This window comes from Paenibacillus sp. 7516, from assembly GCF_002272715.1.
GTDB classification, from domain to species: domain Bacteria; phylum Bacillota; class Bacilli; order Paenibacillales; family Paenibacillaceae; genus Paenibacillus; species Paenibacillus illinoisensis_A.
The window spans coordinates 1-57671 of the sequence record NZ_NPBI01000045.1 but is presented as its reverse complement, the minus strand read 5'-3'; the positions used below and the strand labels follow the sequence as shown (position 1 = coordinate 57671).

48 protein-coding genes, 1 tRNA gene and 2 other annotated features are annotated in these 57671 nt (G+C 47.5%); of the genes, 2 read left to right on the top strand and 47 right to left on the bottom strand.

The features are described from left to right. Positions 1–9: 9 nt before the first annotated feature. The 45 genes from ilvE to CHI14_RS27985 form a co-directional block, all read right to left on the bottom strand. Entirely contained in the window at positions 10–894 is an 885-nt protein-coding gene (gene ilvE / locus CHI14_RS28205; protein ID WP_095293327.1) for a branched-chain-amino-acid transaminase, read from the bottom strand. A 142-nt stretch (positions 895–1036) separates the two neighbouring features. Beyond that, a complete protein-coding gene (gene pheA / locus CHI14_RS28200) occupies positions 1037–1918 on the bottom strand; it encodes a prephenate dehydratase (protein ID WP_095293326.1) in 882 nt (293 codons plus the stop codon). Continuing rightward, positions 1915–2883: a homoserine kinase gene (thrB, locus tag CHI14_RS28195; RefSeq protein ID WP_095293325.1), complete on the bottom strand. Its 969-nt coding sequence runs from the start codon at positions 2881–2883 to the stop codon at positions 1915–1917. Before thrB ends, pheA begins: the two co-directional genes overlap by 4 nt. Beyond that, a complete protein-coding gene (gene thrC / locus CHI14_RS28190; protein WP_095293324.1) occupies positions 2880–3950 on the bottom strand; it encodes a threonine synthase in 1071 nt (356 codons plus the stop codon). Before thrC ends, thrB begins: the two co-directional genes overlap by 4 nt. A gap of 119 nt (positions 3951–4069) precedes the next feature. Next, positions 4070–5356 (bottom strand): homoserine dehydrogenase, encoded by a 1287-nt coding sequence (locus CHI14_RS28185; RefSeq protein ID WP_095293333.1) that lies wholly within the window; start codon positions 5354–5356, stop codon positions 4070–4072. A 107-nt stretch (positions 5357–5463) separates the two neighbouring features. Beyond that, the gene (locus tag CHI14_RS28180) at positions 5464–5901 is read right to left on the bottom strand and encodes an ACT domain-containing protein (protein ID WP_024633956.1); all 438 of its coding nucleotides are present in this window, start codon (positions 5899–5901) and stop codon (positions 5464–5466) included. Positions 5902–6145: 244 nt separating this feature from the next. After that, on the bottom strand, positions 6146–7456 hold the full coding sequence (obgE, locus tag CHI14_RS28175; RefSeq protein WP_095293323.1) for a GTPase ObgE: 1311 nt from the start codon (positions 7454–7456) through the stop codon (positions 6146–6148). 15 nt (positions 7457–7471) lie between these two features. Continuing rightward, complete coding sequence (locus CHI14_RS28170) at positions 7472–8209, bottom strand: Spo0B domain-containing protein (RefSeq protein WP_095293322.1); 738 nt, start codon at positions 8207–8209, stop codon at positions 7472–7474. A gap of 161 nt (positions 8210–8370) precedes the next feature. Next, positions 8371–8682 (bottom strand): 50S ribosomal protein L27, encoded by a 312-nt coding sequence (gene rpmA, locus CHI14_RS28165; protein WP_095293321.1) that lies wholly within the window; start codon positions 8680–8682, stop codon positions 8371–8373. A gap of 23 nt (positions 8683–8705) precedes the next feature. After that, on the bottom strand, positions 8706–9035 hold the full coding sequence (locus CHI14_RS28160; protein ID WP_095293320.1) for a ribosomal-processing cysteine protease Prp: 330 nt from the start codon (positions 9033–9035) through the stop codon (positions 8706–8708). Positions 9036–9048: 13 nt separating this feature from the next. Further along, positions 9049–9360 (bottom strand): 50S ribosomal protein L21, encoded by a 312-nt coding sequence (gene rplU / locus CHI14_RS28155; RefSeq protein ID WP_095293319.1) that lies wholly within the window; start codon positions 9358–9360, stop codon positions 9049–9051. 14 nt (positions 9361–9374) lie between these two features. Further along, positions 9375–9459, bottom strand: a sequence feature (ribosomal protein L21 leader region). A 56-nt stretch (positions 9460–9515) separates the two neighbouring features. Continuing rightward, positions 9516–10766, bottom strand: a complete 1251-nt coding sequence (locus CHI14_RS28150) for an Rne/Rng family ribonuclease (protein ID WP_095293318.1) — start codon at positions 10764–10766, stop codon at positions 9516–9518. 105 nt (positions 10767–10871) lie between these two features. Next, positions 10872–11732: a M50 family metallopeptidase gene (locus CHI14_RS28145; RefSeq protein ID WP_095293317.1), complete on the bottom strand. Its 861-nt coding sequence runs from the start codon at positions 11730–11732 to the stop codon at positions 10872–10874. Continuing rightward, complete coding sequence (locus CHI14_RS28140; protein WP_170948303.1) at positions 11725–12603, bottom strand: M23 family metallopeptidase; 879 nt, start codon at positions 12601–12603, stop codon at positions 11725–11727. The genes CHI14_RS28145 and CHI14_RS28140 overlap by 8 nt, the downstream gene beginning before the upstream one ends. Positions 12604–12840: 237 nt before the next feature. Beyond that, a complete protein-coding gene (minD, locus tag CHI14_RS28135) occupies positions 12841–13635 on the bottom strand; it encodes a septum site-determining protein MinD (RefSeq protein ID WP_024633965.1) in 795 nt (264 codons plus the stop codon). A 3-nt stretch (positions 13636–13638) separates the two neighbouring features. Further along, on the bottom strand, positions 13639–14301 hold the full coding sequence (gene minC, locus CHI14_RS28130; RefSeq protein WP_095293315.1) for a septum site-determining protein MinC: 663 nt from the start codon (positions 14299–14301) through the stop codon (positions 13639–13641). Between the two features lie 74 nt (positions 14302–14375). Further along, positions 14376–14909 (bottom strand): rod shape-determining protein MreD, encoded by a 534-nt coding sequence (mreD, locus tag CHI14_RS28125; protein WP_095293314.1) that lies wholly within the window; start codon positions 14907–14909, stop codon positions 14376–14378. Further along, complete coding sequence (mreC, locus tag CHI14_RS28120; RefSeq protein WP_095293313.1) at positions 14909–15784, bottom strand: rod shape-determining protein MreC; 876 nt, start codon at positions 15782–15784, stop codon at positions 14909–14911. The genes mreD and mreC overlap by 1 nt, the downstream gene beginning before the upstream one ends. A gap of 184 nt (positions 15785–15968) precedes the next feature. Further along, positions 15969–17003 carry a rod shape-determining protein gene (locus CHI14_RS28115; protein WP_095293312.1) on the bottom strand — a complete coding sequence of 345 codons (1035 nt, stop codon included), beginning with the start codon at positions 17001–17003 and terminating at the stop codon, positions 15969–15971. Positions 17004–17188: 185 nt separating this feature from the next. Further along, positions 17189–17878 (bottom strand): RadC family protein, encoded by a 690-nt coding sequence (radC, locus tag CHI14_RS28110; protein WP_095293311.1) that lies wholly within the window; start codon positions 17876–17878, stop codon positions 17189–17191. A 35-nt stretch (positions 17879–17913) separates the two neighbouring features. After that, the gene (locus tag CHI14_RS28105; RefSeq protein WP_095293310.1) at positions 17914–18525 is read right to left on the bottom strand and encodes a Maf family protein; all 612 of its coding nucleotides are present in this window, start codon (positions 18523–18525) and stop codon (positions 17914–17916) included. Between the two features lie 91 nt (positions 18526–18616). Then, on the bottom strand, positions 18617–18859 hold the full coding sequence (locus CHI14_RS28100; protein ID WP_095293309.1) for a DUF4321 domain-containing protein: 243 nt from the start codon (positions 18857–18859) through the stop codon (positions 18617–18619). 144 nt (positions 18860–19003) lie between these two features. Continuing rightward, a complete protein-coding gene (locus CHI14_RS28095; protein WP_212677033.1) occupies positions 19004–20176 on the bottom strand; it encodes an SPOR domain-containing protein in 1173 nt (390 codons plus the stop codon). Positions 20177–20309: 133 nt separating this feature from the next. Then, entirely contained in the window at positions 20310–21629 is a 1320-nt protein-coding gene (gene murC, locus CHI14_RS28090; RefSeq protein ID WP_249281269.1) for a UDP-N-acetylmuramate--L-alanine ligase, read from the bottom strand. Between the two features lie 56 nt (positions 21630–21685). Beyond that, positions 21686–23062, bottom strand: a complete 1377-nt coding sequence (locus CHI14_RS28085) for a bifunctional folylpolyglutamate synthase/dihydrofolate synthase (RefSeq protein WP_095293332.1) — start codon at positions 23060–23062, stop codon at positions 21686–21688. A 78-nt stretch (positions 23063–23140) separates the two neighbouring features. Further along, positions 23141–25807 carry a valine--tRNA ligase gene (locus CHI14_RS28080; RefSeq protein WP_095293306.1) on the bottom strand — a complete coding sequence of 889 codons (2667 nt, stop codon included), beginning with the start codon at positions 25805–25807 and terminating at the stop codon, positions 23141–23143. A gap of 58 nt (positions 25808–25865) precedes the next feature. Next, positions 25866–26154 (bottom strand) — a binding site (T-box leader). A 160-nt stretch (positions 26155–26314) separates the two neighbouring features. Further along, entirely contained in the window at positions 26315–27853 is a 1539-nt protein-coding gene (locus CHI14_RS28075) for a LysM peptidoglycan-binding domain-containing protein (RefSeq protein WP_095293305.1), read from the bottom strand. Between the two features lie 138 nt (positions 27854–27991). Further along, the gene (locus tag CHI14_RS28070; RefSeq protein WP_095293304.1) at positions 27992–28897 is read right to left on the bottom strand and encodes an RluA family pseudouridine synthase; all 906 of its coding nucleotides are present in this window, start codon (positions 28895–28897) and stop codon (positions 27992–27994) included. Then, positions 28894–30198: a glutamate-1-semialdehyde 2,1-aminomutase gene (gene hemL, locus CHI14_RS28065; protein ID WP_095293303.1), complete on the bottom strand. Its 1305-nt coding sequence runs from the start codon at positions 30196–30198 to the stop codon at positions 28894–28896. The genes CHI14_RS28070 and hemL overlap by 4 nt, the downstream gene beginning before the upstream one ends. Before the next feature lie 148 nt (positions 30199–30346). Further along, the gene (gene hemB, locus CHI14_RS28060; protein ID WP_095293302.1) at positions 30347–31348 is read right to left on the bottom strand and encodes a porphobilinogen synthase; all 1002 of its coding nucleotides are present in this window, start codon (positions 31346–31348) and stop codon (positions 30347–30349) included. A 134-nt stretch (positions 31349–31482) separates the two neighbouring features. Further along, positions 31483–33045, bottom strand: coding sequence for a uroporphyrinogen-III C-methyltransferase (gene cobA, locus CHI14_RS28055; RefSeq protein WP_095293301.1), 1563 nt, complete (start codon positions 33043–33045; stop codon positions 31483–31485). 4 nt (positions 33046–33049) lie between these two features. Next, positions 33050–34006, bottom strand: a complete 957-nt coding sequence (gene hemC, locus CHI14_RS28050; protein ID WP_095293300.1) for a hydroxymethylbilane synthase — start codon at positions 34004–34006, stop codon at positions 33050–33052. A gap of 2 nt (positions 34007–34008) precedes the next feature. After that, positions 34009–34659, bottom strand: coding sequence for a precorrin-2 dehydrogenase/sirohydrochlorin ferrochelatase family protein (locus CHI14_RS28045; protein WP_095293299.1), 651 nt, complete (start codon positions 34657–34659; stop codon positions 34009–34011). Between the two features lie 5 nt (positions 34660–34664). Then, on the bottom strand, positions 34665–35492 hold the full coding sequence (gene ccsA / locus CHI14_RS28040) for a cytochrome c biogenesis protein CcsA (RefSeq protein ID WP_371860025.1): 828 nt from the start codon (positions 35490–35492) through the stop codon (positions 34665–34667). Between the two features lie 15 nt (positions 35493–35507). Further along, positions 35508–36896 carry a glutamyl-tRNA reductase gene (hemA, locus tag CHI14_RS28035; protein WP_095293298.1) on the bottom strand — a complete coding sequence of 463 codons (1389 nt, stop codon included), beginning with the start codon at positions 36894–36896 and terminating at the stop codon, positions 35508–35510. A 312-nt stretch (positions 36897–37208) separates the two neighbouring features. Continuing rightward, positions 37209–37607 (bottom strand): adenosylmethionine decarboxylase, encoded by a 399-nt coding sequence (gene speD, locus CHI14_RS28030; RefSeq protein ID WP_095293297.1) that lies wholly within the window; start codon positions 37605–37607, stop codon positions 37209–37211. A 335-nt stretch (positions 37608–37942) separates the two neighbouring features. Beyond that, positions 37943–38530, bottom strand: coding sequence for a non-ribosomal peptide synthetase module (locus CHI14_RS28025; protein ID WP_095293296.1), 588 nt, complete (start codon positions 38528–38530; stop codon positions 37943–37945). A 269-nt stretch (positions 38531–38799) separates the two neighbouring features. Then, positions 38800–39441, bottom strand: coding sequence for a ribosome biogenesis GTP-binding protein YihA/YsxC (yihA, locus tag CHI14_RS28020; protein WP_095293330.1), 642 nt, complete (start codon positions 39439–39441; stop codon positions 38800–38802). A gap of 161 nt (positions 39442–39602) precedes the next feature. After that, complete coding sequence (gene lon / locus CHI14_RS28015; protein WP_095293295.1) at positions 39603–41942, bottom strand: endopeptidase La; 2340 nt, start codon at positions 41940–41942, stop codon at positions 39603–39605. An 87-nt stretch (positions 41943–42029) separates the two neighbouring features. Further along, positions 42030–43787 (bottom strand): ATP-dependent protease LonB, encoded by a 1758-nt coding sequence (gene lonB / locus CHI14_RS28010; protein WP_095293294.1) that lies wholly within the window; start codon positions 43785–43787, stop codon positions 42030–42032. A gap of 168 nt (positions 43788–43955) precedes the next feature. After that, a complete protein-coding gene (gene ispG, locus CHI14_RS28005) occupies positions 43956–45053 on the bottom strand; it encodes a flavodoxin-dependent (E)-4-hydroxy-3-methylbut-2-enyl-diphosphate synthase (RefSeq protein ID WP_095293293.1) in 1098 nt (365 codons plus the stop codon). Positions 45054–45174: 121 nt separating this feature from the next. After that, positions 45175–46428 carry an ATP-dependent protease ATP-binding subunit ClpX gene (gene clpX / locus CHI14_RS28000; protein WP_095293292.1) on the bottom strand — a complete coding sequence of 418 codons (1254 nt, stop codon included), beginning with the start codon at positions 46426–46428 and terminating at the stop codon, positions 45175–45177. 12 nt (positions 46429–46440) lie between these two features. Next, on the bottom strand, positions 46441–47031 hold the full coding sequence (gene clpP, locus CHI14_RS27995; protein WP_091001992.1) for an ATP-dependent Clp endopeptidase proteolytic subunit ClpP: 591 nt from the start codon (positions 47029–47031) through the stop codon (positions 46441–46443). A gap of 377 nt (positions 47032–47408) precedes the next feature. Beyond that, positions 47409–48749, bottom strand: a complete 1341-nt coding sequence (tig, locus tag CHI14_RS27990; protein WP_095293291.1) for a trigger factor — start codon at positions 48747–48749, stop codon at positions 47409–47411. Between the two features lie 135 nt (positions 48750–48884). Next, positions 48885–49727, bottom strand: a complete 843-nt coding sequence (locus CHI14_RS27985) for a hypothetical protein (protein WP_249281267.1) — start codon at positions 49725–49727, stop codon at positions 48885–48887. Positions 49728–50052: 325 nt separating this feature from the next. On the opposite strand from CHI14_RS27985, the gene CHI14_RS27980 reads away from it, so the two are divergent. Next, positions 50053–50126: transfer RNA gene (locus tag CHI14_RS27980), tRNA-Arg, on the top strand. Between the two features lie 291 nt (positions 50127–50417). After that, positions 50418–51653, top strand: coding sequence for a CynX/NimT family MFS transporter (locus tag CHI14_RS27975; protein WP_095293289.1), 1236 nt, complete (start codon positions 50418–50420; stop codon positions 51651–51653). A gap of 88 nt (positions 51654–51741) precedes the next feature. Here CHI14_RS27975 and CHI14_RS30730 read toward each other — a convergent pair whose 3' ends face one another. Both CHI14_RS30730 and CHI14_RS27965 read right to left on the bottom strand, forming a co-directional pair. Next, positions 51742–56229: a S8 family serine peptidase gene (locus CHI14_RS30730; protein WP_283164016.1), complete on the bottom strand. Its 4488-nt coding sequence runs from the start codon at positions 56227–56229 to the stop codon at positions 51742–51744. Between the two features lie 380 nt (positions 56230–56609). Beyond that, positions 56610–57383: a class I SAM-dependent methyltransferase gene (locus CHI14_RS27965; RefSeq protein WP_095293288.1), complete on the bottom strand. Its 774-nt coding sequence runs from the start codon at positions 57381–57383 to the stop codon at positions 56610–56612. Between the last annotated feature and the right edge of the window lie 288 nt (positions 57384–57671).

Sequence of the window (57671 nt, the reverse complement as noted above, 5' to 3'; positions counted from 1 at the left end):
TTAGAAGGGTTAAGCTTCCCAAACCTTATAACCGTCTTTGTCTACAATTTGACGGAACGCTTCGAGCAGCCTCAACGTGACTGGGCCAGCTACACCCGATCCAATTGTTCTTCCATCAACCTCATATGCAGCGATGACTTCTGCAGCTGTTCCCGTGAAAAAGACTTCGTCAGCGATGTACACATCATGCAGGGTAAACGGAACTTCTTTTAGCTCCAGATCGAGTTCACCACATAAATCGATGATGGCCTGACGCGTGATTCCTTCGAGCGCTCCGAGGTAACATGGCGGCGTATAGACTACCCCATTTTTGATAATGAATATGTTGTCACTTGATCCTTCGGTAACATATCCTTGGGAATTCAGCATGATTGCTTCGCCAACACCTGCATAGTTGGACTGGATTTTAACAAGTATGTTATTCAGATAATTTAATGATTTGATTTTGGGATTCAGTGCATCCGGGATATTCCGGCGTTGAGATACAGATACGGCCTTTAACCCTGTAAGATATGCTTCCTCAGGATAAATTGCCAGCTGCTCCACAATAATAATAACAGACGCTTTCGGGCATCGCAGCGGATCCAGACCCAGATTACCAGGTCCACGAGATACGATCAAACGGATATAGCCGTTACGCATATCATTGCGGCGCACTGTTTCTGCCATTACTTCTAGCATTTCATCATAGGATAAAGGAATGTTCAAACTGATCGATTTTGCCGAATCGTACAAACGGTCCAAATGCGCTTTGCATCTGAAAATATTGCCGTTATAAATCCGGATACCTTCAAAAATTCCGTCCCCATACAAAAAGCCGTGATCATACACGGAAACGGTTGCGTTCTCCTTGGTTACATATTGACCATCCAGATAAATCCACTGTTCTGACATGGATGACTGCACCTCCGTTTAATTTCCAATCATTATCTCCCGATTCTTGACTTGCTCCATTACATTGTACAACATGTGGCAAGCTTTTACGTTCACGTTTTACCCATCTCAGTGCCAATCCTCAGCAAATCCTACCCGTTTATCAGGTAGTTTTCAATGAAGGATATGTATAGCAGGGATAACTACCCAGAACACGGACCTGACAATTCAACGCCTCGATCTCAGCCATGGCTGCTGTGAGCAATACGGATTCTACGGTTTCCTCAACATCGATATAAAAATAGTAACTGCCCAGCCTTTTCTTCGTAGGACGAGACTCCAGTCTAGTCAAATTCAGCTTTCTCCAGGCGAATGCGGACAATACCTGATGTAGAGCACCAGGTGCATCTTCAGGCAGTGTAACCAGCAAACTTGTTTTCACATGATCCGGCTCACGTTGAATCTGCACTGGCTCATGACCAATAAGTACAAAACGAGTGTAATTGTTATCATGATCAGTCACCCGTTCAGCCATGATATCCAATCCATGCTTTTGTGCAGCAAGGCGGGTGCCAATAGCGGCCCAGCCCTTTCCGGGATTCTTTTTTACCAACTCGACCGCTTCTGCAGTACTATTGACGCCCTCAAGCTCAGCCTCCGGGGAATGAAGACGGATAAAGTTATGGCACTGCGGAATGGCTACCGGATGAGACATGATCTTGGTAATTTTGCTGAAGTCATATGCACCGCTCCCGTCAGCGAACTCGGAACCATGTCCAATCACATTTTGTATGGAGGGATACACCCACTCCGCTTGCATAGGAATATCCACTTCGTTAACCAGCCAGTCCATATGCAAACTAACGGAGCCTTCAATTGTATTTTCAATGGGAATGACGCTATATTGTGACTTGCCACTGTCCGTGGCGCGAAACACATCAGAAATCAGTTTGGAATGAAGCAGCTCCAGCGGTTCCCCATTAAACAGAAATTCTACAGCTTCATGGGAAACGGAGCCTTCAGGTAATACGGCAATTCGTTTCATGCTTTAACTTCCCCTTTAATTCGGTCCAAAAAAGGACGTTCATCTTGATCAGGCAGCACGGTTACACCGTCTAGGTCCGGATCCAGCCATAGCGGCGTTGCATTAATGCCTTCCTTGCCCATAGTCTCCATCAAATACTGTTCCAGCTCGGCTTTGCGGGGATCATGCCGATCCACCAATGTCAGAACAGTTGGTCCGGCTCCACTTAGTGCAGCTCCCAAAGCACCATACTCTACAGCATGTTCCAAAATTTCAGTCATGCCGGGTACCAAAGATGCCCGGTATGGTTGGTGAATACGATCCAGCATCGCCCTTTGTATCATATCCAGCCGCCCGCTGGCCAGCGCTGCAACCAACAGGGAAGACCTGCTGATATTATGCACGACATCCGACTTGTCAAATTGCTGTGGAATGACATTTCTTGCTTCGGAAGTCGATAGTTCGAAGTCTGGCACAATGACCAACGTCTGCAAATCCTGATGCGGCTCAATACGGATGTGATCCACACGACGGCCATCCCAAGCAGCCGCAATAATCCCCCCATATAGAGAAGCCCCCACATTATCCGGGTGCTTTTCGAGCGAAGTAGCCATATCCATTAACTTATCGTCAGATAGCGGAGAACCAATTAATGCGTTCGCGGCAGCCAGAGCACCAACTATGGCAGATGCGCTGCTTCCCAGTCCGCGGGTAAGAGGAATGTCCGAAAACATGGAAATCTCCAGTTCAGGAACAGACACGCCTGCTTCATTGAATACCATCTGTGCGACTTCGTAGATTAGATTAGATCTATCCGTTGGCAAACCATTCAGATGATCTCCATACAGATGAAACACCGTCTGTTCGGACGGCTTCATCTCAATCCAGGCATACAAAGACAATGCCATGCCCAGGGTATCGAACCCTGGACCCAGATTGGCTGTACTTGCAGGTACTTTTACTGTAACTCTTTGCTGCAAACTCATACGGATTGCTGCTCCAGCTGTGCAATAGCCGCCATAACCGCTTCTTCCGAATCATCTACTACAAGCGGCTCTGTTGCTACCGTTTTGATCGCAATGTTCGGATCTTTCAAACCATGACCCGTCAAGACACATACAACCGTCTCTCCGCCTTTAAAGTATCCTTCCTGCTTCAATTTATATACTCCCGCAACCGAAGCAGCCGATGCCGGTTCAGCGAAGATACCTTCCCGTGCTGCAATCGTGCGATATGCTGTCAGGATTTCCTCGTCCGTTACATAATTGATCTGTCCACCGGACTCTTCAGCCGCGGTTACAGCGGTCTTCCAGCTAGCCGGGTTACCAATGCGGATCGCAGTGGCCACAGTCTCTGGCTCAAGAATTGGCTCTCCCTTAACGATTGCCATCGCGCCTTCTGCCTCGAATCCAACCATCCGCGGTAAGGAGTCCGATTTTCCCGCCTCTTTGTATTCTTTGAAGCCTTTCCAGTAAGCAGAGATATTCCCTGCATTGCCGACTGGAATTGCCAGTACGTCAGGTGCTTGACCCAGTTGATCAACCACTTCAAATGCAGCTGTTTTTTGACCTTCGATGCGATAAGGATTCACAGAGTTCACCAGGGTGATGGGGTGCTTCGCTGTAATCTCACGTACAATTTCCAGTGCACGGTCGAAGTTACCGTTAATCGCAATCACTTTGGCCCCATAGATCATGGCCTGTGCCAGCTTGCCCAGTGCGATGTTATTGTTAGGGATCAATACGATGCAGTTCAGACCACCACGTGCTGCATATGCTGCAGCAGCTGCAGAAGTATTACCCGTGGAGGCACACATGATCGTACGGCTGCCCTCTTCCATCGCTTTTGCAACAGCCATTACCATACCGCGGTCTTTGAAAGAACCACTTGGGTTCAAGCCTTCGTATTTGAAATATAAATTCAGTCCAAGTTCCTTGGACAGATTTTCGGCATGAATCAGTGGAGTGTTTCCTTCCTGAAGCGTAAGCATAGGTGTATTTTCATTAACCGGAAGGTACTCTTTGTACGTTTGCAGCAATCCTTGATATCTCATTGTAGTAAGCTCCTTTATGATTAAGTAATACGAATATGAAGACCTGAAATTCTAGTATTAAAAATTGTACATTCAATTTAACCTAGCAATTCGAATGGTACAGAATTAGAACAATAACCTTACCCCTCAACCCGATATACACTCTTGATGCGGCGTATTACGCTAAGAGATTCAAAGTGTTTCAACACTTTATCCATGCTTGCCTTGCTTGCATTATGAGTAACGATGATGATCTCGGCATCCGGGTTATGCTCGTTCGGCTGTTGAACGACCGAAGCCAGGCTGACTTCATACTCGGCAAAAATTTGCGTGATTTGCGCCAACACGCCCGCTTTGTCGTCCACGTGCAGCAAAATGAAGTTCTTTGACATGATCTGTTCATCGCTTTGCAGACGCTTCTGCTTGTAAGGAACGATGGCCTTAAGTCCGTTTACGCCAAGCTTCAGATTTTTGATCACAGCCACCAGATCTGCAACGACGGAAGTGGCCGTTGGAAGTTCACCCGCCCCCGCACCATAGAACATCGTTTCGCCTACTGCTTCTCCATGAACATAAACTGCATTGAACACCCCATTAACGGAGGCAATCGGGTGACTCTGTCTCACCATGGTAGGCTGAACACTGATATTAATCTCGTCATCACGGCAATCCGCAATTCCAAGGAGTTTCATCTCATAACCGAGTCTTCTGGCATACGTAATGTCCTCACGAGTTACGGACGATATACCACTAACCGCCACATCTTGGAGCTCCACATTGGTGCGGAAACCCAGTGTTCCCAATATTGCCATTTTGCGAGCGGCATCCAGTCCCTCCACATCCGAAGTTGGATCGGCTTCCGCATAACCCAGAGCCTGTGCCTCTGCGAGGACCTCTTCATAAGAAGCGCCTTCCTGGCTCATTTTGGTCAAAATAAAGTTCGTTGTTCCGTTCACAATCCCCATAATACGGGTAATCCGGTCAGAGGAGAAACCTTCAATCAGGGTGCGGATAATGGGAATCCCACCAGCTACGCTGGCTTCATAGAAGACATCACATTTCTTCTCCTGTGCCTTCGCTAAAATCTCGGATCCATGGAGAGCCATCAGATCCTTATTTGCCGTGACAATATGTTTCCCTCGCTCCAGCGCTTCAAGAATATACTCCTTCGTCTGTTCGATACCACCCATAACCTCCACGATCACATCGATGTCCGGGTGGCGAATCACTTCCCACGGATCTTCTGTCAGTTTGGCTCGATCCACTGCAATGACGCGATCCTTAACCGTATTTTTTACAGAAATCTTCTCGATAACAATCGGTGAGCCGACCTGACTGCTCAGATCCTCCTGGTTTCCTTCCACGATGCGAACAACCCCGGTACCTACTGTTCCGAGTCCCAATAATCCTACTTTTACCGGTTTCACCAACGATCTACCCCCTAATGTCTTTTATGTCTGCCACCTCTGTACACCCTCTATGTACAATGAAGCAGTTTTTTTCATATATCCGGACGTTATGAGATAAAATCCAGTTAGCCCTGACCAACAATCCGTGTGCGCCGAACCCCCGGCATATCCTGCATCCGATCCAACATTTCACCGATTTCTCCGTGAAGATGTGACGTCTCTACCGAGATAACGACATTGGCTCTTCCTTGAAGCGGAATACTCTGATTAATCGTGAGTACGTTGGCTCCATATCCAGCCACATGTCCCAACACGCGAGACAATATACCAGACTGATGCTCCAGATCAATCGATATGGTGACGATTCTTTCCCGTTCCAATTGGTTGATGAGGTGAATTCCATCCTTATACTTATAAAAAGCACTTCGGCTTAATCCGACCTGCTCTACCGCTTCATGCACTGTTTTGACATCCCCCGAAGCAAGCAGCTCTTTCACCTGCATCGTCTTCACCACTGCTTCCGGCAAAATGTCTTCCCGTACTAAGTAATAGCGTTCATTCACAGAACGTCCTCTCCTCAAAGACTCATGTTTTCATATAGTGGACATTATATCGGATCTATACTAAAAGGGCAATACGTTACATGTCTATTTTTTCAAAAGCGTTTCTCAAAGTATACAAGGTTCTCCCTGCCTCATGTTAGGAAAAAACAAAAAAAACGCAGAGCAGCGGGTCATTTCCCACTTCTCTGCGTCTACATGTTCTTTTATATTTGCGCAGCCATACATTAAATTTCACATATCAAACTTAATAGTAGCTGCTGCCTTCAACAAATTCGAATTCAAAATCACCAATGCGCACAATCGTGCCTTCTTCAGCACCACGTTTACGGAGCTCTTCATCCACACCCATATGACGCAGTGTACGCGCCAGTTTAAGGATAGCCTCATGCGAGTTCAGCTGCATCCGTTTCATCATGCGATCAATCTTGGCACTCTCAACAACAAAGATTTCATTCTCCCGCACAATACGGAAGCCTTCGTCCTCTTTCTTATCCAGACTGTACACTTTGCGTTCAGATATGTCCGCTACTTCCTCCACCACGACTTCGTCCGGAATCTGATCAAGCAGATCGGCCGCACGATACAGGAGTTCCTGAATCCCCTTGCGAGTCAGGGAAGAAATTGGCATGATCTCAATATCCGGCTGAACTTCACGAACCTTTTGCATAAATTGCTCCAGATTCTCTTCCGATTCCGGCATATCCATTTTGTTCGCTGCCACAATCTGAGGTCTCTCCGCGAGTACCGGATTGTACAGCTTCAGCTCGTCATTGATTTTAACCCAGTCCTCAAACGGATCGCGTCCTTCCGAACCAGACATATCCACAACGTGAATAATGATGCGGGTACGTTCGACATGGCGCAAAAACTCGTGCCCAAGTCCGATGCCTTCATGAGCACCTTCAATCAATCCTGGCAAGTCGGCCATAACGAAGCTGCGTCCTTCACCTACACCGACTACGCCCAGGTTAGGTGTAATGGTCGTAAAGTGATAGGCTCCGATCTTCGGCTTCGCCGCTGATACAACGGACAATAGTGTAGATTTCCCTACACTCGGGAAACCAACCAAACCCACATCCGCCATAACTTTAAGCTCAAGCACAATATAGCGCTCTTCGCCCTCTTCACCATTTTCGGCAAGTTCAGGAGCTGGATTATTCGGTGTGGCAAAACGGATATTCCCCCGGCCACCTCGGCCACCACGCGCAACAACAACCTGTTGACCATGTCGCGTCAGGTCCGCCAATACCTCTCCACTGTCTTCATCCAAAATCACAGTCCCAGGTGGAATACGCACAATCATGTTCTCAGCGTTCGCACCATGCTGACTTTTATTGCGTCCCTTCTCACCACGAGGGGCCTTGAAGTGACGCTGGTAACGGAAATCCATCAAGGTACGCAGGCCTTCATCCACACGGAAAATGATGTCAGCTCCTCTGCCTCCATCACCACCGGCAGGTCCGCCGTTTGGTACATACTTCTCACGACGGAACGAAATAAGTCCGTCCCCTCCGTCTCCTGCTTTTACATAAATCTTCGCTTTATCTACAAACATGGCTACCCCTTCTTCCTATATTCCACACGGCATTCTAAATTGTATAAACGTGTCTTCAGACGGAAGCTGCTCCGTTCTGACTTTTTTTCCTTTGAGTACGGCATTAAGCTGCCGCAATGTTTCCGGATCGGGTGTTTGATCCCCGTCCAGCCGAACAACCACATCCCCATGGTCTTGTCCGAAGTTCAAGGTCAGTTTGCGAACCTCTCCCCAAGACGACCGGCCGCCACCGTATTGATAGGCTCTGATTGCATCTGCAATTGCCCCCGTAAGCGACTCGCCATCCTCGGGAGAGATCAGAGCACTAAGCTGCAATTCTTCCTCGACTTCCACATGCAATTCCAGAGCTGCGCCACTGGCACGAAAAGACTGGAGATAAAAAACGAGTGAGGGAATGCCTAATTTTGAAATCCGACTTTCCTCGGTTACCCGTTCTTTTATTCTTTCCACACATTGCACGGATTTATCAAGTTTGCCCAGCCGAAGATATCCATATAACACCTGAAGATCGTTCATCCAATCATGCCGATGATGATTTAGTGATGCAATTGCTGTCTTTTCCATAGATTGTATGATGGTTCTGCGTTCCGCTTCCGCCTGCCTCTTCATCACATTCATTGAAACAAAGATTACGGCCACGGACCACAATGCGCATACAGCACTCGAAATGGCTGCCGGATACAGCACAACGAAAACCAAAGGAATCAGAAGTGAACATGCCGCAATCCACGGCACTCTTTTCCAAGATTTCATGGCTTCTCCCCGTTCTACAAAACTCGGTTGGTTTTAAACCCCACCGTAACCAAGTATAACATGTCTTTTCTGCCAGTTCATTATCGAAAACATCTATACATGTTTAAATACAAAGAGCCTCCGGCAAAATTGCCGAAGGCTCCTTAGGCGGAATGCCGATATTATGCTTTTACTGCAGCTGCTACTGGAGCAACGTCCACAGGGTAGATGCTTACTTTTTTGCGATCGCGTCCCCAACGTTCGAATTTCACAACGCCGTCCACTTTCGCAAACAAAGTGTCATCTTTACCGATACCCACGTTCGTACCTGGGTGAATTTTTGTTCCGCGTTGGCGAACAAGAATGCTACCACCAGTTACTGTTTGACCGTCAGCACGCTTAACGCCAAGGCGTTGCGCTCTACTGTCACGACCGTTCTTCGTGGAACCTACACCTTTTTTCGATGCGAATAACTGAAGATTTAATTTCAACATGATTGGTTGTCCTCCTTCTTTACTTATTTGAGTTGCTCTATCTTAATATACTTCCCGTATGACTCTGCAATATCAGTGAGCATAAGAACCATAGATTCGAGCAGCAACTGCACCTGGGACCAAGTTCCGTCTCTCTCCAGCACTGGCAAAGAAGCGCTTAAAAAGCCATTCTTCATTTTGGCATCCATTTCGACACCGGTCAATGCTTCGATCGAATTCACCGTACCCACTGTAACAGCGGATACCCCGGCACATACGATATCTTCTCCCCGCTTGGCATAATTGGCATGCCCTTTGATGGAAAAGCGATCGATGCTCTCGTCATCGTTACGAAAGATCTGAACGATAATCACTTATCGCACCCTCTTACGCTTGGATTTTCTCGATAGTTACTTTAGTGTACGGTTGACGGTGACCTTGCTTCACATGGTAGTTCTTTTTCGGTTTGTATTTGTATACAACAACCTTTTGACCTTTGCCATGTTTCTCCACTTTAGCCGTTACAGTAGCTCCGGAAACCAATGGTGTACCTGCTGTCAAACCTTGATCGTTAGATACAGCCAGGACACGGTCGAACGTTACGCTTTCGCCATCGTTCGCAGTCAATTTCTCGATGAACAGAACATCGCCCTCTTGGACTTTGTACTGTTTGCCGCCTGTTTCAATAATTGCGTACATTTGCCTTGCACCTCCTCATGTCTCAGACTCGCCCGGTCTCAGGTGACAGCCTCCTTGCGGAGCTGTTCTTGTACCCGGCCAGTGCGGTTACAGCATGTGCAAGACCAATAGGCTAAACACATACCTGATGATTATATCATCATCGCGAGTAAAAATCAATGCAATGGTGAAATATATCTTTTACCTGTCCCGTGACAAGAAGAACAGGGCTCCACATAAGGAAGTGTACTTTCTTCCCGGACTTTTTTACGTGTAAGTTCAAGCAGACCGAGCTTGGTCCAGCCCATGACAAAAGCTTTGGTTCGATCTTTTTTAAGTTCAGCCTCCAGCGCTGCAGCAACTTCCTGCCGATTGGTCGCTTCCTCCATATCGATAAAGTCCACAATGATCATGCCACCAATGTCCCGCAAACGCATTAAACGTGCAATTTCGACGGCTGCCTGCATATTGGTTTCCGTTACGGTTTCTTCCAGACTATCCCCGCCGCCTCCGGTAAATTTGCCTGTATTAACATCCACCACGGTAAGTGCCTCTGTATGATCTATGACGATGTAACCTCCGCCGGGCAGCCATACTTTGCGTGCAAAATCCTTATTGAGCTGTTCTTGAACACCATACGCAGCAAAGATGGACTCTGCGCCCCGATAAACCTGTACCTTCGGCTGATGACCCGGACAGATCTCCTCCAGTAAAGCCCTCACCTCCCGGGCTTGTCCTTCACTGTCTGTAATAACCTCATCGCTGCCTGGAGTATACACATCCCGAATAATTCGCTGAACCATACTGTGATCCCGATGCAACAGGCTCGGTGAAGGCAAACTGTCTGCTTTTTCGCATATCAAACGCCACTGCTCACGCAACGATTCCAAGTCAGCCTCTATGGCTTCCCGCTGCTCTTCTGCGGATACGGTTCGAATGATCAGCCCTTCCTCCCCACGTCTGAGCTGATCTCCCAATGCCTTAAGACGGGAGCGGTCCCCTTCACGGGCAATCTTCTTCGAGACAGCTATGTAGTCCGCTATCGGCATGTAGACAAGCCATCGGCCCGGTAGTGAGTAATGTGTCGTCACCCGGGCTCCTTTGCCTCCTACCGGCTCTTTCAGAACCTGAACGATGACATCCTGACCTGGACGAAGCAATTCGGAGATTGAAGGTTTCACCTTGGGTTGTTTCTCCAAATGAGGGTGCAGGACATCATCCACATATAGAAAGGCATTTTTTTTCTGACCTATATCCACAAAAGCAGCCTGCATACCCGGTAGCACGTTGACGACCCGTCCTTTGAAAAACGAACCAAGCAGTCCGCGTTCGCGCGTACGTTCTGCTGTAAATTCCACAGCTTTGCCTTCTTCCAGAAGCGCCATTTGCATGAGGTTGTGTTCATTATGTACGATCATTTGTTTCATGGCTTGACCTCTAGAAGACAATTCAATTCATCCACATCCATTCTGTGTCTTTGCAATTCTCAATGTATATGTATTACCCCAAATCTGGACGAGTTCACCAACCGATTACAGTTTGTCTGTGTTCTGCTTGAAATAGGAACCGATAATTCGCTGTTCAGGCAAAACGGCCATAATTCGTCCCTGTCTGTTCATCACATATACCATATGATATTTCTCTCTCTTTAATAGACGCAGAATAGTGTCCAAAGGTTTCGCCGGAAATGAGATTATCGGCTGTGCCAAGCTGCCTGTAGCCGCATGATGGGCAAATGCACCTTCCCGATTCATCAAAAAACGGATAAAGCGATAAGGTACGTTTCGATAATCGGTCACGTTGGAGTAGAACAGAAAGAGACCAATAAGCAAGATATTCAGCGGGAGCCCGTAGTCTCCAGTGATCCATTTGCTGATCGCAAACAGAATAACCCCTGTACTACATAAAATGCTAATCCGATAGGTCCACATTAATGTCGTATAGTAGGGAGCAATCAGACTGACGAGTGCCTGTACTATTTTACCGCCATCCAGCGGAAGTACGGGCAGCAGATTAAACAGGGCAATCAGCAGATTCCCTTGGATAATGTATGCCAAGAATACTGGATCTCCCAGGTTGGCATACTGCAGCAGCATGGTGATCCCGACCATCAACATGTTTTGCAGAGGACCGGCCAGCGCAATGATGATTTCACGTCCAGCCGTAAGCCGGCCCCCGTCTTCAATAACAGCCACACCGCCAAAAGGAAGCATCTGAATCGACAGGACACGGCAGCCCAGAAGGGCTGCCGCCGCAGCATGTCCACATTCATGAATAAATACGATCGCAAACAGGGTGATGAGTTCTATGAAATGTCCTGTAGCCAAGGAAGCCAGCATAATAATGACGAAAAATGGATGAAGCGAAATGCGTACACCCCACAACCTAATCAAGGGCAACCACTTCCGCAGGATCTACATACTCTTCGCCCTCTTTTACAGCAAAGTACAGCGTGGCAGGTTGTTCTCCACCTGTGGACTTGAGGCTGCCAACGACATTTCCGGCCTCCACCCAGTCATTCACTTCGACTTCACTCTCGTTCAGTCGGCCATATATCGCAGTCAAGTTGCCTGTATGCTGGATGACTACGGTTATCCCATTCTCTGTATCACCAAGAACTTGCAGAACTCGCCCTGCATCCGAACTGACCACCTGCACAAATCCAGTCCCTTCTGCTTCCGGGACAATCTCTATGCCTTTCATGCTCAGCGCAAATGGTTGGACGATTGTCCCGGAGAGCGGTTTACCCAGCAATGATCTGACCCCCGAACCATTAACTGCATCTGTAGTATGGCCCAGCACGGGCAGGAAAGACGGCGTTCCGCCGAAGTGCCGTTCATACCACAGCGCTGCCGACGCAAAGTCCATGTCCCGATGCAGCGCATCTGCAATTACCGTTTTGGGTGAAGATGTCCATGACGCATTGAGTTGAAACAGTCCCCATACGGCACCAAAAACCAATGTACTGACTACTGTTCTACGCACCAACGATTTCACCAGGTTAAAACGTGTATGGCCACCTGAACCGTAATGTCCGTTCTCTTTTTTCCACAGCCATTCAGGATCCCTTTCCTGTTCTGCCAGTAGTGATCCAACATGTCTTGTCTGATCCTGTATATCAAAAGAAGAAGGTGGTCTTGGGCTCTCGGCAATCTTCTTGCTGGGCCCCGAGTTTGCTTCCTGCATAATCTCCATCGCAGCGCCATCCAGCAACCGCCGTATCCGTTCTTCTCTTCTCTGCTTGATTCGAAGTTTCGTATTCATGGAATATCCTCCCGCCGAGGCTTGTTTAATACATCCTATGAACAGCTCTTTCATAATATGAACAAGCTTCCGGGTCAAAGCAAAATAACTCCACCCAGGTGAGATCAACCTGCCGAGTGGAGTTTAACGTGGAGAAAAATGATAGGGATTTCTATTTGCTGAAGGCATTAAAAAAGCCGGGCTGCAAAGGCCGCGGCGGTAAGTATTATATCTATAAGAACGATTGTATTAACCCATTTAACCCATACCAAAAAACTTTTTAAAGCGCGAGAATGCTCCCTTTTTCTGCTCTAACTGCATCAGTGGAACCGTATCTCCCAGAATGCGACGAGCAATATTCCGATAGGCAATCGCTGCAAGCGAGTCTGGATTCATGACTGTAGGTTCTCCAGAGTTAGCCGCTTTGATGACAAGTTCATCATCTGGCACAATGCCAATCAGATCAATGTTGAGGACTTGCAGAATACCATCAATATCAAGCATATCGCCCGATTTGACCATGTTGTTCCGAATACGGTTTACAACCAGCTTCGGTGATTGAATATGCGAACTTTCAAGTAGACCGATGACCCGATCCGCATCACGTACAGCCGCATTCTCCGGTGTTGTTACCACGATAGCCTGATCTGCTCCAGCGACCGCATTTTTGAATCCCTGTTCAATTCCGGCAGGACAATCGATAATGACATATTCAAAATCTTTTTTCAATTCAAGAATGATGTCCTTAACCTGTTCCGGCGATACAGAGTTCTTATCTCTTGTTTGCGCTGCAGGCAGCATATACAATTCTTCGAAGCGTTTGTCTTTCACCAACGCCTGATTCAGACGGCAACGCCCGTCTGCTACGTCACACAGATCATAAATGATCCGGTTCTCGAGTCCCATCACGACATCCAGATTGCGAAGGCCGATATCGGTATCTACCAGACAAACTTTTTTTCCGAGCAGCGCCAGCGCTGTTCCGATGTTTGCTGAGGTGGTTGTTTTACCAACGCCGCCTTTACCCGAAGTGATCACGATCGCCTCTCCCATGAGCTACACTCCTTTAAACACATTAAAATCTCGGCGCAACCGAACGATATTGCTCATCTTGTCGATCTGCATCTGATTGTCCTGTAAATAAGCAAATTCCATCCCGGTATCCCGGCTCTCCCATTCGTCAGGGGGACGGCTGATGATATCAGCGATTCGAAGCTGCGTCGGTGCAAATACCGATGCGGCAATGATTGACTCGTCGTCCCCGCCGATCCCAGCGTGAGCCATGCCTCTGAGTGAACCCAAAACATATATATCTCCGGTACACGTCACCGTGCCCCCCGGATTGATATCCCCAAGAAACAGGAGATTCCCTTCGTGATGAAGCACTTGACCTGAACGCACCATGCCACACATCGTAACAATTGGCGGTGGCCCTTTAACCTCTGGTTTAAGGGCTGGTGAATCGATGGAGCGAATGAGCAGATTCCCTTTTTGCTTCAATATGTCCAATATCGCTTCTTTTTGGTCCTCTGTCACTTCGCGGCTGCCCAGTTTGATATCCACATGAACAATCGGTCCGGTCAAAATATTTTGATGGCTGTGTTCCAGCTTATAGCGGAGCTCATAGAGCAATTCCTCGAATTCACATTGATCGTCCAACAGGAAAACCAAGCCGTCTCGGATGCCTTTAATCGTTACGTGATTCGATTTTACCGTCATAAGCCTGTCCCTCCCATCTCATTACATTTCGTGCCCGGGCCTCGAAGTTCCTGCTTTTCACTCTATAAAATGTATCAGGATGCCTCCTGCACCTTGCTCTTTCTTTTGCCGATACGCTCCAGCTGCTTCCGCAGCGGAGTATAAATGATCAGAGCAAACACGAAATGAATGAACAGATTGGGAATCATATATTCAAGCAAAGCCCAGTCAAAGGTCACGTGATTGAGGCGGAAGAGCTTATATAAAAAGAACAACATGGTGTCGTTAAGCAGACTTCCCAAAATGACGACTGTAACCATAACTGGAAGCGGTGCACGTGGTGCCTGGAATATAAGTCCCATCATGTAAGCAGATAACCCCATTGCAAATCCATAAGGTCCGATCATCTCTCCATAAAATACAACGTCATGAAGCAGTCCAAAAAAGATGCCGAGCACCAGAGCAGTGTGGCGATGATGATATACAGCGATAAACAAAATTACAATGTAAACGAGGTTTGCTGAAATTCGCAATTGCCAGGCTGATGGAATAAGCAATGGAAGAATCGTTCCTTCGGCGATAAACAAAATGAACAGCAACAGAAACAAGACTTGCTTGCGCGTCACCATTATTTTTTCACCTCAGGCGGGATGATAACAATCAGTTCTTTCCAATCCAGGAAGCTGGCATAAGGTTCAATAATGGCAGTTCGTGTCAAACCATACTCCCCGACTTCAACCTTTTTGACTTCTCCAATCCGCATATACTTTGGAAAATTGTTGATGATCCCGGAGGAGATAATTTCATCTCCCTTTTTGATATCGGATTCTTCGGAAATTTTGGTCATTTTGAGCATGCCTGTCTTCGGATCATAACTCTCAATCATGCCAAATACCTTATCTTCTTTACCCACCGCGGTAGCTGCTATGGCATTGGAATTCGGATCATTGGCATCCATCGAAGTCAGCAAATTAACCGTTGCTGTATAAGCACTCACATGACTGACTACTCCCACAAGGCCTTCAAGTGAAGTGACTGCCATCCCTGGTTTGATATTCGCATTTTCTCCAATATCAATGTTGATGGACCTGCTATTCGGATCAGAGTTAGCACTGATTACCTGAGCGATCCGGGTTTCGTAATTATATCGCTCTCTCTGTTCAGTGGTAAAATTCAACTGACTTTCAAGTCTGGCAATTCGTTTGTCTATTTCATTGTACTTCAGGCGGTCTCGCGTATAGTGTCCCATCGCAATGCGGAGTCTTTCATTCTCTTCATAAACCGCACGCATGTTCGCCACATCTTTGAAAAAGCCCGCTACAGCAGAAGCGGGCTTGTAAAATACGTATTGTACAAATCCGACTGAATCCTTCAGGAATTTTTCCGGCCAGGATAGAGCGGTTCGCGGACCGAGCGTAAAGCCCATTAACGCGATAAATGTAACAAGGCCCACCAGCAAAACAAAAAGTCTTTTGTTGCCCAGCAGCTTAAACAGTTCGAACACCCTCTAACATCCATATTCTCTTCCGAGCTATGCCCGGCGGGGAGACGTGCAGACTGATAGTCCCTTCGAGAATATTCGCTGATCTCCCCGGGTATGCGGGTAATAGCTCTCCCGACTGAAGTCGGGTCCTCTTCGTTGGCAACTGACGCCTAACTCAAACGTGCATTAAGCGATCAGTGCCGGATTAACGTTTGGAACGAACTGCCGAACTGCTTCTGCTTTTGAACAAATGGATGTTCTCCAGAGCTTTACCTGTTCCGATTGCTACACAATCGAGTGGATTTTCCGCTACGATGACCGGCATACCTGTCTCACCAGCCAGCAGCTTGTCCAGATTGCGGAGCAACGCGCCACCGCCGGTCAACACGATACCGCGGTCCATAATATCTGCCGCAAGCTCAGGAGGACATTTTTCCAAAGTTACTTTCACAGCTTCAACAATAGCATTTACCGTATCTGCTAGAGCTTCGCTGATTTCATCCGATGTAATCGTGATGGTCTTAGGCAGACCTGTTACGAGATCGCGGCCGCGAATTTCCATCGTTTCCACTTGTTCCAGCGGCATAGCTGAACCGATTTCCATCTTCAATTGCTCAGAAGTACGTTCACCAATCATCAAATTGTACTGACGTTTAATATACTGGATGATCGATTCGTCCATCTCATCACCAGCTACACGAACGGAACGGCTTGTTACGATTCCGCCGAGGGAAATGACCGCCACTTCTGTCGTTCCGCCACCGATGTCCACAACCATGCTGCCTGTTGGCTCCCATACCGGAAGATCTGCACCAATGGCTGCTGCGAATGGCTCTTCAATCGTATATGCTTCACGCGCGCCAGCCTGTTTTGTTGCATCTTCAACCGCACGTTGTTCTACCGCTGTAATACCGGATGGTACGCATACCATAACGTTCGGGTGACGCTGGAACATTGAGCGCTGTTTTTGCGCCTGGCGAATAAAATATTTGATCATCGTTGCCGTCGTATCAAAATCGGCAATAACGCCGTCCTTCATTGGACGAATCGCACGAATGTTACCAGGAGTACGTCCGATCATTTTTTTGGCAGATTCCCCAACAGCCTCAATGCTCTTGGTATCTGTCCGCAGAGCAACCACCGAAGGCTCCCGCACCACAATACCTTTTCCACGTACATAAACCAGCGTATTCGCTGTCCCCAAATCAATACCCAAATCTTTCGTAAAACCACCAAACATGACGTAATCTCCTTTTCTGCCTCATATTGCCGCCCTATTAACGTTCAGAGCGTTTCATTTTCATTTCCTCTGCAATCCAGCAGGGTTTATCATTCATTAAAATGTATTGCATCTGTAAAGTGAACCTATCTTCTACGGACAACGCCGTCAATATTCATAGGAAAACATCAACGCCAACCATTATATTATACTAAGCCCTTCTCCTTCAAACTTACGTATGTTCCATCGCCGATAATGATGTGGTCCAGCACATCTATGCCCACGATTGAACCTGCTTCGATCAGTCTCTTGGTTATTTGAATATCCTCAGGACTAGGCGTAGGATCACCGCTCGGATGATTGTGTGCGCATACGATCGAGGCACTGCTGCATTTGATGGCAGCTCGAAACACTTCACGTGGATGTACAATTGAAGCATTGAGGCTACCCATGGAGAGTGTTTCCTGGGCAATAATATGATTTTTGCTATTCAGGAAAAGGCAAACAAAGTGTTCCTTCTGTAAGTAACGCAGCTGCTCGAGTAAAATATCAGCTGCGTCACGAGGTGTGCGGATTGAAGGAGACTGCACCCGTCTGCTCTTCGCAATCCGGTGACCAAGTTCAATACCAGCCTTGAGCTGAACAGCCTTGGCCATACCTATTCCTTTCATGGCAGTCAATTCGTTCAGACTCATATCCATTAGTGAACGGATGCCACCTGCTTCAGTGAGGATGCGCTGTGCCATGTGCACTGCCGATTCCTGCCTCGTACCGGTCCGAAGTAAAATAGCCAGCAGTTCTGCATGGCTTAAGGCGCCCGCCCCATATTCCATCATGCGTTCTCTCGGGCGTTCTTCATGGGGGATGTCGCGCATCATGTACTGAGGCGACTCCATATATTCCCTCTTTTCACAGCAATCATTTCCCACAATCAGGCTCGCGGCAGCACATGAACTCCGAATCCATCCAACATGTCGCTGAGCAAGGAAAGAGGCAAGCCCACGACATTAAAGTAACATCCTTCAATGCGGTCTACCAGTGAAGCGCCAATTCCTTGAATTGCATACGACCCTGCTTTGTCCATAGGCTCGCCTGTCTGAACATACGCCCTGATCGTTGCCTCGGACAGCTCCTTCATCGTTACTTCCGTCTGCCGATAGTGCACAACGGACTTTCCATCTCCAGCATCAATACAAGCAACACCAGTGAATACACGATGTGTACGTCCCTGAAGTCTGGCGAGCATACGTTCAGCATCCTGTTGATCCACAGGTTTGCCCAGAATGTCTCCATCCAGCACAACGACAGTGTCACTGCCTACAATAATGGCTTCCTGTTCCTGACCTCCAAGCCCACGATAGACAGCCATTGCTTTGCGCATGGCGAGCTCCTGAACCGTCTGCTCAGGAGTCCATTCCGGCGGCGTGTCTTCATCCGCGTGACTTGGTATTACTTTGAAAGCTAGTTGAAGTGAAGCGATCAGCTCCTTGCGCCGCGGCGAAGTGGAGGCCAGAATAATAGGGCGCGATTGTGATTTATTCAAAATAAACGGCTCCTTATGCTACGGCGACATCTGTCGCATCACCATAGTAGATGTCATTCGCTTAGTTTCGTCGTCAAAAATCGTCATTCTCCTACAGTCTGCGATACAGCCATACAGCTGCAATAATACCAATCAAACTGAGGAGGCTCATTTGAAATTGAAATGAAATGTCATAACTGATAATATCCAGATCAGCCTGCGGTGACCAACGTATGGTCGTGGCTTTGGTTAGAATAGCTACAGCCTTGACTGGCTGCAGTGCCTTGGCGATCCACGCTCCGGCCATCCAGCCGAGCAGAAGAAACAGTATTAACATGCCGAAGTTTTTTTTCATCGGTTATCTTCCCTCGCCATTTTTTGACACCCACATTATTATACGGGGTTTTGTACGTCAATACAAACACAAATCCGGCAAGGGGAACTATTTCCAGTTCCTTGCCGGACAGGGATTTCGGGGCTGTGTTAGGGGAAGGAAAACTTATTGCTTGATCCCTTCAAGCCATTTTTTCTGCTGCAGAACATAATCCATCAGATCCGCTTGTACCGCCCACATGTGTACATCGGAGGGATTTTTGTTATACTCGGCAACTGCCGTAATAGCACTGTTCATCGATTTTTCCATGGCTGAAACGATCGGCGCTGCTTCTTGTCCGAGACCTGCCGAGAGTTTACCCACACCTGTTATCCAGGCCTCGTGCTGATTCTGTAATGCAGTCATCGTTTCCGAGGCTACAGGCTCTGGATTTGCTTGACCAAGCTGCCCGATGGACAATGTGGATAGTTGTTCCACCAATGCATTGCTGCTGCTGAAGAAGAGCTGAACATCTTCCTCATTCATACCGAGAGCTGCAGAGTCCACTGCAGGATATGCGATCTCTTTGACATACAATTCCACACCCTCCGCCTTAAGACGGGAGCTCAGCAGTTTGGCTTCCTCACGGTCGGAAGAGATGCCCGCATACACCCGATTCCCATCGTCCGGATCCGTTCCTGCAGCGATTCCAGCCTGTGACAGTTCAAGCTTGGCCTGTTCAGCACGTTCAGGCGAACTAAAAACACCGTACTGAAGCGCATAGTAACTGCCTCCGCTAAGTGCTGACTGTGCTTGTTGGTCCGTCCCGGAAGCACCCTGCACTCCTGTCACACTCGATACTGGTTGATTGGTTTGGGGAAGTTCGTCCGGACCTGTTCCTTCCCGATTAAAAAAAGAGAGAATAACCATACCGAACAGGGCACCGGTGACCAGTGCTCCCGTAACCGAACCAATCATCTTCCAGCCCCTCGGAGGGCGATTTCGCTTGTAGGAGTAATGATCACGATCCGCCATCCAGTCATGACCCGCATAATCGCTGTCTTCAGGAAGCTCTTTCTCATTTTCGTCAGGATACACTGTATGATCCGAATAAACATACTGCGACTGTACAGGATCCAGATTCCGGTCCTTTCTCTGATCCGGCTCCAGTATACTTGTCCCGGTCAGGGTGGTCTCTCCCCAATCTCCAGGGATATCCTCCGGTGTCCATGAAGGCGCGACATCGATCCGCGGAGCACTGTGCGATATCTCATCAGATAAGGATGGAAAGGTTCCAATCACCTTCTCATCCTTATGATTCGGCTTGTCCGACTCGTTCTCCCCGAAACGAAACGTCATTCTAGCATTGCTCACCCCGTACCCTCTCCTTTGTCCCATTTATATCAGCTATATGCCTAGAGACAATGAAAGATTCCTAGAAATTCAAAAACCCGCCTGCTTCTTTACGAAGACAAGCGGGTCATAAAGTGGACTATTTCAGCCCTTTGGCCAGTGTATCGCCAACCTTCCAGATATCCCCTGCTCCCATCGTGAGGACAAGATCTCCTGGCTGCAGACGATTCTGCAAATCGGCTACCACTTCTTCCTTGGTAGGCAAATAACGAGCAGCAGCATTACTGTTTTGAACAATCAGTTCAACCAGCTTAGCGGAGTGAACACCTTCAATCTGTTTTTCTCCAGCCGGAGAATAGATGTCGGTAATAAGTACCTCATCTGCTTCCGCAAAAGCACGACTAAACGCATCCAGCAGGAAGAAGGTACGCGTATATCTCTGTGGTTGGAACACCGCGATAATACGTTTCCCTGTTGCTTTCGCTGCACTGATGGTTGCCTCAATTTCAGTCGGATGATGTGCATAATCATCGATGACCAGAATATCCCGTGCTTCACCCAGCACCTGGAATCTGCGTTTGGCACCATGGAACTGAATAATGGCTGCCGTGATTTGCTCAAACGGAATGCCTGCTTCCAGACAGGTAATGACCGTAGCCATGGCGTTGTAAACATTATGTTTGCCTGGAACAGAGAGCTCTACCGTTCCCAGTGCGTTACCCTGATGGCTCATGGTGAAGGATATCCTGCGGTCACCCAGTACGATATCCGATGCCATATAATCGGCCTTCTGATCAATGCCGTATGTCGTGATTCGGGATTTCAGCTCAGGTAAAATGCTTTGAACGTTCTCATCATCCGCACAGACAATGGCTGTTCCTTCCGGACGAATTTGACTCAAGAACTGTACATACGCTTTTTTGAGCTCCTCGAAGTCGCTGTTGTAATTCTCCAAATGGTCTGCTTCGATATTGGTCACAATACCTAGCCATGGATGATATTGCAAAAACGATCCATCACTCTCATCTGCTTCAGCCACGACCCAGTCGCCCTGGCCCGCCTTGGCATTGGTTCCCAAATTCATGATTTCTCCGCCAATGATATACGTCGGGTCTGTATCGCATTTGTCCATGACAAGTGCAATCATTGAGGAAGTCGTCGTTTTGCCGTGGGCACCTGCAACCGCAACACCTTTGCGCTCATTGAGCAGGCGCGCCAGCATCTGCGCACGGTGAAGAATCGGAATATTAAGCTGCTCGGCTGCCACTCGCTCCACATTATCCGCCGGAGCTGCTGTGGAGTAGACCACAAGATCTGCTCCATTTACGTGTTCTGCCGTATGTCCGATATATATTTTCGCTCCCTTGGCCGCCAGCTTCTCAGTCAACTCCTGTGAAGCGACGTCCGATCCGGTAACGGTGTATCCCATCTCCAGCATAACTCGTGCGATGGCACTCATGCCATATCCGCCAATCCCTATAAAATGAACGTGTTCTGATGTATTTAACAAAACTTTCACCAACCTTTTTCAGAATCGGTTTGATGCAAAAGGGCTGCCCTCACATCTGCAATGAGATACAGTGTGCCGGACACCACCCCCAGATCTTCCGCTTCCGTCCGTGACTTCAATAGATCAAGTGCCTTCGCCCAATCGGGCTCGACGATGATTTCCAGATTCTCTTTCGCAATGGCGGGACGTAACCGCTCGACGATTTGCAGCAACTCGGCTGCATCCATTTTGCGTCGGAAATCTGGCTCGGTCAGGATCAGCGTATCCACTAGTGGCAGTATATGCTGCAAATACGCTTCGTGATGCTTATTCGCCAGCATGCCCATCATCAAATTTAACTTGTTGTGAGGATATACGTCGACAATGCTCTTGGCCAGTGACTCTGCCCCTTCCGGATTATGCGCACCATCCAGTACAATTCGGGGTTCGTGAACGACCTTCTCGAATCGGCCAGCCCAGAAGGCATTCTCCAATCCAAGGGCAATATCTCTGTCATCCAGAATGAATGCCATGTACTGTCTGAGCAATTCAAGCACCATAAGAGCACCCGCAGCATTATCCATCTGATAAATGCCCTGCATTCGAATGCGAGCATCCAGCTCGCGGAATGGTCCTGCAAAATGAAAGGATTGACCATTCTCATCACTATGGAGTCTATGGTAAGAAAATTGTTCTCCAGACAAATACACAGTTGATCGGACTTGCTGGGCCTTTTCCTGAATCACCTTAACAGCCTCTGGCTGCGTAACACAGGTGACAACAGGTACGCCTGGTTTAATAATGCCTGCTTTTTCTCCCGCGATCGCTTCAATGGTATCACCCAGGACATCCGTATGATCCATACCGATATTCGTAATGACCGAAACCACGGGTGTAACGATATTCGTTACGTCCATCCTTCCCCCCAGTCCAGTCTCCCATACTACTACATCCGGATAACACTCTTCTGCATAGTACAAGAGCGCCAGGGCTGTAGACACTTCGAACATGGTAGGGGATCCAAGAACAGTAGAAGCCATATCTGTGACCAGCGGATGGAGTCGATTCGCCAACTTCAGCAGAGTCTCTTCCGGAATATCCTCGCCGTTGTATTGAAAACGATTCGTGAATTTCGTAATATACGGAGACGTAAACGTTCCTACATCGTACCCCGCCTGAAGCAGCACCGACGTCAAAAAAGCGCAAGTCGAACCTTTTCCGTTCGTTCCCGCGACATGAATAAATTTGAGACGCTGATGAGGATTACCGAGCAATGACATGAGCTCCGTGATTCGTTCCAATCCGGGTCTGATGCCAAAAGGAATAAGGCCATTGATCCAATCCACAGCCTCGTCATAGGTATGCAGAGGGGCATCTACGCCCGTGCCATTAAGTTCCGTCATATGTTTCACCTTCGGTCCCGAGTTTGATTGAAAAAAGCGGCCGGATGGCATGGTTGCTCTCCATCCGACCCAGAAACATTAACCTTTCAGTTCCTTGATCCGGGCGATGACTTTATCCCGTTTATCCGAATAATCCGCTTGTTTGGCGCGCTCTTCCTCAATAACCTTGGCTGGTGCCTTGGCTACGAAGCCTTCATTCGCCAGCTTTTTCTCTACACGGAGTACTTCGCCTTCAAGGTTCTGCAGCTCTTTCTCCAGGCGAGCCACTTCCTGCTCAATATCAATCAGTCCAGCCAGCGGCAGGTAAAGCTCAGCTCCCGTAATTACAGCACTCATGGCCTTATCCGGTGAACTCAGATCAAGTCCGCTGTCGAACTCGGATGTATTGCAGAATCGTTGAATGTAATGGCTATTGCGTTCGATAATGCTGAATGTCTCAGCGCTGTTCGCTTTTACCATCAATTCAATCTTCTTGCTCATCGGCACGTTTACTTCTGCACGAATGTTACGTACGGCACGAATGGTATCCATGAGCAGGTTCATCTCGGCAACGGCTTCCGGATTCTCCAGCGCAGGATCATACACTGGCCAAGATGCAAGTGTAATCGTCTCGCCTTCATGAGGCAGATGCTGCCAGATCTCTTCCGAGATGTAAGGCATAAACGGGTGAATCAGGCGCATGGTGTGGTCCAGGACATAAGCGAGTACCGATTGTGTTTTTTTCTTGGCAACCGGATCTTCACCGTAGAAGGACAACTTGGAAAATTCAATATACCAGTCGCAGAGGTCATCCCAGATAAAGTTGTACAGCAATCGTCCTGTTTCCCCAAATTCGTATGCTTCGATTAGACGCGTAATATCGCGGGAAGTTTCGTTCAGACGGTGCAAAATCCAATAATCGGCTGTTCCAAGCTCTCCGCTGATGTCGCGATCTTCGTAAGTAAAGCCTTCCAGATTCATCAGTGCGAAACGTGATGCATTCCAGATTTTGTTAGCAAAGTTACGTGCCTGTTCTACCCGCTCCCAGCGGAAACGAAGATCCTGGCCAGGCGTGCTGCTGGTGGAGATCATATAACGCATCGCGTCTGCACCGTATTTCTCAATAACATCCAGCGGATCCACACCATTACCGAGTGATTTGGACATTTTGCGGCCATCCGCATCACGAACCAGACCATGCATCAGAACATCTTTGAATGGAATTTCATCCGTGAACTCCAGAGCTGTGAAGATCATCCGTGAAACCCAGAAATAAATGATGTCATATCCGGTTACAAGTACACTTGTCGGATAGTAACGTTTCAGATCTTCTGTATCTTCAGGCCAGCCGAGTGTGGAGAAAGGCCACAATGCCGAACTGAACCACGTATCCAGAACATCTTCATCCTGTCTCAGCTTACGACCAGCGTACTCTGGCAGTGTTGTTGGATCTTCAGCCGATACAATAATTTCACCAGTCTCATCGTCGTACCAGGCCGGAATACGATGTCCCCACCACAACTGACGTGAGATACACCAGTCACGAACATTTTCGATCCAGTTCAGATACGTTTTCTCAAAACGATCCGGAACGAAGTTTACGCCTTCCCCATTTTTCTGTTTTTGGATGGCTCTTTCGGCGAGAGGCTTCATCTCAACAAACCATTGTGTGGACAAATAAGGCTCAACCACAGCTCCCGTCCGTTCGCTGTGTCCAACCTGGTGTGTGTGATCCTCGATGTTGATCAATACACCCAGTTCCTGCAAATCTGCAACGATCTGCTTGCGGCAGTCACTGCGATCCATACCCTGATATTTGCCTGCTTCCGCATTCATGGTACCTGTCTCATCCATGACTGTGATCTGAGGCAGATCGTGGCGAAGACCCACTTCGAAGTCATTCGGATCATGTGCAGGCGTAATTTTTACAGCACCGCTTCCGAATTCCTTATCTACATAATCATCTGCAATAACCGGAATCTCCCGGCCGATGATCGGCAGGATCAGCGTTTTGCCAATCATGTCTGTATAACGTTCATCTTTTGGATGAACAGCAACCGCAGTATCACCAAGCATCGTCTCCGGACGAGTCGTTGCCACTGTAACATAACCGCTACCGTCCTTAAGTGGGTATTTCAGATGGTACAGGTGTCCCTGAACCTCTTTGTACTCAACCTCAATGTCAGACAATGCGGTACGGTTCACCGGATCCCAGTTAATAATGCGTTTGCCTCTGTAAATCAGGCCTTTTTCATATAGTTGAACAAACACTTTGCGCACCGCTTGGGAAAGCCCTTCATCGAGCGTGAAGCGTTCACGTGAATAATCCAGGGAGAGTCCCATTTTACCCCACTGCTGGCGGATCGTTGTCGCGTACTGGTCTTTCCAATCCCAGACTTTATCCAGGAACTTCTCGCGTCCAAGATCATAGCGGGTCAAGCCTTCTTCACGCAGCTTTTGCTCTACTTTGGTTTGTGTCGCAATACCTGCATGGTCGGAACCTGGGAGCCACAAAGCGTCATATCCTTGCATCCGTTTGGTGCGGATCAGGATATCCTGGAGTGTGAAATCCAGTGCATGCCCGATATGAAGCATACCGGTTACGTTCGGGGGTGGAATTACAATAGTAAATGGTTCAGCATCCTTGCGCTGACCAGCCTTGAAATATCCACGTTCTGTCCAGGTAGAGTACCATTTCTGCTCCGCAGCTTTCGGATCATACGTAGTCGGCATTTCTGTTGCCGCTGATTTTTTTTCTTCAGACATGTGTCATTCCTCCGTTACTTAATCATCATCGCCAAAAAACAAAAAAACCTTTCATCCATCAAAGGACGAAAGGTTAGCTTTCGCGGTACCACCTTTGTTTCACGCAGACAGAAAGAAACAGCATGCCTTTCTGAGGCTATCGTGACACTTCAAGCAGATAACGGCTGCTACCGGCCCATCCTACTTCAGGAACAAACAAATCACAATGACATGCTTCATCGTTCCTCGTATTCAAACAGGCAACTCCCGGGCGACTTCGATCAGTAGGTTCCTGCGGAATTTCTCAGCGCTGCAATCCCGCTCTCTGAAAGGCCTTGCTGTCTACTACTCCCATTCGACGTTGTTCTTTAAAAAACCTAAACACATCATACCCTGACCGTGCCCGATAGTCAACCTGACAACAGCGTAAACGGGCGGCAGCCCTGCGTATTAAGCCTAAAAGCAGCAAAAACCCGCAATCCTTACTGGATTGCGGGTTGGTATGGACGTTATTTTACAAGTCAGAGGTCAGGGGATGTATAGAATCTGCCCTTCTTCAACGACTTGTTCTGATAAACGATTGTATAATTGGAGCTCCCGGGTGCTCAATTGGTAGCGGTCAGCAATGCTATCCAACGTCTCTTCCCGCTGGACGATGCACAGTTTAACTTTGCGGAATGGTGTCTGATCCACAATCGTGCCCAAGAACAGGTTCTTCCACTGAACATCATCTGCCTGGTAGGCTTCTTCCTGTACGGAGCCAGCGACCGACTCGTCCTCCCGATCCGTTTCTGTATCCCGCACTGACCTACCCGAAGATAACAGGGACGAGATCCCCACCCCTTCTTCCTGTCTTGGTGAAGACTCCCTCTTGCTGCCAAACGCGACTTTGAGCTCTGGCTTGTCTTCTGTCTCAGCCACAGGTTCAGGAATGAACGAAACTGGCTCTGAAGATTCATCTGCTTCCACTGCTTCCGGTGCAGAAGGTCGTTCCCCTTCGGCAGATTCCAGTTCAGACGCTGCAAACACATCCTGCCAATTCTCTGCTGGCTTCTCAGCCTCCGTCTGATCTTCCTGCGGTGAACCTGACCTGGAAGATTCGAAGTTCCAAACATTCGAAACAGCCACGTTTTCTGATGGTTGTTGGTTCAGCTCCGTGTTTGTATGTAAGGTCTCCACGGAAGGCTCCGCCCAGACAGATGGTGATTCCTCAGTCAGAGGTAGCAATGGCTCAGACTCCGGATAAGAAGCCAGCCGGTCTGCAGTCTCCGCCATGAAAGACGAGACGGGTGAGGGTGAGGCAGGCACTTGATTATCAGCTGCTTCATCTTCTTGGGTGATTAATGAAGGAGCGTTATCTTCAGCAGGTCTTTTCTGATATTCTTCTTCATCTTGATTCTCGAGCGTATCAGCATAGATCTGTTGCGGTGCAGGGGTTAACTGTTCTTCCGGCTGCGCATTTTCCTCATAACGGATGTTTTCTTCAGCGGCTTGCTGCGGATTCTCAGGAATTTCTGATGTGTATAGAGACTCGGCCGTTATAGGCAGACCTTCCTCTTCACTGCGCTGCAGCAGATATTCCTGAGCAAAGGTGTTCAACCCAGCATCTGCATCCTCTGCCTCCGGGGCGCGGTTAACCTGCTGCGGATCAGGGTAGTGTACCACAGTAAACTCTTCCGCTGACCAGGCCTGCGGCTCTTCAACAGGAAAGCCCTCAATGCCACGCAGTGACAGCACACCTGTAATATTCAAGCTTCGGCTGGATAACAAATCCACATCAAAGTTTTCAATCTCAATCGAGATATCCTCAATTGATCTCACCCGATTCAGGGGAACCGTGATCTCAACCGGAATAAAATGTTTCAGTTCCTCCGAGATCTCGTTCTCTCCCCGATACGCACCTGTAAGCAAAAGATGGCCTCGCAACGTTGCATGATCATCCTGACCGATGACTTGAATACGCGGGTATAACTCAATTTCCTCCAGTTCCTCAATGGCAGGGACTCCCTCGGACAAATGAACGCGCTCATAAATATCGAACCGCAAACCATAAGGTTGATTCAACAAAGGTGGCGTCCTCCTTTCGGCATATGTTCACCATGATCCTTCTCATGGGACTGATCCATGGTCCAAATCCTTCGTTACCCCATCTATATGCCATCGATGAGATGAGCATGCCACCTTTGTTCAAAGCTTGCCTTTTTATTAGGTTGTTCGTTCCCGCTGGACTAGCTGTTCAAAATCAGAAGGCCACGGATCTTGAACTTCAATCAGCGCTCCCGTGAGCGGATGATTAAACGTTAACACTTCACCATGAAGTGCCTGGCGTCCAATAGAATCTGACCTTCCTCCATACAGCTGATCGCCAACAAGCGGGTGTCCGGCATAACTCAGATGCACTCTGATCTGATGCGTACGTCCAGTATCCAGTATTAAACGCACAAGTGTAGCGCGCTCCCACACTTCCACAATCTCTACATGTGTTACTGCTTCCTGCCCACTCTCGGAAACGCGTCTGCGCTGCTTGTGATGCCTGTCCTTACCGATGGGCGCATCAATTTTGCTGCATTCCGGAGAAACCTGCCCTTCCGCAATGGCTACATACTGACGCCCAATTTCTTTGCGACGCATTGCCTCATCCAATTTTGCCAGAGCAAAAGCATTCTTGGCATAGAGAACGGGGCCTGTTGTATCTTCATCGAGGCGATGCACATGGCGCACGCTGGTGACGATACCGTTGATCTCATAATAAGAGGCGACAGCGTGATCTAGCGTAATGGCATGATCGGCACGAGTTCCATCCGGATGCAGCTTCATACCCGCGGGTTTATGTACAACCAGACTAAAATCATCCTCGTACAGCACCTCAATCTCTGCCCAGCGGGGTTCAACATCAATGGGCTGAGATGCAAAAAGGGCCAGCCGAAGCCGGTCCCCTGCGAGTTGAATTCCGTGATTTGCCTTGAGCTGACGAAGCAGCTTTTCTGGAAACGAAAGTTCAGTGAGCAGCCATTGCTCTGCCGCAAGCTGTCTGTCTGGACTGCCTGTTACCACTTTGCCTGGCATCAGCTCTAGCCATTCCCCACGACGCTTCCAACTTTTGATCGTCATAGAGATTGTAGAGCCTTGCGGTTTGCTTCAATCGTATCGTCAATATCCTGCTCTGTATGCACACCAGAGACGAACATGCCCTCAAATTGGGAAGGTGCCACGCTTACACCCTCATCAATCATTGCTGCAAAGTAGCGAACAAACTGATCCAAATTGCTTCCTTTGGCTATATCATAATTGGTAACAGGTACACTGCTGAAGAACGGACATACCATGGAACCAACGCGGTTAATGGTTACTGCAATACCCGCCTCTGCTGCATTCTTTTCGAAGCCAGCCTGCAAACGAGCCGACAACGTCTCCAAACGATCATAGACTTCCGGTGTCAACAGTTTGAGGGTGGTATAGCCTGCTGCCATAGCCAGTGGGTTACCACTGAGTGTTCCCGCTTGATAGATCGGACCGGTTGGAGCGATCTGCTCCATCAGATCCCGTCGACCGCCATATGCTCCGACCGGAAGGCCGCCGCCGATAACTTTACCGAGACATGTCAGATCGGGCGTAACACCATACCGCCCCTGTGCACAGTTCAAGCCTACACGGAAACCGGTCATGACTTCGTCAAAGATGAGCAGGCTGCCGTACTGGCTCGTCAGGCTGCGCAGGCCTTCAAGAAAGCCCGCTGCTGGAGGTACAACGCCCATATTCCCAGCCACAGGCTCGACAATGACAGCAGCCAGTTCCTCACCAAAACGTTCAAAGGCAAGGCTAACCGATTCCAGATCATTGTAAGGCACTGTGATCGTATTAGTAGCGACACCTTCAGGAACTCCAGGACTGTCTGGCAATCCAAGGGTAGCGACACCGGAGCCCGCTTTGATCAGCAAGCTGTCCGCATGTCCGTGATATGAACCTTCAAACTTCAAAATTTTGCTGCGGCCCGTTACACCGCGAGCCAATCTGATGGCACTCATGGTTGCTTCCGTACCCGAGTTGACCATCCGCACAATATCGATGGATGGTACGCGTTCGCAAACAAGCTTAGCCATCTCGGTCTCCAGCAGCGTTGGAGCACCAAAGCTCGTTCCTTTCAGAGCTGTTTCACGCAGTGCTTCAACGACATCAGGATGGGCATGTCCCATGATAAGCGGTCCCCATGAGCCCACATAATCAATAAATACATTGCCATCAATATCGTAAATTTTGGACCCTTCTCCGCGTTCTGCATAGATCGGGGTAAGTCCTACGGATTTGAATGCCCGAACGGGGCTGTTTACGCCTCCAGGTATGTACTGCTTGGCTTCCTCGAATGCGCTGCGTGAGCGCTCATCGTTTCGTCTTTTTCCTGATTGTGCAGTCATGAACATCCTCCTTAATATGAAGGCCCCGCTCCTTATATGAACAGTAAACTGATCTATACAAGCGACATAACCGGGTCGTGCAGGGCCTTGCTATATGTTGATCATTTTATAACGACTCTCTTAGCAAACGTGTAATTACAAAGAACTATTACTTCTCAGCCAACCAGCGGGAGGCATCTTTTCCGTAATACGTAATGATCATATCCGCACCCGCGCGTTTCATGCTGAGCAGAATTTCCATCGCGACCTTTTTCTCATCAATCCAACCCTGCATTGCTGCAGCCTTCACCATGGCATACTCACCACTTACATTATAAGCCACAAGCGGGAGGTCAAATTGATCCTTGATTGTACGCATCACGTCCAGATAGGAGAGTGACGGTTTCACCATCAGCATGTCTGCTCCTTCAAGTACATCCGTTTCAGCTTCGCGCAGTGCCTCGCGGGCATTGGCCGGGTCCATCTGATATGATTTGCGATCTCCAAACTGTGGGGTGGAATCCGCTGCTTCACGGAAGGGACCATAAAAAGCAGATGCATATTTAACGGAGTAGGACATGATTGGAATATGGCTGAATCCATTCTCATCCAGTCCTGCCCGAATGGCTTGGACGAATCCATCCATCATATTGGATGGGGCAATAATATCCGCGCCTGCTTTGGCTTGGGATACAGCTGTTTTCACAAGCAGATCCAGTGATTCATCATTCAGAACATCTCCGCAGATATGTCCGTCAACTTCCACGGTATGCACCATGCCGCAGTGCCCGTGATCCGTGAATTCACACAAGCAGGTATCTGCCACAACCAGCAGGTCGGGATACCAGGACTTAATCAATTTCGTTGCTTCCTGCACAATACCATCTTCAGCGAAACCAGAAGAACCAATACTATCCTTTGTCTCAGGAATACCGAACAACAATACGGCCGGAATCCCCAGATCGGCAATCTCTTTTACCTCTTCCTGCAGACGGTCAAGAGAAAAACGGAATACGCCTGGCATAGATTTGATCTCGGATTTTACGTTTTCACCGTAAGTTACATAGATGGGCTGGATAAAATCATCCACGGTCAGATGAGTCTCTCTGACCATATTGCGGATGCCTGCGGATTGACGTAAGCGACGGTGTCGTACAATTGGAAAACTCATATAGAAACATCCTCTCTTAGAGTAAAGTAGAGCAAAAAGGGAAGCGCGCCGGTATCCTAACGAATTCAGCACGCTTCATCAATCTGCATTTTGTATATGGATAATATCTATTACAATAGCGTACAATTCCTAAATCAACGAGGCATAGCCCCTTCTGGAGAAGGCGTCCTTTTCCACTCAATCAGCGCAGAGATCATACTTTCGATCGTTGCTTCTGCGGCCATCAGCGTTACCTTCAGGCCAGCTGCTTCTGCCGTTTTGGCAGTCACTGGCCCGATGCAAGCAACCTCGACATTCTTTAACAACGGTAATGGATCTTGGAGCCCCATCCGTTTAAGCATATCCATGAAGTTCGTAACCGTTGAAGAGCTCGTGAACGTCACCGCGTGAATACCGCCTTCTTCGAGCAGCTTCAGAAGTTCATCATCATCCTCACCCGCGAGTACGGTGTCATAGGTGATTGCTTCTGTGACCTCAAGTCCACGTTCCTTCAACTGGTCAGGCAACCAGGATCGTGCCAGATCACCGTGGGGAAGCAGCACTTTCTGACCTTCTTTCAGTTCACTCTCAAAAGCTTCCAGCATACCTTCCTGCTGAAAAGGCCCTTTGACCACTTCGGCAACAATACCGTGCTTGCGCAAGGCCTCGGCAGTTGAAGGTCCCACCGCAGCAACTCTTGCTTGATGCATGGCCCGGATATCCTTGCCTTGCTCTTCCAGGTGACGGAAGAAAAACTCCACACCGTTTACGCTCGTGAAAAATACCCAATCAAATGTATTTAACGCACCGAAGGCATCCTTGACACTTTGTTTTGCTGTTTCACTCGAAGGCATAACGGTTTCGATAACTGGAAACTCATACGGTTCACCACCAAGTTCCTCGATGCGGTTCACCAGTTCACTCGCCTGACTGCGAGCGCGCGTCACCAGAATTCGTTTGCCGAACAACGGTAGTACCTCAGCCCATTTCAATTGCTCACGTTGATTCACCACTTCCCCCACAACAATGACTGCAGGCGGTTGGAAGTTGGCAGCAATGACCTTGGCTTCTATATTTTCAAGCGTACCCACAAGGGTATCCTGCTCAGCTCTTGTTCCCCAACGAACCAGTGCGACGGGTGTCTGTGCCGGACGGCCATGACGGATGAGCTGTTCACTGATATAGCCGATTTTGGCTACACCCATCATAAATACCAGTGTTCCCGTTGCGTTCGTTACTTTATCCCAATGAATGCTGCGATCCAGCTTGTCCGGGCTTTCATGCCCTGTAATAATGGAAATGGATGATGCATAATCGCGGTGGGTCACCGGTATTCCGGCATAAGCAGGCACACTTATGGCTGCGGTAACCCCAGGCACGATTTCAAAAGGAACGCCGTTTTTGCGCAGCAGGTCTGCCTCTTCGCCGACGCGTCCAAATATCGTTGGATCTCCGCCCTTCAGCCGAACAACCACTTTCCCTTCAAGGGCCAGATCGACGAGCAGCTGATTAATCTCTTCCTGTTTCATCGTGTGACGGTCAGGCCGCTTGCCTACGTAAATCTTCACTGCGCCAGGCTTCATCTGTTTTAACAATCTTGGACTGGCCAACCGATCATAGACTACAGCATCTGCTTTGCCGATAGACTCCCATCCTTTTACCGTTATCAGCTTAGCATCCCCTGGACCTGCTCCTACCAAAAAGACCTTTCCCACCATGTCCTCATCCCCTAACTTCTGCCAGTATCTGCTCTGCTCCCCGTTCAATCAATCTCCACGCTACTTCTTCTCCAAGACGTACCGGATCTGTTCCGGTCAGAGCTTCTTTAAGGATCAGTCCGCCATCCGGCGTACCAACCATACCCGTTAATTGTAACGTGTTTTGCCCATTCGGGGAATCTGTATCTTGCTGACGATTCCAGACGGCATGAGCACCGATAGGCACCTGACATCCCCCATTCAATACACTGAGGAATTTACGTTCTGCCATAACAGGAGAAGCGGTCTCCGGATCGTTATATAGCTTCAACAGATGAAGCAGCTCCGCGTCATCCTCACGGCATTCAATTCCCAATGCACCCTGGCCAACGGCAGGGAGGCAAGCCTCTTCGGACAGATACTCAGTAATCCGATCCTGCCAGCCCATTCGATACAATCCTGCAGCAGCTAAAATAATAGCATCGAGACCCTCCGTCTCGAGCTTGCGAAGACGTGAGTCAATGTTACCACGCAGCGATTCGAGCTGCAGATCCGGGCGGTATGCCTTTAACTGACTGGAACGACGGAGACTGCTTGTCCCCACTCTCGCCCCTTCTGGCAATTGATCCAAAGATAGACCTCCATTGGAAATCAATGCATCACGCGGATCGGCACGGCGCGGAACAGCACCGTTGATTAATCCTTCGGGCAGTTCAGACGGCATATCCTTCATGCTATGCACAGCCATATCAATGGTACGGTCCAACATGGCCTGTTCGATCTCTTTGACAAACAGTCCTTTGCCACCGACTTTGGACAGCGTTACATCGAGAATCAAGTCTCCCTTCGTAACGATCTTATGTACTTCAAAGTCAAATGCTAAACCTTCCCGCTCACAAATGCTTCGTAAATCCTGAATTACATGTCCTGTCTGTGTCAAAGCCAGTGCGCTTTGTCTGCTTCCCACTTTAATTGTACGCATGTCTACAGCTCCTCCTGATTACGGGATATCCAGTTCCCGATTTCTTCTTCTGTCCACCACTGAAATTGCCCTGCACGGATATCCTCCAGCACATTCATCTCAGTCAATCGCCGCAGTAAAATGCTTCGCACACGCGAAGACGACACACGTGACTTCACTTGAATCCTCATCTGATGCAGAAATTCAATATACGTCTCGTATTCTTCGCCAAATTGCTGCTCCAGTGTAGACCGAATCTCTGCAGCAGCTGCCGGTCCTGCTCCAGCAGTTGAGATGGCAATGCTCAATCTTCCACGCCTGACCACACTCGGGGTGATGAAAGCACTGTTCTCGGAAGACATTGCATCATTCACCAGTATGCCCGCATCGTTAGCTTCCTGTACTACCTGTGCATTGACTTCAACGTGATCCGTTGCTGCATATACGAGAAAGGCCCCCCGCAAATCACCTTTGCGGTAGGACCGGGCTATCCACTCAATTCGGGAATCCTGATGCAGTTGTTTCAGCTCCGATGTGATTTCCGGACTAAACACCTTAATATGCGCTTCGGCGTGAAGCAAACCTTTGATCTTACGTTCGGCAACACGTCCGCCCCCAACAACGCAGCAGATTTTGCCTGAAGTATTCACATATAACGGCGTATAGCGATCCATAGTCCTCACTCTCCTGTCCAACGATGAAACGCTGAATACGCATTGGATAAAAAGCTCATAATGACAAAACCATATCCAATCAATGTCCATCTTGCCATGATGATGTTGGAAAACTGCTTTCTCTGCTTAGAAACGAAATAACCGATATAGATCGCGATAGCGAGACCTGTTGCAATGACTTTCAGATCCAAAAGCAGATACCACCTGGTCTCAGCGACAATGGATAATACGGCCAGCACCACGGAGACGCCAAGTAACGGTGTTCCGATCAATGTTGCGCCATCCATATATTTGCCAATGACTTCAAGACTCGGCATCCGCCGCATCGTATCATTCCATTTTTTGTTTTTCAATTTACGATGCAGGAACAGATACAACATGGCGAAGACCGCAGCTACCGTGAGGGCTGCAAAGCCCAGATTTGCCAGCGTAATGTGCATGATCAGCAGCCCGTGAACGGTCTGCCAGTTATGCAGCGAGATCTCCCCAGCCGTAAACCACAATCGATTCAGTACGGTAACCGAGAAGCCCACAATATTCAATAACAGGATGACAAATTCCGAACGCTGGACACGTATCATCCCCAGGGACATCAATACAATACTAAACGAAAAGATAAACAGAAAATCGAACGTTGTATAGATCGGAAAATGGCCCTCGGTCCACATTCGCAAAATCACATGAACGACCTGAAGCAGCCAGACAACAACAAGAAACCCTGTGCCCGTTCGCTTCGCCCCCGCATTCCGTCGAATGCAGTCCGAGAAATAGAACAGAAGGCTCAGGGCATACATATAGATCAGAGCTTCATAGATTTGTTCAGAAAGGGTCAAGCTGTTCACCCGCCCTTATACACTAGCCGGAGCATAAGCCGGCATTGCGTCTTGCCGGTTGTCTTTAAGATGAACGGCGGCCGGTTTACCCAAGGCCGAGGCATCGCTTTGGTTTACTTTTTCTGCGGCCGTCTCCACTGCATCCTCCAAGGCAAAAATTTGGGTGAACATGCGTAGTGCTTCATCTCCATGCTTGCCGCCAGCCATTTCCTTGATCCGGTTGATCGGATCTGTCGTCATTTGATTCACGATGCTTTTGGTTAAACGACGGATAACCTTACGCTGATGTTCGTCCAGCTCAGGCAGTTTATTAAAGAGACTCTCCATCGTATCTTCATGAATGGAAGCTCCTTTCTCCTGCAATGCCCGAATCACCGGGCGAACGCCTAATGTTTTGAGCCAGTGATAGTAGTCTTCCATCTCCAGTTCAATCATTTTTTCGATTTTGGCCGCTTCCACCTTGCGCATCTCCAGATTGCTCTCCACGATTCCTTCCAGATCATCAATATCATAAAGGAATACGTTGGATAACTCTCCGATGGCCGGATCAATATCCCGAGGAACCGCAATATCGATCAGGAATAATGGACGTGATTGACGGCGCTTCATGCTCTCACGGACAACGGAAGCATCCAGAATATATCGCTCTGCACCTGTTGAACTGATGACAATATCAACCTCACTCAGTCTCTCCAAAGCCTGCTCCATCGTGCAAGGGGTTCCCCTGAACTTGGCAGCCAGCTCCTGAGCCCTTGCAAGAGTTCTGTTCGCTACAATGACCTCTGAGGCTCCATTGGCGTACAGATGTTTGACTGTCAACTCACTCATTTTGCCCGCTCCAAGAATAAGTACCTTCTTGTCCGTAAACATGCCAAAAATACGTTTCCCCAGTTCAACAGCGGCGTAACTGACCGAGACTGCACTTTCCCCAATGGAAGTCTCCGAATGTGCTCTCTTGCCCAGAGTTACCGCCTGTTTGAACAACATGTTAAACCAGGTGCCTGTCGATTTCTCTTCCTGGGCAGTGAAAAAGGCCTGCTTCACCTGTCCAAGAATCTGTGTTTCACCAATCACCATGGAATCCAGCCCGCAAATGACACGGAACAAATGGCGAATGGCTTGATCATCTTCATATATATATAAGTGTTGCGTAAATTCTTCCCGCGGAACATTAAACCATTGTTCCATAAACGTACGAATAAAATAACCACACATGTGAAGACGGTCTACCACAACATACAACTCGGTACGGTTACATGTGGCTACGATTACACCTTCCAATACACTCTTGGTCAGCTTGAGCTGCTGCAGCGCTTCAGACAAGTCTTTTTCTGCAAATGTGAATCGTTCCCTAACCTCTACAGGCGCCGTGCGATAATTCAAACCAACTACAACGATGTGCATTGCAAGTTCACCTGCCTAATAAATTTCCAATCAAAGTGTTTTCTACATATCTCCATCCATTTATGCTTGACATGGTTAATTATATCACACATCATGACTGCGACCGGGCCATTTTTATGAAATGTTTATGAAATCCCCATGTAGATTATCCTATGCATTGTCATTTATTGTAGTGTCTCACCAATCTTCTCCGTTATTCGTTCTTCAAAACATTAAAACAAATAGTCATGGAATAATTCCATGACTATTTATAATTCGGGATCATTGCTTCATTCCCGATATGTGAACATTACTCATGTTTATCTACATCAATTAGACCAGTTCGATAGGTTGCATGGTCGGTGTTACGACCTGCAGTTCACCCAATCCACGCACCAGTTTCTTCGCGTACGTTTTCTCCGGTTTCAAAACGGATACCAGGTAGTCAATGGCCAGCTGTGGGTCTACCGTTTCACCACAAGTGTAGCAGTCAATCGCCGCAAACCCTCTCTCAGGATACGTATGAATGGAGAGATGGCTCTCTGACAATAGCACAAGCACTGTCGCTCCTTGTGGCTCAAACTGCTTGGATTGCACGGACATTACTGTCGCACCACATGCCTCTGCAGCTTCAACCAGTTGGGCTTGCAGATACTCTGCACTGTTCAGTAGATCAAAGTCGACACCCCAAACATCAACAGCAACGTGTCTTCCGAAAGTTGAATATTCCATCCTTCGGTTCCCCCTTCCTAGGAATAAAATGTTTGAAAATTTCATCCGCTAGGACCTACGTCATTCACTTCCCGAGGGAAAAACCTCTCGCAACATATAATGTCATGAGTGAATCCTGGTTCCTATATTCTTTTCAACGAGAATAAAAATAACATCTATTTTAAAGGAATGCAACCCTTTTTTTACAGTTAAACAAATAAATTATTGCCAGCCTAAATGAACGCATTCTTCACAAAAAATCCCCTTCGAACCTGAACCGGCAAGTGCCTGCGATCAGAATCATTAAGGGGATGGATCAAGCATTTATAGTCTTATAACGGGCATCTTAAGGTTCATTAAGCCTCAAGTTCAAAGAGCCGTTTTTGATGTCGAGCAAGTCTTGCATCAATCTGATGAAGCTCTTCAGGAACGGATGTATGAATCCTAGTATCGAGAAGTGTGTCCACCTCTGCATATAAGCGGTTAATTTCACGCTCAACATCCCGAGCCTGGAACTGACGCTGTAATTCAAGCAATGTGTTTTTGTATTCATAAATCAGGCGGGTATTTTCCCCGTTTTGTTCTACTATTTTACGAACAGAGCCTTGAGCATAAACATACGTCATGGTGAATTCTTCATAAATCCGATGAACAACGCCGTTACCCTTAAAGGTCATAAAGAGTTTTCGGACAACGTTGGTCAGATGATGGTTTACCAGACGGCAAGACAACTCACAGATGTAAAACCCTTTCTGACGGTCAAAAGGAAAATGAACTTCCTCTCCACTGACATCTGCAAGCACAATTTCCTGACAACCATTATCAAGCACCTTAACCCGGTGATGAATCCGGCCATCGTCCGACATGCGCAAAAACTGATGCATCTGGGGTTCTGACAATTTAAAAGTGGCATTAACATACTCTGTGGCTAACCGCTGAGCCATACAAATCTCCTCAATTCTTCCCCGATTGTTTTGCCTTCCTGCTTATGGGCAGTCATCTCAAAATTCTTCAGGCCGGCAAAGCCGGTATTTTTGTTCCTGTGGCATGAACGCACCTACATTCATTATACACCACCGCCAAACCAATATGCTCCAGAACAAAACAGTGAATTCTCATAAAATCCCATGAAAATACGGATATAATCGATCATTCATTCTTTATTCAGCCAGCTTACTCCCTTTTCCGCATTAACATGGCACAATCTGCCTGCTCATTCATTCACTTCGCTGATCTCTTCTGGTTCAGATTCGTCGGAAGCAGATTGTCCAATACCTGCGTGGCGTGTGATGATCTCCCATAATTCATCTTTACCCAGTCCTAATTCGGATGAAAACGGTACAAACAAGTCTCCTGGACGCAGATCGAGCGCTTGCTTGATGACTTTGATATGTTTGGCTCTGCGTGTCTTTGGAATCTTGTCCATTTTGGTTGCTACGACTACCAATGGCAATCCGTGATGGCGAAGCCATTCATTCATCATCTTGTCATCCTTGGAGGGTTCATGTCTCATATCCACCATTTGCATGACAAGCTTCAATTCCTTGCGGCCGAGCAGGTACTTCTCCATCATTTTACCCCAGGCAAAGCGCTGCTCCTTGGAAACTTTGGCGTAACCGTAACCCGGAAAATCGACAAAGTATAAATCCTGATTAATTTTATAATAGTTCAGCTGCTGCGTTTTACCCGGTGTCGAACTTGTTCGTGCCAGATTTTTGCGGTTAATCAAACGATTAATCAGAGATGATTTGCCCACGTTTGAACGTCCCGCCAAAGCAATCTCCGGCAGGCCATCATCAGGATATTGTTCAGGCCTAACGGCACTGATAATAAATTCGGATTGGTTTACTTTCATCATATATCTGTCCTCTCTGGATCTCTTGTTCTTGCATTAAAAGCCAATAAACGTATTATGCCTTGGATCATTGTTCTATCATACCAAAAAAACCGTTCCAGCGGACGCCGAAGCTTCCGCAGAACGGTTCATTCTTCATACGCTCCCTTGGTTAACCGGATCTACAGGTGAATTCCTGTCTGTTCCACGAGTGCATGCTGCAGCACCTGATCCATATGGGCGACTGGGACAAATTCCACATCTTCCTTGATGCTGTCCGGAATGTCCCGCAGGTCCCGTTCGTTATCCTTGGGCAATAATATTTTTTTGTAACCGGCGCGATGTGCTGCCAGTGATTTTTCCTTCAAACCGCCGATAGGCAGCACACGACCACGCAGCGTAATCTCACCCGTCATCGCAATGTCTTTCGACACATGTTTGTTCGTCAATGCAGAAATCAAAGCTGTAGCCATCGTAATTCCTGCAGAAGGTCCATCCTTAGGAATGGCTCCCTCAGGTACATGGATGTGGATATCATTCTTCTCATGGAAGTCAGCCGGAATGCCTAACTGGGCCGCTTTGGACCGGGTATAACTGAAGGCTGCCTGAGCGGATTCCTTCATGACATCACCCAGTTTACCAGTCAATGTCAGTTTCCCTGTTCCAGGCACAACCGTGACTTCAATAACAAGCGTATCTCCACCTACTTCGGTCCATGCAAGCCCGGTTACGGTACCAATCTGGTCTTCCAATTCGGCCATGCCGTAACGGAACTTGCCAGGTCCAAGATAGTCCTTGATTTCATCCGGTGTGATATTGATCTGACCTTCCGCACCAGATACGATATTTTTAGCCGCTTTCCGGCATAATGAAGCCATCTGCTGTTCCAGATTCCGCACGCCAGACTCGCGGGTATATTCGCGAATGACACGAAGCAGGCTGTCATCACCAATCTCCAGCTGTTCCTCTTCCAGACCATGATCACGCTTCTGCTTCGGCAGCAGATAGTTTTTGGCAATCTGCAGTTTCTCGATCTCCGTATACCCAGGAATATTGAGCATCTCCATCCGATCGAGCAGCGGGCGAGGAATGTTGTGCACCGTATTGGCGGTCGTAACGAACATGACGTTGGATAAGTCAAAAGGCAGTTCCACAAAGTGATCGCTAAACGTACTATTCTGTTCAGGATCAAGTACCTCAAGCAGCGCTGCAGATGGATCCCCGCGGAAGTCAGATGCCATTTTGTCGATCTCGTCCAGCAGGAAAACGGGATTAAGTGAGCCTGCCGTTTTCATTCCCTGAATGATACGCCCAGGCATGGCACCTACATACGTACGACGATGTCCACGAATCTCCGCTTCATCCCGCACCCCACCGAGGGAGATTCTTACAAACTCCCGGCCCAGCGATCTTGCGATCGAACGGGCAAGTGACGTTTTCCCTACCCCTGGAGGACCAACCAAGCAGAGAATTGGCCCTTTAAGCTTTTTGACAAGCTTCTGAACCGCCAAATATTCAAGCACACGCTCTTTTGGTATTTCCAGACCGTAATGATCGGCATTCAGCACATCTTCGGCTTTTTGAATATCCAGATCATCCTCTGTCATCTCGCCCCAAGGTAGAGCCAGCAGCCAATCCACATAGTTGCGAATGACCCCGCCCTCAGCAGAGCTGGCAGGCATTTTCTCCAGTCGGTCGATCTCTTTCTCGACCTTCTCCTTAACCTTGTCCGGCAGACCAAGCGTCTCCATCTGGTTACGGAGTTCCTCAACCTCACCTGCACGGCCTTCTTTTTCACCCAGTTCTTTTTGAATCGCCTTCATTTGCTCGCGCAAATAATATTCCTTCTGGGTTTTCTCCATCTGCTTCTTCACACGCTGGCTGATTTTGCGTTCAAGCTCCAGCACTTCACGCTCATTATTGAGAATGTCGAGAAGTTTCTCCAGACGTTCGCGAACATCAATGGTCTCCAGAATCTCCTGTTTATCCTTGATTTTCAGGGACAGGTGACTCGTGATCACATCAGCCAGTCGGCCCGGTTCTTCAATATCGGACACAGCGGCAAGTGTCTCGGGTGTTACCTTTTTGGACAGATTAATATAATTTTCGAACTGGTTCAGAACCGTACGCATCAGAGCATCCGTTTCCGGATGGCTATTCTCTTCTTCAGGCAGTTCCTGTGCCAGCACTTCGTAATATTCCTCGTTGTCCGTATATTCAATGATTTCAGCCCGTTCCAAGCCCTCCACCAGAACACGAATCGTTCCGTTTGGAAGCTTCAGCATTTGTCTGACCTTGGCTACGGTTCCGATTCTGAAAATGTCTTCTTGTGTTGGTTCTTCAATATTTACCTCGGCTTGGGAACATAGGAGAATCAAATGTTCTTCTACCATCGCTTTTTCTAAAGCCTTGACCGATTTCTCCCGGCCCACATCGAGATGCAGTACCATACTCGGGTAGACGAGAAGTCCTCTTAAAGGCAGTAAAGGAAAACGACGACCTTTCGTTTTGCTCGGTCCCATCGCTTTCGCACCTCCAATGGCTCTCAGGTTGTAGTCATTCATTATTCTATCAAATGTTCACATAAAAAACCAATTGAAGGGAAGCGCTTAGCAGCTTCCTGAATCAGTAACCTGTCCCGGACGGGTCAGGTCAGCACGTAAAAATGAAGCAGATGCTGGAGGGAAAATCTCTGCAGCGGGTGCTGCTGGCTCATCTGCGTGCTTCAATTGCTCCGCCTGCTGAGAATCAGGCACCCAGGCAAATACCTCACGAAAAACATCCTGAACCGTATCTACCGGAATGACGCGTAATCCATCCAGATTCTCAAAAATGGACTGCCAGTTTTCGGCAGGAATAATAACGGTCTTGGCTCCCGCCTGAAAAGCAGCCTCTACTTTGGCGAGTACGCCGCCAATCGGCTTCACCCGACCATGAATGCTGATCTCCCCAGTCATCGCTGTCTCATGATCAACAGGACGTCCCTGAATAGCAGAGACAATTGCCGTAGCCATCGCAATGCCGGCCGATGGACCGTCAATTGGTGTTCCTCCCGGGAAGTTGATATGCAAGTCATAGTCATTCGGACGAAGTCCCATGGCTTTTAACACGGTGATCACATTTTCAACCGAACCTTTGGCCATGCTTTTTCTCCGGAGTGTACGCGAACCGCCTCCAATCTCTTCCTCATCCACCACGCCAGTAATATTGATTCGGCCCTGATCTTTGAGCACAGGCACGGCAGACACTTCGATCTCAAGTATGGTGCCCATATTCGGACCATATACGGCCAAGCCATTAACAAAACCAATTTGTGGCTGCTGAGGCACCTTGCGATCCGGACGCGGCTGGATTTGGCTGCTGCCAGCCACCCACTCGACATCCGAGGCCTGAAGGGTCTCCCTTTTTTCAGTGAGTGCCAGTCCGGCAGCAAGCTGAATAATATTCACTGCCTCTCGTCCATTCGTGGCATATCGCTTGACCACTTCAACGGCATCCGGACAAGGACTGAAGCCGATTTTTTGCACAGCGTCCTCAGCAATTTTCCCAATCTCTTCCGGCAATAGTGGTCTGAAATATACTTCCATGCAGCGCGAACGAAGCGCTGGAGGCAGTTCATGAGGCGAACGAGTCGTCGCTCCGACAAGACGGAAATCCGCTGGCAGGCCATTTTGAAAAATATCGTGGATATAAGCAGGAGTATGCGTGTCTTCCGAGTTATAGTACGCACTTTCCAAAAAGACCTTGCGATCTTCCAGTACTTTGAGTAATTTATTCATTTGAATGGAATGCAATTCACCGATCTCATCGATAAACAACATGCCCCCATGGGCTTTGGTCACGGCTCCCGGTTTCGGTTGAGGGATACCCGCAACCCCCATGGCACCTGCTCCCTGATATATCGGATCATGTACCGAACCGATTAAGGGATCGGCAATGCCGCGCTCGTCAAAACGGGCAGTTGTCGCATCCAGCTCCGTAAACTTGGCATCTGGTTTGAACGGTGATGATGGATTTTTTTTGGCTTCCTCCAGGACCACCCTGGCCGCTGCTGTCTTCCCAACTCCGGGAGGCCCATAAATGATTACATGCTGCGGATTTGCACTGCACAAGGCAGCCTTGAGAGCACGCAAGCCGTCTTTTTGCCCCACGATATCATTGATACTAGCTGGACGTGTCTTCTCTGCGAGTGGTTTCGTAAGTGAAATGGAACGCAATTTACGCAGTTTCTCCAGCTCTTTGCGAGACTCGCGCTCGACGGCACTGCGATTGGTTTTCTGGCCCCGAAGCAGATTCCAGAAATACAAACCAATCACCACACCAAAAAATAACTGTATCAACATGAAGACCATGCCTAAATCACCCATATCTTAACATCCTCCTGTTCTTCTGACTGTTCCCTACGGAATCATACTAATACATGGTAGTATAGCCGTTTCACCAACAGGTAAACGGTCCAGGTAGAATTTATGGATGTTAAGATACCAAGAGCCCGTCATTGCTGACGGGCTCTTGGTTAAGCATATATGAAACGATCAGTGCGAACGTCCAGGAATTACTCCTGTTGTTTCATAGGTTTCGACGATTTTATCGATTTCCTTTTTCAATTCCTCTACCATGATTTCCTCAGGGACTTTACGGATCATCTTACCGTGACGGAACAAGAGACCTTCTCCGCGGGCACCGGCAATCCCGATATCCGCTTCTTTCGCCTCACCTGGACCATTCACCGCACATCCCAGTACAGACACTTTAATCGGCACCTTGAGTTTGGAGATATACTCTTCCACCTCGTTGGCAATAGAGAAGAGATCAATGTCCAGACGACCGCAGGTCGGGCAAGAAATCAACGTAGCGGCATTCGAAATGAGCCCAAAGGTTTTGAGTAGATCGCGTGCAACCTTGATTTCTTCTACCGGGTCTGCGCTGAGCGAGATCCGCATGGTTGAACCAATACCCATGGAGAGCAGTGCACCCATACCTGCAGAGCTTTTAATTGTACCCGAGAATAGCGTACCCGCTTCCGTGATTCCCAAGTGCAAAGGATATTTAATGATCTGAGCTGCCTTGGAATACGCTTCAATCGCCATCGGTACGTCTGATGCTTTCAGTGAAACGATAATATCATGGAAATCGAGTTCTTCCAGAATACCAATGTGATACAATGCACTTTCTACCATAGCATCAGCTGTTGGATATCCGTACTTCTCAAGCAAATGGTTTTCCAGTGAACCCGCGTTAACCCCGATCCGAATGGGAATACCACGTTCCTTACATGCTTTCACGACTTCTTCCACTTTAGCACGTTTACCGATGTTGCCTGGATTAATCCGGACTTTATCGATGCCGTTCTCTATCGCAAGAAGAGCAAGTTTATAGTTAAAGTGAATATCTGCTACAAGCGGAATGTGGATGCGTTTCTTGATTTCTTTAATGGCTGCAGCAGCTTCCTCATTATTGACGGTTACACGTACTATTTGGCATCCTGCTTCTTCCAATCGCAGAATTTCCGCAACGGTAGCCTCAACGTCTGCCGTTTTAGTAGTACACATACTTTGGATAATGACTTCATTACTGCCACCAATCGTTATATTCCCTACTTTTACGGGACGTGTATCTTGTCTTAAATACATGAGTGATTTCTCTCCCCACAACGTCAAAGCTCCACCCTGACAGAGACATGAATTCGCCTTCTGCCAAAGTGGAGAACTGACAAGTCTATATTTCAGAGCTGAGCAGAAATGCCACCTTCAGTTAGGCACTTTCTTCCTGCTTATCGTCCTTCGATTGGCCAAGTTCAGGCACAACTCTTTTCTCAACGACTTCTTCGGTAATCACACAGTTCGTAACATCTTCACGTGAAGGCACTTCATACATGATTTCAAGCATGATGCCCTCAATGATTGCACGCAATCCCCGCGCACCTGTGTTACGTTTGATTGCTTCTTTTGCAATCGCGAGCAATGCACCTGGTTCAAACACCAGATTTACATTGTCCAGTTCAAGCAATTTTTGATATTGCTTGGTCAGGGCGTTTTTTGGTTCGGAAAGAATCCGTACCAGTGTATCTTCGTCCAGTGGCTCCAAAGTGGAGATGACTGGTAGACGGCCTACAAATTCAGGAATCAGACCGAATTTCAGCAAGTCTTCCGGCAGGACCATACCCAGGTACTCACCCGGTTTGAGGTCTTTTTGTTCCGCAACGGTATTAAAGCCAATGACTTTTTTACCGATCCGGCGTTTGATCATTTGCTCCAGACCATCAAAGGCACCACCACAAATGAACAGGATATTGGTTGTATCAATTTGGATGAATTCCTGATGTGGATGCTTACGCCCACCTTGTGGTGGTACAGAAGCAACCGTTCCTTCCAGGATTTTCAGCAATGCTTGTTGTACCCCTTCACCCGATACGTCACGTGTAATGGACGGGTTCTCGGATTTGCGGGCTACTTTGTCAATTTCATCGATATAAATGATACCGCGCTCTGCTTTTTCCACATCATAGTCAGCAGCCTGGATCAGCTTGAGCAGAATGTTCTCTACGTCTTCACCGACATAACCAGCTTCAGTCAATGAAGTCGCGTCAGCAATAGCAAAAGGAACATTGAGGATTTTGGCCATGGTTTGTGCAAGCAACGTTTTACCGGAACCTGTAGGTCCGAGAAGCAAAATGTTACTCTTTTGCAGTTCAACGTCCTCGATCTTGCTTTGAGTATTAATCCGTTTGTAGTGATTGTAAACCGCTACAGACAAAGACTTCTTCGCTTGATCCTGTCCAATAACATATTGATCCAGAATATCGCGGATTTCTTTTGGTTTCGGTATATCTTTGAGGTCCAGTTCTTCGTCATGACCGAGCTCTTCCTCAACGATTTCGGTGCAAAGCTCGATACATTCATCACAAATGTAAACGCCTGGTCCAGCGACCAGCTTGCGCACCTGTTCTTGAGATTTACCGCAAAAAGAGCATTTCAGTTGCCCTTTCTCATCGTTAAATTTAAACATGAAACCACCCCTTTAGGAATTGATCGGTCTGCTGAGCACCTGGTCAATAATGCCGTACGCTTTGGCTTCTTCCGCACTCATGAAAAAGTCACGGTCCGTGTCCCGCTCAATTTTCTCAAGGGGCTGACCTGTACGATCGACGTATATTTGATTCAGTTTCTGACGTGTTTTAATAATCCATTCGGCGTGGATTTTAATATCCGCAGCCTGTCCTTGAACGCCGCCAAGCGGTTGGTGAATCATCACTTCGCTGTTGGTCAGCGCATATCGTTTACCAGGAGCACCGGCCGTTAACAACAACGAACCCATGCTTGCTGCCATCCCTACGCAAATGGTAGATACATCCGGCTTGATATACTGCATCGTATCGTATATACCCATCCCTGCGGTGACAGAACCACCAGGTGAATTAATGTACAAGCTGATATCCTTCTCAGGATCGTCGGCTGCCAAAAATAAAAGCTGTGCTATGACAAGATTGGCTACATCGTCATCAATCGCACTGGTTAGAAAAATGATGCGATCCTTCAGCAAACGCGAATATATATCGTAAGACCGTTCGCCTCGATTGGTTTGTTCCACAACCATTGGCACCAGACTCATGAGACCAACCTCTTTTCTACATGTAATTAGACATAGGCTACCTGTAAAGCAAACCCAAATTCATTCTAACACGTTCCTGTGACAATGTCATTTTTCACAAGTAGTGTCAAGCATAAGTTAGTTTACTTTTTAGCCTGATCATATTTAACCATGTTTTCTATGTATGTGCAAATCGAAGGAATCCTATGCCGTTTAACCTCATTTTATTTGCATGAACTACACAGGAAGCTTGAAGCGGTATAACCCTATCCAACATTATAACCATCCATATTATTACTGAATCATCTATAAAATGGATGCCATAATTTAAAAATAAGGCACGCAATGATTCACGTGCCTTATCCTTTATTCAGCTGCTTGTTGCCTCACAGCTTGTCTTATTTTTCGTCAGATTCTGCAGCAGCTTCTTCAGCAGGAGCTTCAACTGGCTCTACAACTTTGCTGTTCTCAACGAGAACATCAATCGTTTTGCGCAGTTTAACTTCATCGCGAAGGCTGTCGAGGGAACCATTGCTCTCCAGAATGCCACGAATCTCTTCAGCAGGACGCTTGTAGGATTCAGCCATTTTTTCGAGTTCTTGGTTCACTTCTTCATCAGATACTTCGATGTTTTCCGCTTTACCTACAGCTTCAAGAACCAGGTTGTTGCGAACACGTTTGGAAGCATCGTCTTGCATCTGACCTCTCAGGTCAGCTTGTGTTTGACCGGAGAAGCTCAGGAACATTTCCAGGTTCATGCCTTGGTTGCGCAGACGGTTGTCAAAATCACGCATCATGTTTTGTACTTCGCTGTCAACCATTGCAGAAGGGATGTCCACTTCAGCATTTTCTGCTACTTTTTCTACTACCGCATTTTCTTGAGCTGCTTTGAACTCATCTGCTTTGCGGGATTCGAGTTGTGTTTTCAGATCAGCTTTGTACTCTTCCAGAGTATCAAATTCGCTGACATCTTTCGCAAACTCATCATCCAGTTCTGGCAGTTGTTTGCGTTTGATTTCGTGTACTTTCACTTTGAATACCGCTTGTTTGCCAGCAAGTTCTGCTGCGTGGTAGCTCTCTGGGAAAGTTACTTCAACGTCTTTGAAGTCGCCTGTGGACAGACCCACAACTTGCTCTTCAAATCCTGGGATGAATGTGTTGGAACCCAGTTCCAGGGAATAACGCTCAGCTTGTCCACCTTCGAATGGTACGCCATCAACGGAACCATCGAAGTCGATAACTGCAACGTCACCGTTTTGTGCAGAACCTTCGTCGATTACAACGAGTTCAGCGTGACGTTGTTGAAGACGCTCAAGCTCTTCAGTTACTTCTGCTTCTGTTACTTCGCCTTTAGCTACAGCAACTTCGATTCCTTTGTAGTCACCCAGGGTAACTTCAGGTTTCACCGTTACTTTCGCTTTGAACTTGAATGCTTGTCCTTTAGCGAATTGTTCGATATCTACATCCGGACGATCTACCGGGAAAATATCCGTTTGGTCGATAGCTTCTGTGTAAGCTTCAGGAAGCAAAATGTCGATTGCTTCTTGGTACAAGCTTTCTACACCGAAACGAGCTTCGAAGATTGGACGTGGCACTTTACCTTTACGGAATCCAGGCACGTTCGCTTGTTTTACTACTTTATTAAAAGCTTTGTCGAGTGCTGCAGTTACACGATCTGCACCAACTTCAACTTCAAGAACCCCAAGGTTCTTCTCTATCTTTTCCCAAGTTGCTTTCATTGTATACTTTCCCCTCCAAAATTCACATGTTCACGTAGGCGATCACGTACAAAATAACCATTTTAGTATAAACAAGATTACATTCTTTTTCAAGGGGAATCCCTTGATGCGGTTTGAGGTAAACGTTTCCGGCCCTTATTGCCCCCCCAAACCTGCAGAAACAAACTGCTTCATCGAACGATATGCCTGCTCCAAACGGAAGCGCATCGCTCCAGTTACAGCATACATTGAACGGGTATCTTCTTCGTCGTGGGAGCCTCCCAGGCTGTCTGCAACGGTCATATGTAATGCTGCTGCCCATATATCTGTCATGGAATCATTATCTTCCAGCATGGAATCGTAGTCTCGGGTTCCATACACCGCCATGACAAACTGGATCCAAAGTTCCTGAGCAAAATAAAAGAGTGTCGGCTCGTGAACTTCCGTCTGATCGGCCACTCGCTCGAGAATGCGCACGATCTGAAGCGGGAAATCCTCCGGGCGCAGAGGGACCGTATCAATCTCCACTTCAACCTGCTCTTCCCCTCTTGTGAACGTGATGAAGCCCTGCGTACCGCGACGCCGCAAGGTTTGCAACACCCGGAACTGCAACAGTGGATGAAGAGACTTTTCGGTCAACCAGCTACTGAGTGCCTCATCGATCTCCGGAAGTTCAAGATAGGCGAGCTGCTCCAATGCAAGCATTGTTTGTTCGGATAGCGGTTCTTCCATTACTGTTCGAAGCAGCTTATCCGCATATCCTTGGTCCTGCTCCAGCTTGGACCTGGCATGCTGACGTGCCATATCTTCCTCACTGATTTCCTCTTCTTCTTGTACATCTGGGGCAATAGAGGAATCTTCCGCGTAATGAGGGAACGCAGCTTCAAGCCACTCCAGCAGAGCCCGCCATTCATCATAATGACGTTCTTCCTGTCCCTGACATTGCAGCAGGAAGCGGAGCAGATTCATGGCTTCCCCATATCGCTCGTTTTCAAGCATGACAGTTAATTGAATCTGGTAATAGTCCAGCGTCTTAGGAAACAGAACAATATTGTTAATGTGCTCGTTTTCCGGGGTCGTGGATTCCTTGATAGGAGCACCTCCTCTATATCCTCAATCTCCAGTCGGAATCAACCATAAATAGATGTATATTAAACGAATTTCGATCTATTTTCTGAGTTCTCCTGATATTCTAACATAACCTTAAATATAATGAAAAAAACGTCCCCTGCCGCCAAACATCATATACGAATAAGTTATTTAAATAAAATGTTTGATATTCATCATTATTTATGATAAAATCATTTTTGCTTGAAAAATTCATGTCTCAGTAGCTCAGCTGGATAGAGCAACGGCCTTCTAAGCCGTCGGTCGGGGGTTCGAATCCCTTCTGGGACGTATTAAGAAAAGCTTCCTTCGGGAAGCTTTTTTTGCGTTCTGGGGATGAGAACCCCATTGGTTCGTCGGAGCATCCTCTTCGATAGCACCACTTCGCAGTCTCGACTGCAAGGAGAGTATCCCTTCTGGGACGTATTAAGAAAGAGCTTCCTTCGGGAAGCTTTTTTGCGTTCTAGGGATATGTTCATCCAACTTCGTTGCCCAATGTTGACACCGAATGTTATGCTTGTTGGTATACGTATGTATCAAAGTATACATATTAGAAAAAAATAAATAACAGGAGATTTACCTATGCCATCCTCTTTACATCAACATTCGCCTGACCATGCAGTTGCGGATAACTCTACAGCGTCCGTGAAACTCGGACTTCTCCTTACAGGCATCATCCTGATCGCAGCCACGATGCGATCGCCCATTACAGCGGCAGGGCCTATCGTTGATTTAATCCGTGCTGATACAGGGATAAGTCATACCATGGCGGGATTGCTCACTTCACTGCCACTGCTTGCTTTTGCGGCAATTTCCCCCTTTGCCCCGCAGCTGGCAAAAAGATTCGGTTTGGAGGCCGCACTGCTGACCGCTATCATTATTGTAACGTTTGGTATTGCACTACGTTTTTTGCCGTCCGTCCCTGCACTTTTTGCTGGCACAGCCATCCTCGGATGTGGAATTGCACTGAGTAACGTTTTACTCCCCAGTTTGATTAAACGGGATTTTCCATTACGCGTAGGACTGGTTACTGGCCTGTACTCCGTTTCCATGAATATATGGGGTGCCATCGCCTCGGGAATTAGCGTTCCGGCAGCAGGATTCACCTCTATGGGTTGGCATGCTTCACTTGGAATGTGGGCTGTGCTCTCCATTCTGGCTCTTATCCTGTGGCTGCCCCACGTTCGTAACGGACGCCGCGGAGAAGTCTATGTAGCATCCCGGAACACTGAGAAACCGGTACGACTCATCTCATCTTCACTCGCTTGGTATATCACGCTGTTTATGGGGTTACAGTCGTTGATTTTTTACTCGACCATTACCTGGCTGCCCGAAATTTTGTCTACGCAGGGTTTTAACCCATCTTCTGCAGGATTGATGTTGTCCATGATGCAGATGGTCAGCGTTCCAGTGACGTTCGTTATCCCCATCTTGGCTGGGCGAATGAAGGATCAACGCGTGCTGACAGCCATCACCTGTACGTGTCTCATTTTGGGGTATGCGTTCCTCTTAAGCGGGATCTCATCACTGGTGACTATCGGAGTGGTTCTCGCTGGTATCGGTGGCGGGGCTTCATTCGGTCTGGTTACGATGTTCTTTGTACTTCGGACTGCGGACGCAAGACAAGCGGCAGGATTATCGGGAATGGCTCAATCGTTCGGATATATGCTGGCAGCGGGAGGCCCCTTGTTGTTTGGACTAATTCATGACTGGACGCATGGCTGGACCATTCCATTGCTTTTGCAGGTTGCACTTGCCATCGTATTGCTGATTACAGGCATTATGGCCAGTAAAAATAGATTAATTGGTGATTCATGAGATAGATAAATTCCAAACAATAAAAAGGGACCCTCCGTAACGGAAGGTCCCTTTTTTATCTTTAACTATGCGATATGCCCTATGCTCATTAGATTTTGCCCAGATGTTCAAGTAGGCGGTACAGAATAACCGATACCTGTGCGCGGGTTGATGTGGCTTTGGGAGCAAATTGATTACCGTTCATCCCTTTAACCAGACCATTCTCTACCGCAAAAGCTACAGCGGATTTCGCTTCATCCGAGATCTGATCTCCGTCTTTGAAATCAACAGATGCCGGTCCTTGTTCCAGCTCCAGAGCATCTGCGATCATTAGAACCATTTCTTCACGAGTCAATTGTTCCCGTGCACCAGTCTCTTTGCTGCGTACTTCCCAATCGATACCCGTTCCAAAGATTCGATCGAGCAGCGTTGCAAATTCTGCGCGAGTAATGGTGCTATTAGGTGAAAATGTATTTGCATTAATACCTTTAGTGATTTGTTGAGATGCAATTACTTCGATTTCATCTTTAGCCCAGTGATTAATAATATCCCCGAAAGTTACGTCATTTTCAACCGCAGCATAAGCTCCTGGCTCTGTAACATTGAACTTCAATTGCCCTTGTTGAGACACATCCGACAATGATGCAGGCTGCCATAATTCTTCTGTTGTTTGGTGGTAAGCAATGACTTTGCGCGGATCTTTCACAGACTTTGCATCATATTTCAAAGTAAGCGTAATGTTGTGCTTAAATGTGTCTTTATCCTGATCTATGGACACGATTGAAGAAACATGCTTCTCATTCTGACGGCCCTTTTGCTCTTTTAATACATGCAGTTTCAAACTGAAGCCGCTTGAAGAGATGTAGTCCGTTAGTGAAATTGCAGGAATAGACACATTAAACGCTAGACCTTCAAGAACCAAGCTTTTGCCAGCTGCTTGAATCTTATCAGCTATAGATTTATTTAATGTTAGTTCCACTTGACTATACTTCTCAAATTCTATAGCGGATAGATCCAGCTTCACTTCTTTTCCATCACCTGATAATTGTGTATTGATAGCCGTTTCGGAAAGTGCAGCTGTAGCTTGGATTGTTCCGTCCGTATTTTTCTTCTCGGTTACAGATGCATCCCCCTTTACAGTTGGCGATGGCGTTGGTGTTGGCGAAGGTGCTGAGCTTGATCCACCTGAAGAACCAGAGCCTGGAGATGGTGTGCCAGGATTAGGCACTTGCGGATCAGGATCTTTTTTTACAGTTAAAGCGGTCGAAGATGTTCCCACCAGCCCTTGAAGATCCTCTATAGTGATTTCCACACTATATTTTCCTGCCGGCAATTCTCCAAGACTAACATTAAATGAAGCGTCTGAATCTACTTCAAAGTTCCCTTCTGTAATCTTCTTATCAGTAGAGTCTTTGACGATATAACCTGACTTCAAGGATTTTGTTACGTCAAGGTCATAATTCCATCCACTTTTAAGAGCAGGAGCAACAGTGAAGTACAGGTCTTCAACCGTACCTGCAAGAGAGTTCGTACCTGTTTGCTTTATTTCCAGTTTTTCAGGCACTTTTACCACCGGTGCTTCTGTTTTTACCAAAAATGGAGGAGTATCTTCTACATACGTTTTGCCGTCTGTGCCTATAGTTGTAATATCAATGGTGTACAAACCGTCAGGGATTTCCATTACTTCTTTTGTAGTGTAATTCACAAAATTTCCAGTCCAAGCCAAATTGTATCTCGTGTTGGATTTGAAGTTATTATAATCTCCATAAATATATCCAATGTAACCATCCTGATTAGGACCGGCCTCCATGTCAATTCCATCGAAAATTTCAACCACCGCAAAGTTCATTGGATTGTGGAACTCCATCGCTACATTCAACGTATCCAGTGTGCCATCTTCCTTCAATGGATAATGGAATGGATTCGTTTCATTACCATACTTCGTTTCAATGTATTTCACACCGGCCTCTGTAACATTGAAGTGAGCCACGTACGGTAAGCTGTACGTTTTCGCTCCATGACTGAACTGAAGATACCCTTGGGCTTCTCCAATAGTAGTCACGCCTTTTGGAACCGTAATCGTCACCGTTACCTCTTCTTCTCCATTCAATTCAAAGGACGTCTTATCAACAGAAACCGAGACACCATTAATAGTACGAGTAGGATTGACGGATACAGAATATTCCCCGCCTGTCCCTTTTAGTGACTGTACTTTGAGCGTTTTGCTGACCGTTTTTCCGTCTGTACTCAGGAAGTTTCCGAAATTGACACTGCCTGTAATGTTTTCTTTTTCTACTGCCTCGCCGTTCTCAGTATATTTCGTAACATCCATGACTTTAACGAAAGTCTCAGGATCAATCGTCTCCGTTGCCTGTATACGTCCAGCACCTTGATCGAACACATCATAGTTCTCTGTATTCAGTACCTTGGCATTGTTCATAAGGGCAACTTTGATATCAAAAGGAGTCCAATCCGGATGTTTTTCGATCAGCAATGCAATTAGTCCGGCTACATGCGGAGTCGCCATGCTTGTTCCTGATTTACGTCCATACGCTTGATCGTAATCCGCACCAGGCTCATCCTTGCCATACGCAGGAATGGTTGACAGGATGCTGGTTCCTGGTGCAACAATGTCAGGTTTAATGTCCAGTGTTACCTTGGCTGGTCCTCGGGAACTTGAGGAGTTCATCTCATCTCCCTCTGTCATGTCTTTGACGAAATCACTGAAGCTGACTTCAACGCCTTGACCAGCATCGAGCTGAGCTTTGATAGCTTCTCCATCTTCCTTGCTCATGCTCAGGGTAGGGATAAATTCAAAATCATCCCCTAAACTAACTCCAATTGGCCCAGGAATGTTATTGTAAACAATAACCGCAATCGCCCCGGCCGCTTTGGCATTGGCAATCTTATCAACGAAAGCCAGCTCCCCACGCTGGATGAAAGCAACCTTGCCGTTCATATCTTTTCCTTCAAAATCGGTTGGTTTGCCCAAGCCGGCGTACACCAAATCGTATTGTCCATTCAACACCGTTTCCGGATCCTCCGCTAGATTCCAGCCCATCACATCCAGGCGATAGACTGACTCTGTAACGGTTAGTGGATTGGTGTCCGTTTCAGTTGGAGCTGCGACTTCCTCCTCTTCAGCAGGTGCCGCTTCATCCGTACTAGGAATAGTTGTATTTTGTTCTGTTTCCAAAGTAGTCTCTGCTTGCTCTACTTGTGGGAACGCATCTTCGCCCGCTGATTCAGGTTTTTGAGCGGTTGGCTCTTCCGCATCTGGTGTGCTAGCAGGAATATCTTCCTCTGAAGTCTCTGGAGCTCCAGCTCCTGGTGCTATTCCCAGTTCAGGTGATTGTTCAACCTCAGGTACCGGCAATTCTTCAGGTAGTATACCTTCACCTTCCTCACCGATCCAAAAATGTGTTTCGGCTGTGATCATTTGACTAGGCCCCGTAGAGTTACCGACCGTGATTGCCATAGCCGATGCTCCCGGAGAACCAAGTGTGTAACGGTTCGGGCCTTCGTTACCACTTGCTACCACTGCAGTCACACCTGACAGCATGGCATTATTGAGGGCAACCGAAGTAATGTAGCTTGGATCATTTGCCAAATTCCCCAGTGAGAGATTGATGATGTCCATACCATCTTCAACCGAGCGATCAATTCCGCCCAGTACCCAAGCGGTTTGTCCGCTGCCATAAGGCCCTAATACGCGGTAAGCATAGATTTCAGCTTCAGGAGCAATACCAATAACCCCATAATCTCCAGCTTCACGAGCAGCGATCGTTCCTGCTACGTGAGTACCGTGGGATGTATAGTAAGAACTGCCTCTTTCGTTAAACTCGGGCTGTCCAGACACCTTCCACTCTTCTCTTGTTGCTTCATAAGGATCTTCATCATTATCAACAAAATCCCAACCACCCTTATAACCTTCTGTCAGATTAGGGTGCTCGTAGTCGATCCCTGTATCAATAACCCCGACTTTGATACCATTTCCTTTGTATCCCAAATCCCATACTTCCGGGGCACCGATAAACGGGGCTGTATCCTTCATATAGGGATTAACTTCATCGTTCTCTGGCGTTAATTCGATTTCAAGGTCAGGATACACACTGACCACACCTGGTATGCGAAGCAATTGTCCCATTTGGCTTCCATTCACTTCAATGGCTACACCATTCAGGGCGTATGCGTACTTTTCCAATACTTCGTAATTGATTTTGTTCTGAGTGAGGCTATGTACAAATGACTGTTGTTGTTGTTCGACCTTCGTCACAGCATTTGTTTCCATAGAGGAGGTAAATGACTTTCCTAAGAGGGTTGATTCGCCTTGCGCTACAGCTACGGGTTTGTTTGAGAGTTCAACGATCACTCTTGTTTTCTCGCCACCGAGACCTTCCAGCCTCTGATCCAAAAAAGGTTCTGCGGCAAGTTTCTCTTCCCGCTGGTCGAGGATCTCTCTCCACTGTTCGGCTTCAGCCTTGGTAGGCAAATTCCTGTCAAGCTGTACTTCTGCTGGAGCGGCTCCAGCCGCAGGCATGATGATGGAAAAAACCATAAGGACACTTAATAACATGGATATCAATCGCTTATTCAAGGCTATGCCCCTCCTTCTTAATATGAATACCTCACTAATCACTGGGACCTTGCCCGAACAAGTACTGCAATACTTGAGTAACCTCACCATCCTTTCCGCAAGAAGATTGACCCTTGGTAAATTATTCAACTAAAATACCGCATTTTCCTTCTAAATAATTACAGATATGATATAAAAATTACTTATATGGTTCTTGAGTAAGAGGAAAATAACGAAAGTGTATTTATTTGTCGATGAAGATATTGAATTTTGAACTAGTTCATAGGAAAAAAGACCACAATCCTCATTGAAGCATGAGAATCATGATCCCTGCAAGATACAGACTTTAAAGAGTGATGACCTTTTAAATTTCATTTAACAAAGCAAATAATATATTTATTTTACTTATCAGGTTTTACAGCCTCCACCCGCAAACGCTTATAATCCGCATAGATGGCATCATCTTTCCAGAGCTTGGGTAATACTATTTTACTTGTTTCAAGGCAAATCCCCTCAATTTGTTCCTTGCTTAGACCAGCAAAATAGTCCCCTCCAAAATGAGCTAACCACCCCTCAATACCCTTCTCCCCATCTTGAAGTTGGGTAGGACGATCGTAATGATAGGCCTGCCGAACCAGGAATCCCTTCTCTTCCAAGAGGGAGCTGTACTCACCGATTGTTGGAAAGTACCAAGGATTGCGATCTGCAGCATGAATTCCTGTTTTTTGTTCGAATACCATCTCCAGTGCATTCACTATGGTCTGAACGTTCCCCTTTCCACCAAACTCCACGACCAAACGTCCGCCAGGCTTTAGTGCATTCCATATGCTTTCTACGACAAGTTCAGGGTTCTTCATCCAATGCAATGCCGCATTGGAGAAGATTGCATCATAGGGTTTGCTTACCTTGAAATGATGTCCGTCCCCTTCCACAAATTCGAGTTCAGGGAACTTCGTTCTCGCCCGTTGTATCATGTCCGGAGAGGCATCCATACCAACCACCTCTGCATGTGACGAGGCAATTTCATGCGTCAAATCACCCGTCCCACAGCCTAAATCGAGAATCCGTTCTCCCTTTTGAGGTTGAAGCCATGAAATTAGACTTTTTCCGTATCCCGATACAAAGGCCAATTTGTGATCATACTTCTCTGCCTGCCATTGGTTGATTGATTTCATCGATACCACCGTCGCTTTCGTAATGATAAGGTTATTGTGGCACATCTGGACTTATTATTTAAATATATAATTTCTATTTCATTAATAGGTAAAACCTATATATTTTCAAACCTTCTCTTCACCCAACTTGAATTTGAGAAAACTAAAAACAGGCCACCATGATTGGAGACCTGCCCTATTTTGCATTATTTATGTTCTGGTGCGTAGAATGTGCCTTCCACCTCGACAATATCATCCTGATTCAGACGATCCACCTCAATGATTGTACGTGGCGGATATGGCCCTGAA

Bases quoted from the DNA above. Each gene is read 5' to 3' on its own strand.
- ilvE (WP_095293327.1), bottom strand. From the start codon at position 894: ATGTCAGAACAGTGGATTTATCTGGATGGTCAATATGTAACCAAGGAG.
- pheA (WP_095293326.1), bottom strand. From the start codon at position 1,918: ATGAAACGAATTGCCGTATTACCTGAAGGCTCCGTTTCCCATGAAGCT.
- thrB (WP_095293325.1), bottom strand. From the start codon at position 2,883: ATGAGTTTGCAGCAAAGAGTTACAGTAAAAGTACCTGCAAGTACAGCC.
- thrC (WP_095293324.1), bottom strand. From the start codon at position 3,950: ATGAGATATCAAGGATTGCTGCAAACGTACAAAGAGTACCTTCCGGTT.
- obgE (WP_095293323.1), bottom strand. From the start codon at position 7,456: ATGTTTGTAGATAAAGCGAAGATTTATGTAAAAGCAGGAGACGGAGGG.
- CHI14_RS28170 (WP_095293322.1), bottom strand. From the start codon at position 8,209: ATGAAATCTTGGAAAAGAGTGCCGTGGATTGCGGCATGTTCACTTCTG.
- rpmA (WP_095293321.1), bottom strand. From the start codon at position 8,682: ATGTTGAAATTAAATCTTCAGTTATTCGCATCGAAAAAAGGTGTAGGT.
- rplU (WP_095293319.1), bottom strand. From the start codon at position 9,360: ATGTACGCAATTATTGAAACAGGCGGCAAACAGTACAAAGTCCAAGAG.
- CHI14_RS28150 (WP_095293318.1), bottom strand. From the start codon at position 10,766: ATGAAACAAATGATCGTACATAATGAACACAACCTCATGCAAATGGCG.
- CHI14_RS28140 (WP_170948303.1), bottom strand. From the start codon at position 12,603: ATGAATACGAAACTTCGAATCAAGCAGAGAAGAGAAGAACGGATACGG.
- minD (WP_024633965.1), bottom strand. From the start codon at position 13,635: ATGGGAGAGGCGATCGTGATCACTTCGGGTAAAGGCGGCGTTGGTAAA.
- minC (WP_095293315.1), bottom strand. From the start codon at position 14,301: ATGACGGTAAAATCGAATCACGTAACGATTAAAGGCATCCGAGACGGC.
- mreD (WP_095293314.1), bottom strand. From the start codon at position 14,909: ATGGTGACGCGCAAGCAAGTCTTGTTTCTGTTGCTGTTCATTTTGTTT.
- CHI14_RS28115 (WP_095293312.1), bottom strand. From the start codon at position 17,003: ATGTTTGGTGGTTTTACGAAAGATTTGGGTATTGATTTGGGGACAGCG.
- radC (WP_095293311.1), bottom strand. From the start codon at position 17,878: ATGGAGTCGCCTCAGTACATGATGCGCGACATCCCCCATGAAGAACGC.
- CHI14_RS28100 (WP_095293309.1), bottom strand. From the start codon at position 18,859: ATGAAAAAAAACTTCGGCATGTTAATACTGTTTCTTCTGCTCGGCTGG.
- CHI14_RS28095 (WP_212677033.1), bottom strand. From the start codon at position 20,176: ATGACGTTTCGTTTCGGGGAGAACGAGTCGGACAAGCCGAATCATAAG.
- murC (WP_249281269.1), bottom strand. From the start codon at position 21,629: ATGAGTGCCATCGCACGAGTTATGCTGGAGATGGGATACACCGTTACC.
- CHI14_RS28085 (WP_095293332.1), bottom strand. From the start codon at position 23,062: ATGACGGAACTTAATGGCACGGGCGTAGATGCCCCTCTGCATACCTAT.
- CHI14_RS28080 (WP_095293306.1), bottom strand. From the start codon at position 25,807: ATGTCTGAAGAAAAAAAATCAGCGGCAACAGAAATGCCGACTACGTAT.
- CHI14_RS28070 (WP_095293304.1), bottom strand. From the start codon at position 28,897: ATGACGATCAAAAGTTGGAAGCGTCGTGGGGAATGGCTAGAGCTGATG.
- hemL (WP_095293303.1), bottom strand. From the start codon at position 30,198: ATGACTGCACAATCAGGAAAAAGACGAAACGATGAGCGCTCACGCAGC.
- hemB (WP_095293302.1), bottom strand. From the start codon at position 31,348: ATGAGTTTTCCAATTGTACGACACCGTCGCTTACGTCAATCCGCAGGC.
- cobA (WP_095293301.1), bottom strand. From the start codon at position 33,045: ATGGTGGGAAAGGTCTTTTTGGTAGGAGCAGGTCCAGGGGATGCTAAG.
- hemC (WP_095293300.1), bottom strand. From the start codon at position 34,006: ATGCGTACAATTAAAGTGGGAAGCAGACAAAGCGCACTGGCTTTGACA.
- CHI14_RS28045 (WP_095293299.1), bottom strand. From the start codon at position 34,659: ATGGATCGCTATACGCCGTTATATGTGAATACTTCAGGCAAAATCTGC.
- hemA (WP_095293298.1), bottom strand. From the start codon at position 36,896: ATGCACATCGTTGTAGTTGGTTTGAATTATCGCACGGCGCCTGTAGAG.
- speD (WP_095293297.1), bottom strand. From the start codon at position 37,607: ATGGAATATTCAACTTTCGGAAGACACGTTGCTGTTGATGTTTGGGGT.
- CHI14_RS28025 (WP_095293296.1), bottom strand. From the start codon at position 38,530: ATGGCTCAGCGGTTAGCCACAGAGTATGTTAATGCCACTTTTAAATTG.
- yihA (WP_095293330.1), bottom strand. From the start codon at position 39,441: ATGAAAGTAAACCAATCCGAATTTATTATCAGTGCCGTTAGGCCTGAA.
- lon (WP_095293295.1), bottom strand. From the start codon at position 41,942: ATGGGACCGAGCAAAACGAAAGGTCGTCGTTTTCCTTTACTGCCTTTA.
- lonB (WP_095293294.1), bottom strand. From the start codon at position 43,787: ATGGGTGATTTAGGCATGGTCTTCATGTTGATACAGTTATTTTTTGGT.
- ispG (WP_095293293.1), bottom strand. From the start codon at position 45,053: ATGTATTTAAGACAAGATACACGTCCCGTAAAAGTAGGGAATATAACG.
- clpX (WP_095293292.1), bottom strand. From the start codon at position 46,428: ATGTTTAAATTTAACGATGAGAAAGGGCAACTGAAATGCTCTTTTTGC.
- clpP (WP_091001992.1), bottom strand. From the start codon at position 47,031: ATGAGTCTGGTGCCAATGGTTGTGGAACAAACCAATCGAGGCGAACGG.
- tig (WP_095293291.1), bottom strand. From the start codon at position 48,749: ATGAAAGCAACTTGGGAAAAGATAGAGAAGAACCTTGGGGTTCTTGAA.
- CHI14_RS27985 (WP_249281267.1), bottom strand. From the start codon at position 49,727: ATGCTTGAAAACGAGCGATATGGGGAAGCCATGAATCTGCTCCGCTTC.
- CHI14_RS27975 (WP_095293289.1), top strand. From the start codon at position 50,418: ATGCCATCCTCTTTACATCAACATTCGCCTGACCATGCAGTTGCGGAT.
- CHI14_RS27965 (WP_095293288.1), bottom strand. From the start codon at position 57,383: ATGAAATCAATCAACCAATGGCAGGCAGAGAAGTATGATCACAAATTG.